The 57671-nt window shown below is 41.7% G+C and carries 57 protein-coding genes (1 of these 57 running past the window's edge); 17 read left to right on the top strand and 40 right to left on the bottom strand.

What is annotated here, in order from left to right:
* Both ftsH and I6E61_RS10035 read right to left on the bottom strand, forming a co-directional pair.
* Positions 1–50 carry the beginning of an ATP-dependent zinc metalloprotease FtsH gene (gene ftsH, locus I6E61_RS10040; protein WP_197101570.1) on the bottom strand. The gene continues 1846 nt to the left of window position 1, outside the view, so the window shows 50 of its 1896 coding nt (coding positions 1–50); it begins with the start codon at positions 48–50; the stop codon falls past the left edge of the window.
* Between the two features lie 385 nt (positions 51–435).
* Positions 436–1068: an RlmE family RNA methyltransferase gene (locus tag I6E61_RS10035; protein WP_194197661.1), complete on the bottom strand. Its 633-nt coding sequence runs from the start codon at positions 1066–1068 to the stop codon at positions 436–438.
* A gap of 323 nt (positions 1069–1391) precedes the next feature.
* On the opposite strand from I6E61_RS10035, the gene I6E61_RS10030 reads away from it, so the two are divergent.
* Both I6E61_RS10030 and I6E61_RS10025 read left to right on the top strand, forming a co-directional pair.
* A complete protein-coding gene (locus tag I6E61_RS10030) occupies positions 1392–1700 on the top strand; it encodes a YhbY family RNA-binding protein (protein ID WP_194197660.1) in 309 nt (102 codons plus the stop codon).
* 229 nt (positions 1701–1929) lie between these two features.
* Entirely contained in the window at positions 1930–2661 is a 732-nt protein-coding gene (locus tag I6E61_RS10025; RefSeq protein WP_197134107.1) for a hypothetical protein, read from the top strand.
* Positions 2662–2842: 181 nt separating this feature from the next.
* Here the strand turns inward: I6E61_RS10025 and I6E61_RS10020 are convergent, their stop codons facing one another.
* Positions 2843–3571 (bottom strand): CHAP domain-containing protein, encoded by a 729-nt coding sequence (locus I6E61_RS10020; protein ID WP_197134104.1) that lies wholly within the window; start codon positions 3569–3571, stop codon positions 2843–2845.
* Between the two features lie 249 nt (positions 3572–3820).
* Between I6E61_RS10020 and I6E61_RS10015 the strand changes: the two genes are divergently transcribed.
* Positions 3821–4336, top strand: a complete 516-nt coding sequence (locus tag I6E61_RS10015) for a hypothetical protein (RefSeq protein ID WP_197134099.1) — start codon at positions 3821–3823, stop codon at positions 4334–4336.
* Between the two features lie 298 nt (positions 4337–4634).
* Here I6E61_RS10015 and lpxC read toward each other — a convergent pair whose 3' ends face one another.
* From lpxC to I6E61_RS09955, 12 genes are all read right to left on the bottom strand, one after another.
* Positions 4635–5552, bottom strand: coding sequence for a UDP-3-O-acyl-N-acetylglucosamine deacetylase (gene lpxC, locus I6E61_RS10010; protein WP_197134096.1), 918 nt, complete (start codon positions 5550–5552; stop codon positions 4635–4637).
* Between the two features lie 372 nt (positions 5553–5924).
* On the bottom strand, positions 5925–7130 hold the full coding sequence (ftsZ, locus tag I6E61_RS10005) for a cell division protein FtsZ (protein ID WP_197134093.1): 1206 nt from the start codon (positions 7128–7130) through the stop codon (positions 5925–5927).
* Positions 7131–7379: 249 nt separating this feature from the next.
* Positions 7380–8672 (bottom strand): cell division protein FtsA, encoded by a 1293-nt coding sequence (ftsA, locus tag I6E61_RS10000; protein WP_197134675.1) that lies wholly within the window; start codon positions 8670–8672, stop codon positions 7380–7382.
* A gap of 179 nt (positions 8673–8851) precedes the next feature.
* Complete coding sequence (locus I6E61_RS09995) at positions 8852–9646, bottom strand: cell division protein FtsQ/DivIB (RefSeq protein ID WP_197134091.1); 795 nt, start codon at positions 9644–9646, stop codon at positions 8852–8854.
* A gap of 479 nt (positions 9647–10125) precedes the next feature.
* Positions 10126–11094 carry a D-alanine--D-alanine ligase gene (locus tag I6E61_RS09990; protein ID WP_197134673.1) on the bottom strand — a complete coding sequence of 323 codons (969 nt, stop codon included), beginning with the start codon at positions 11092–11094 and terminating at the stop codon, positions 10126–10128.
* Positions 11095–11244: 150 nt separating this feature from the next.
* Entirely contained in the window at positions 11245–12684 is a 1440-nt protein-coding gene (gene murC, locus I6E61_RS09985) for a UDP-N-acetylmuramate--L-alanine ligase (protein ID WP_110923300.1), read from the bottom strand.
* 84 nt (positions 12685–12768) lie between these two features.
* Complete coding sequence (gene murG / locus I6E61_RS09980) at positions 12769–13854, bottom strand: undecaprenyldiphospho-muramoylpentapeptide beta-N-acetylglucosaminyltransferase (protein ID WP_197134089.1); 1086 nt, start codon at positions 13852–13854, stop codon at positions 12769–12771.
* Positions 13855–14271: 417 nt separating this feature from the next.
* Positions 14272–15243 (bottom strand): glutathione synthase, encoded by a 972-nt coding sequence (gene gshB, locus I6E61_RS09975; protein WP_197134087.1) that lies wholly within the window; start codon positions 15241–15243, stop codon positions 14272–14274.
* A 111-nt stretch (positions 15244–15354) separates the two neighbouring features.
* Complete coding sequence (gene pyrE, locus I6E61_RS09970) at positions 15355–16077, bottom strand: orotate phosphoribosyltransferase (RefSeq protein ID WP_197134085.1); 723 nt, start codon at positions 16075–16077, stop codon at positions 15355–15357.
* 61 nt (positions 16078–16138) lie between these two features.
* Positions 16139–17164 carry a hypothetical protein gene (locus I6E61_RS09965; RefSeq protein ID WP_197134083.1) on the bottom strand — a complete coding sequence of 342 codons (1026 nt, stop codon included), beginning with the start codon at positions 17162–17164 and terminating at the stop codon, positions 16139–16141.
* A 339-nt stretch (positions 17165–17503) separates the two neighbouring features.
* Entirely contained in the window at positions 17504–18343 is an 840-nt protein-coding gene (locus I6E61_RS09960; protein WP_197134082.1) for an SDR family oxidoreductase, read from the bottom strand.
* A gap of 112 nt (positions 18344–18455) precedes the next feature.
* A complete protein-coding gene (locus I6E61_RS09955; protein ID WP_197134080.1) occupies positions 18456–20642 on the bottom strand; it encodes a DUF4105 domain-containing protein in 2187 nt (728 codons plus the stop codon).
* A gap of 165 nt (positions 20643–20807) precedes the next feature.
* On the opposite strand from I6E61_RS09955, the gene ampD reads away from it, so the two are divergent.
* The 3 genes from ampD to I6E61_RS09940 all read left to right on the top strand — a co-directional run bounded on the left by ampD (position 20808) and on the right by I6E61_RS09940 (position 23759).
* Positions 20808–21395, top strand: a complete 588-nt coding sequence (ampD, locus tag I6E61_RS09950) for a 1,6-anhydro-N-acetylmuramyl-L-alanine amidase AmpD (protein WP_197134077.1) — start codon at positions 20808–20810, stop codon at positions 21393–21395.
* Positions 21396–21530: 135 nt separating this feature from the next.
* The gene (murJ, locus tag I6E61_RS09945) at positions 21531–23081 is read left to right on the top strand and encodes a murein biosynthesis integral membrane protein MurJ (protein WP_197134074.1); all 1551 of its coding nucleotides are present in this window, start codon (positions 21531–21533) and stop codon (positions 23079–23081) included.
* A 120-nt stretch (positions 23082–23201) separates the two neighbouring features.
* Positions 23202–23759 carry a hypothetical protein gene (locus I6E61_RS09940; protein WP_197134072.1) on the top strand — a complete coding sequence of 186 codons (558 nt, stop codon included), beginning with the start codon at positions 23202–23204 and terminating at the stop codon, positions 23757–23759.
* A gap of 55 nt (positions 23760–23814) precedes the next feature.
* Here I6E61_RS09940 and I6E61_RS09935 read toward each other — a convergent pair whose 3' ends face one another.
* Positions 23815–24414: a GNAT family N-acetyltransferase gene (locus I6E61_RS09935; protein WP_197134069.1), complete on the bottom strand. Its 600-nt coding sequence runs from the start codon at positions 24412–24414 to the stop codon at positions 23815–23817.
* Positions 24415–24671: 257 nt separating this feature from the next.
* On the opposite strand from I6E61_RS09935, the gene ribF reads away from it, so the two are divergent.
* Positions 24672–25715, top strand: coding sequence for a riboflavin biosynthesis protein RibF (gene ribF / locus I6E61_RS09930; protein WP_197134066.1), 1044 nt, complete (start codon positions 24672–24674; stop codon positions 25713–25715).
* Between the two features lie 87 nt (positions 25716–25802).
* Here the strand turns inward: ribF and I6E61_RS09925 are convergent, their stop codons facing one another.
* From I6E61_RS09925 to I6E61_RS09910, 4 genes are all read right to left on the bottom strand, one after another.
* The gene (locus I6E61_RS09925) at positions 25803–26042 is read right to left on the bottom strand and encodes a DUF2789 family protein (protein WP_197134063.1); all 240 of its coding nucleotides are present in this window, start codon (positions 26040–26042) and stop codon (positions 25803–25805) included.
* A 415-nt stretch (positions 26043–26457) separates the two neighbouring features.
* Positions 26458–27441, bottom strand: coding sequence for a malate dehydrogenase (locus I6E61_RS09920; protein WP_240215757.1), 984 nt, complete (start codon positions 27439–27441; stop codon positions 26458–26460).
* 325 nt (positions 27442–27766) lie between these two features.
* Complete coding sequence (locus I6E61_RS09915) at positions 27767–28522, bottom strand: tetratricopeptide repeat protein (RefSeq protein ID WP_227685781.1); 756 nt, start codon at positions 28520–28522, stop codon at positions 27767–27769.
* Positions 28523–28770: 248 nt separating this feature from the next.
* Positions 28771–28965: a hypothetical protein gene (locus tag I6E61_RS09910; RefSeq protein WP_197134057.1), complete on the bottom strand. Its 195-nt coding sequence runs from the start codon at positions 28963–28965 to the stop codon at positions 28771–28773.
* Between the two features lie 76 nt (positions 28966–29041).
* Here I6E61_RS09910 and I6E61_RS09905 point away from each other — a divergent pair, with 76 nt between their 5' ends.
* The 3 genes from I6E61_RS09905 to I6E61_RS09895 are packed head-to-tail and all read left to right on the top strand — an operon-like array spanning position 29042 to position 30790.
* Complete coding sequence (locus I6E61_RS09905; RefSeq protein WP_197134054.1) at positions 29042–29587, top strand: PAAR domain-containing protein; 546 nt, start codon at positions 29042–29044, stop codon at positions 29585–29587.
* Positions 29584–30423, top strand: coding sequence for a hypothetical protein (locus I6E61_RS09900; RefSeq protein ID WP_197134051.1), 840 nt, complete (start codon positions 29584–29586; stop codon positions 30421–30423). Before I6E61_RS09905 ends, I6E61_RS09900 begins: the two co-directional genes overlap by 4 nt.
* Entirely contained in the window at positions 30413–30790 is a 378-nt protein-coding gene (locus tag I6E61_RS09895; protein ID WP_197134048.1) for a hypothetical protein, read from the top strand. The genes I6E61_RS09900 and I6E61_RS09895 overlap by 11 nt, the downstream gene beginning before the upstream one ends.
* 185 nt (positions 30791–30975) lie before the next feature.
* On the opposite strand, the gene I6E61_RS09890 is transcribed toward I6E61_RS09895, so the two are convergent.
* The 3 genes from I6E61_RS09890 to I6E61_RS09880 all read right to left on the bottom strand — a co-directional run bounded on the left by I6E61_RS09890 (position 30976) and on the right by I6E61_RS09880 (position 34964).
* Complete coding sequence (locus I6E61_RS09890; protein WP_197134045.1) at positions 30976–31503, bottom strand: hypothetical protein; 528 nt, start codon at positions 31501–31503, stop codon at positions 30976–30978.
* A gap of 236 nt (positions 31504–31739) precedes the next feature.
* Positions 31740–32381 (bottom strand): ribonuclease T2, encoded by a 642-nt coding sequence (locus tag I6E61_RS09885; protein WP_197134042.1) that lies wholly within the window; start codon positions 32379–32381, stop codon positions 31740–31742.
* A gap of 462 nt (positions 32382–32843) precedes the next feature.
* Positions 32844–34964: a lytic transglycosylase domain-containing protein gene (locus I6E61_RS09880; protein ID WP_197134039.1), complete on the bottom strand. Its 2121-nt coding sequence runs from the start codon at positions 34962–34964 to the stop codon at positions 32844–32846.
* Between the two features lie 347 nt (positions 34965–35311).
* Between I6E61_RS09880 and miaB the strand changes: the two genes are divergently transcribed.
* Positions 35312–36805 (top strand): tRNA (N6-isopentenyl adenosine(37)-C2)-methylthiotransferase MiaB, encoded by a 1494-nt coding sequence (gene miaB, locus I6E61_RS09875; protein ID WP_197134036.1) that lies wholly within the window; start codon positions 35312–35314, stop codon positions 36803–36805.
* 86 nt (positions 36806–36891) lie between these two features.
* Here miaB and I6E61_RS09870 read toward each other — a convergent pair whose 3' ends face one another.
* The 5 genes from I6E61_RS09870 to I6E61_RS09850 all read right to left on the bottom strand — a co-directional run bounded on the left by I6E61_RS09870 (position 36892) and on the right by I6E61_RS09850 (position 42271).
* Entirely contained in the window at positions 36892–37128 is a 237-nt protein-coding gene (locus I6E61_RS09870) for a hypothetical protein (RefSeq protein WP_197134713.1), read from the bottom strand.
* 150 nt (positions 37129–37278) lie between these two features.
* Positions 37279–38493, bottom strand: a complete 1215-nt coding sequence (locus tag I6E61_RS09865) for an RtcB family protein (protein WP_197134033.1) — start codon at positions 38491–38493, stop codon at positions 37279–37281.
* An 809-nt stretch (positions 38494–39302) separates the two neighbouring features.
* On the bottom strand, positions 39303–40043 hold the full coding sequence (locus tag I6E61_RS09860) for a LysE family translocator (RefSeq protein ID WP_197134030.1): 741 nt from the start codon (positions 40041–40043) through the stop codon (positions 39303–39305).
* Between the two features lie 305 nt (positions 40044–40348).
* Positions 40349–41584 carry an acetylornithine deacetylase gene (argE, locus tag I6E61_RS09855; protein ID WP_197134027.1) on the bottom strand — a complete coding sequence of 412 codons (1236 nt, stop codon included), beginning with the start codon at positions 41582–41584 and terminating at the stop codon, positions 40349–40351.
* Positions 41585–41617: 33 nt separating this feature from the next.
* Positions 41618–42271: a UPF0149 family protein gene (locus I6E61_RS09850; RefSeq protein ID WP_194197635.1), complete on the bottom strand. Its 654-nt coding sequence runs from the start codon at positions 42269–42271 to the stop codon at positions 41618–41620.
* A 213-nt stretch (positions 42272–42484) separates the two neighbouring features.
* Here I6E61_RS09850 and I6E61_RS09845 point away from each other — a divergent pair, with 213 nt between their 5' ends.
* Together I6E61_RS09845 and I6E61_RS09840 are read left to right on the top strand one after the other, a co-directional pair.
* The gene (locus I6E61_RS09845) at positions 42485–42925 is read left to right on the top strand and encodes a hypothetical protein (protein WP_194197634.1); all 441 of its coding nucleotides are present in this window, start codon (positions 42485–42487) and stop codon (positions 42923–42925) included.
* Between the two features lie 116 nt (positions 42926–43041).
* Positions 43042–43479, top strand: coding sequence for a cell division protein ZapA (locus I6E61_RS09840; RefSeq protein ID WP_197134024.1), 438 nt, complete (start codon positions 43042–43044; stop codon positions 43477–43479).
* Positions 43480–43667: 188 nt separating this feature from the next.
* Here the strand turns inward: I6E61_RS09840 and I6E61_RS09835 are convergent, their stop codons facing one another.
* Both I6E61_RS09835 and glyS read right to left on the bottom strand, forming a co-directional pair.
* Positions 43668–43973 carry a hypothetical protein gene (locus tag I6E61_RS09835; protein ID WP_320158585.1) on the bottom strand — a complete coding sequence of 102 codons (306 nt, stop codon included), beginning with the start codon at positions 43971–43973 and terminating at the stop codon, positions 43668–43670.
* Positions 43974–44241: 268 nt separating this feature from the next.
* On the bottom strand, positions 44242–46341 hold the full coding sequence (gene glyS, locus I6E61_RS09830) for a glycine--tRNA ligase subunit beta (protein WP_320158588.1): 2100 nt from the start codon (positions 46339–46341) through the stop codon (positions 44242–44244).
* Between the two features lie 119 nt (positions 46342–46460).
* On the opposite strand from glyS, the gene I6E61_RS09825 reads away from it, so the two are divergent.
* A complete protein-coding gene (locus tag I6E61_RS09825) occupies positions 46461–46925 on the top strand; it encodes a hypothetical protein (RefSeq protein ID WP_197134018.1) in 465 nt (154 codons plus the stop codon).
* 2 nt (positions 46926–46927) lie between these two features.
* On the opposite strand, the gene glyQ is transcribed toward I6E61_RS09825, so the two are convergent.
* The gene (gene glyQ / locus I6E61_RS09820) at positions 46928–47866 is read right to left on the bottom strand and encodes a glycine--tRNA ligase subunit alpha (RefSeq protein ID WP_197134667.1); all 939 of its coding nucleotides are present in this window, start codon (positions 47864–47866) and stop codon (positions 46928–46930) included.
* Between the two features lie 377 nt (positions 47867–48243).
* On the bottom strand, positions 48244–48456 hold the full coding sequence (locus I6E61_RS09815; RefSeq protein WP_197134015.1) for a PspC domain-containing protein: 213 nt from the start codon (positions 48454–48456) through the stop codon (positions 48244–48246).
* A gap of 530 nt (positions 48457–48986) precedes the next feature.
* Between I6E61_RS09815 and nadR the strand changes: the two genes are divergently transcribed.
* From nadR to I6E61_RS09800, 3 genes are all read left to right on the top strand, one after another.
* Positions 48987–50045, top strand: coding sequence for a multifunctional transcriptional regulator/nicotinamide-nucleotide adenylyltransferase/ribosylnicotinamide kinase NadR (gene nadR, locus I6E61_RS09810; RefSeq protein WP_197134012.1), 1059 nt, complete (start codon positions 48987–48989; stop codon positions 50043–50045).
* A gap of 63 nt (positions 50046–50108) precedes the next feature.
* Positions 50109–50840, top strand: a complete 732-nt coding sequence (pnuC, locus tag I6E61_RS09805; RefSeq protein ID WP_197134009.1) for a nicotinamide riboside transporter PnuC — start codon at positions 50109–50111, stop codon at positions 50838–50840.
* Between the two features lie 352 nt (positions 50841–51192).
* A complete protein-coding gene (locus tag I6E61_RS09800) occupies positions 51193–51639 on the top strand; it encodes a DUF962 domain-containing protein (protein ID WP_197134006.1) in 447 nt (148 codons plus the stop codon).
* 165 nt (positions 51640–51804) lie between these two features.
* Here I6E61_RS09800 and I6E61_RS09795 read toward each other — a convergent pair whose 3' ends face one another.
* The 8 genes from I6E61_RS09795 to I6E61_RS09760 form a co-directional block, all read right to left on the bottom strand.
* Complete coding sequence (locus I6E61_RS09795) at positions 51805–52203, bottom strand: hypothetical protein (RefSeq protein WP_197133997.1); 399 nt, start codon at positions 52201–52203, stop codon at positions 51805–51807.
* 14 nt (positions 52204–52217) lie between these two features.
* A complete protein-coding gene (locus I6E61_RS09790) occupies positions 52218–52751 on the bottom strand; it encodes an ATP/GTP-binding protein (RefSeq protein ID WP_197133994.1) in 534 nt (177 codons plus the stop codon).
* A 4-nt stretch (positions 52752–52755) separates the two neighbouring features.
* Positions 52756–53484 carry a BLUF domain-containing protein gene (locus I6E61_RS09785; protein ID WP_197134003.1) on the bottom strand — a complete coding sequence of 243 codons (729 nt, stop codon included), beginning with the start codon at positions 53482–53484 and terminating at the stop codon, positions 52756–52758.
* 180 nt (positions 53485–53664) lie between these two features.
* Complete coding sequence (locus tag I6E61_RS09780; RefSeq protein ID WP_197134000.1) at positions 53665–54024, bottom strand: hypothetical protein; 360 nt, start codon at positions 54022–54024, stop codon at positions 53665–53667.
* Positions 54025–54818: 794 nt separating this feature from the next.
* Positions 54819–55217 (bottom strand): hypothetical protein, encoded by a 399-nt coding sequence (locus I6E61_RS09775; protein ID WP_197133997.1) that lies wholly within the window; start codon positions 55215–55217, stop codon positions 54819–54821.
* A gap of 14 nt (positions 55218–55231) precedes the next feature.
* On the bottom strand, positions 55232–55765 hold the full coding sequence (locus I6E61_RS09770) for an ATP/GTP-binding protein (protein ID WP_197133994.1): 534 nt from the start codon (positions 55763–55765) through the stop codon (positions 55232–55234).
* Between the two features lie 4 nt (positions 55766–55769).
* Entirely contained in the window at positions 55770–56513 is a 744-nt protein-coding gene (locus I6E61_RS09765; RefSeq protein WP_197133991.1) for a BLUF domain-containing protein, read from the bottom strand.
* Between the two features lie 175 nt (positions 56514–56688).
* On the bottom strand, positions 56689–57048 hold the full coding sequence (locus I6E61_RS09760) for a hypothetical protein (protein WP_197133988.1): 360 nt from the start codon (positions 57046–57048) through the stop codon (positions 56689–56691).
* Positions 57049–57671 lie beyond the last annotated feature (623 nt).

Genomic DNA, 57671 nt, shown 5'->3' with positions numbered 1-57671 from the left:
ACGCCGATTACCACCAGCCACAATAAGGTATTTTTTACCATGTCGCTCACTAGTTATTCCCATCCCTTACTTATTGGTGTGTCTATTAAACACGTGACGTCTATAAACGTATCGCTCATTTTTCATAAACCTATCAATGTCAGAATTTTCTGATTGGGGCTTATACATGTCAAATGTCTTAAAAACAGGTTTAACAAGTTATAAATATCAATGATATATGAATCTATCGTAGATGAGCTTATCAAGCGCTTATTGTCAGACGACTTTGCCTAAAACAAAGTTAATATACCATGATATGTGGTACTAACCTGCATAATTCAAGCAGGTATCGCTATTATTCAATCAACGATTGTAACGTTTTTAATATTTTAATAGATATACTTAATGGTGACACAATATCCCGCTTACAATGGCAATAACTCATCAAAGTTAAAACTATTTAATCGCTATCCAAAACATCTCTTTTGAACGCGGCCTAGAAGCGCCTGGTTTGATACTACGGATTTTACTAAAATCCTGCTGCATCTGCTTGCGTAATTCTTGTGTTCCTTCACCTTGAAACACTTTCATAATGAGCGCGCCACCTTCTGGTAAGGTTGCCAAAGCAAAATCCACGGCCAATTCACATAAGTACATCATACGCGGCTGATCAATCGCGCTATTACCTGCCGTATTGGGCGCCATATCAGACAACACCACATCGACCTGCCTGTCACCAACTTCTGCCATGATGCTATCAAACACCTCTGCTTCACGAAAATCACCTTGGATAAAGGTAACATCAGGCAAAGTATCCATAGCCAAAATATCAGAGGCTATCAAAATGCCTTGCTCACCTACCAACTGACCAGCCACTTGTGACCAACTACCAGGGGCACTTCCTAAATCTACAACCGTCATACCTTTTTTAATCAGGTTGGTTTTTTCATTGATTTCTAATAATTTATAGGCAGCACGGGCACGATAGCCATCTTTATGAGCCTTTTGCACATAGTGATCGTCAATGTGCTCTTTCATCCAAGCGCTACTACTCTTTGACAATTTTTTATTTTCGATACGCGTGGCCAAAATACCTGCTCCTATTGCTTTGCAAAACACTAATACATACTTATGAAATAGCCACTACGTTTATAAAATGCTTTAAAGATGGACTCAATCAGACCATCAACTTGTTCTCTTGTCTTGAACTGAACAAATTCTATTGGTTAAAACACTGTTTTATAAGACAGTAGCGTTTATAATGTGGCTAAACATTCAGTTTAACATTTTCATCACGTAAAATCGTGCAAAATCCTGCTGATCTCATGCAAGTTGACCACAGATTATCTATAATGGTCATCAACTGCTCTCAATAGCACTGTCATTTATTTTTATCAACACTTAGGAATTCTATGGAACTCGATAACGCTACAATCAAACGCCTAAGAGGCATTGGTCACGAACTAAAACCGATTGTCATGATTGGCAATAAAGGTATTACCCCAACCATCACTGAAGAAATCAATCGTGCTCTAACAGATCATGAACTTATTAAAGTGAAATTGCCTGCTGGCACGAAAGAAGAGCGTGACATCGTTGGCGCTGAACTTGCTAAAGCAGCTAATGCGTCTTTGGTTCACTCTATTGGTCGTATGGCATTGTTGCTACGTAAAAACCCGAATGCCAATCCAAAACTATCTAACCTAGCACGTCACGCATAGTAATTTGTGATGGCACATTTAGTTTAAGAAATATCATCCCGTAAGATCTTATATCACAGTTAAATCCTTACGATAAAGCCTAAAAGCCGCGATGCAACTTGCTCGCGGCTTTTATATTGTCTACTCTCATCGATTTGCCTGTTTTATAATACCAAATCGCATTATAAATATAGTGCCTGTTGAACACGCCCTAATTTCTCTCATTATTATTTTTAAGTCTTATCAAATTATGAATCAAACCTTTGACCTTCACATAGCAAACGAAACGATAGCAAGTGATGCACAACAACTTGGCGTAACTGTCGATGATCTCAAGCGTATCTGTGTGCAGGTAAGTGCTCATATTGTTAAATACCCTAAGGTATGTTTACAGCTGACTTACCACATTACTTTGCCCAACCAAATGCTGGCAGATAAATTGGACTGGCCAACATGGCAACCTGAGCGGGTCGGCTTTGCTGATTACTTATGGGAAGAGACCTGCCTTGAGTGCTTTATCACTGGTAACACAATTAACTCTAATACTGTTACCAATGATACAACGTCTTATGTTGAGATTAATGCCAACCCAGATGGTCGTTACGCACTCTATCAATTTGAGAGTTATCGCAACCCTGCAACATTACCACCGTCACCTTTGTATCAAGCTGATGGACACACGCGTGCCTCTATTGAGTGGATTAACAAGCCCAAGCCACACAGCACGTCTGCAAACACACATTTACTTAGAGCACCTGACCCCCTTAAACCGAATAGTTATAAGTACGAGCTAAGCTTCAACGTGTCGTTGACTCAGCTGTCTGACACGCATCTAAAATATGCCATCAATAACACTATCATTGAGCAAATACATCCATGCGTCATCTTGTGGTTGGACAAGACGCCTTTATACTACGCAACCAGTCATGCCTCGCCACCTGATTTTCATAATCGCCAGTACTGGTCAAGATTTGAACTTTAGCTATATCATATGCATGACACTACTTGAACAGCCCTTCAAGTAGAAAAGTCTCTAAGCGTTACTCTCATTTAAACTTAATGTTTGAAATATAAAAAAACTCAGCAATGTCATAAAGAACATTACTGAGTTTAGAGAAAACTTTAGTTTTATTTAACTGGTGCTTACTTCGTTTGACTGGTGTTTATTTGTCAGCCATTGCAAGATAAATGCCACGGTCTGATGCATCATCAACATACTGCGAATCACGCCATGTCGTATAGCTATAATTTCCGCTATACGGGCTGATGCTGTTTTGACGGAAATCAGATACCCAGTCATTGCCATCAAAGATCTGGATATGACCATGTGGACGACTTGAAGTACGGTTATAGACTACAACATCACCAACTTGTGGCTGCATGTCGTTACTGATTTTGGTGAAGCCTGCTTGGGCTAATGTGCCACGAGAGGCATATTGATAAGCTGAAGGGTTCGGCGTGAATTCGTAGCCAGCTGATTGTAGTGCTTTACGTACATAACGAGCACAGTAGCCAGAGCTTCTAGATAAAGCGACGCGTGATGCGTTTGCTGCTGCAATAGCAGGGGCAGAAAAACGATCTGGAATTGATTTTGCTTGTTGCTGACGTTGCTCGTAAGATAGGCGGCTGGTTAGCGAGGCAAGCTGATATTCTTTCTGCTTAGCATGTGCACTTAGATTATCAATGGCTTGGCTGATCTCATCGTTACTATATACGTGAGCACCGCTGTTCGTGCTATAGATATTACGACTAGAACCATAGGTCGCAGAAGTAGAGATATTTGTGGTGGTATGACTCAAGGTATTATTTGGTTGAAAGGTTGTTTCGACAGCACCACTTGTCTGTGCTATACCCATTCCCAATACTGACAAAATTAATAAAGCTTGTTTCATAAATTTACTACCTATTGTTAATGCAAGACAGCTCGTCATCCTTGACGAAGCATCAATTAATTTAGTGGACATTATCATTAAACAAACATGATAAAATCCTTATGACAACAGCCTGCTCTTTCTTCTGTAGTGACTAATGCTGCTATCAGCATTCATTTAGTCAACTCTCATGTAAATCGTTTGCCATATATCGCTTTAGCATGTCTGTTATGAATATCGATTTTGTCACCTATTAGATGAGTCATTACGATGTCAAAAAAACAGCCTAACCGGCTTGCCCAACTTATCGATCATCAATCTTTTGCTGGTAGCGCGCTACCCCAAACACTTGCTGATAATATGAGGCTATATATAGAAACGACCAATGAAGTAAAAGAGCTATTGGTAGACTGTCTACCTGAGGAAATCCTCAATACCTGTTGGGTCGTAGGCTTCACTTCTGAGCAATTAATTCTTAGCGTGGGCTCGATGACTGCTGCTAATCATATACGTTATTTGCAAAGTTCTTATTTGCAGGTACTGACAGAGCAGTCCATTACATTTAAACAACTCAAGCAAATCCGCGTAGTGGTGGCTAACAAATCGGCTAATAATTATTCATCTAAACAATCATCAACATCATCTGCAGTCTTGTCAAAGCCTCAGAAAGCCAATGAAAATCAGGCCCTTAGCCAAAACATAAAGCGGACTATATCACAGGCTGCAGAGCATGTCACCACTGATGAAAAACTCAAAAAAGCACTTTTGCGCTTGATAAATTCCTAAAAAACATGACCCTAACATGTAAAGTTATGTAAATAAAAACGTAAAAACTGGCCAACAACGCTGATATTTTGTAATGAAGCGAACAAAAAAAATCATCTGTCGGCGCTATTCATATTATGAATATCACCGACAGATGATTAGAAAAATTTCTACAGCTTTTGTATTCTCTACTCTAAAGCAGAATTATTAAAACAATTACGGCTATATATTTAAATTAAAGAATATTATAGGAATGTAATTATCGTAGACATATGTAATATTGCGTCAATGTTTCGATACTTCGTGTATGTTCCTCTTTTCATCCTTCAACAGCCATCCCTTTTAGAGGAAGATATTCGATAGGACAAGTTACATTGTCATCAAAAGTTACAATTTCAAAGTTATCATGATCTGATAATATTTCACGCACTAATAAATTATTTAATGCATGACCAGACTTATAAGCGTTAAAACGACCTAAAATTGGATAACCAATCAGATATAAATCACCTAGCGCATCCAAAATTTTATGACGGACGAACTCATCATTAAAACGCAAACCTTCTTCGTTAAGAATATTGGCTTCATCTATGACAATGGCATTATCCATACTGCCACCTAATGCCAAATTATTCTGGCGCAATGCTTCAATATCACGTAAAAATCCAAAAGTACGCGCTGAACTCAATTGCTCAATGAAATTTTGCGTTGAAAGCTGCAGTTGTGCATGTTGAAAATTCTTATCGATAGCAGGATGATCAAAATCAATTTCAAAATTTAACTCGAATCCTTCATAAGGGCGCAACTCTGCCCATTTATCATCGACTTTTACGCGTACTGGTCTTATTATCTTAATAAACTTTTTTAAAGCGTCTTGTTCACAAAACCCTGCATCAAGTAGCAAGGCAACAAAAGGTGCAGCACTACCGTCCATAATCGGTATCTCTGAAGCAGAGACACGGATTAAAAGGTTATCTACACCAAGTCCAGCAATCGCACTCAATAGATGCTCAACCGTACCTACTCGTGTACCACCGAATACTAGGTTGGATGACATCATGGTGTCTTGTACTAAAAAGGCACTGGCTGGAATTGGTTGACTGCCTTCGATATCAGAGCGCTCGAAAACAATACCTGTATTTATCGGTTGCGGATGAAATTCTAAGTCAACAGGCTGACCACTATGAAGACCAGTACCTGTAATAGCTATCGCAGTTTTTATGGTTCTTTGGTTCATGACTGTCTTCTCACATATTTTGTTACAATTGCCATAGTGTACCATTACAAACCCCTAGTTCGCCACAGTTAAAACTCGCTATTTTCCTTATCTCCTTGATTGATAACACTTATCGCACCAAACTGAAACTATTTCTATGCGCTACTGACACAACTGTCTCTATATAAACAGCCATATTCAAGTCTATTTTTATCATCGAAAAATATTCCAAATTACTATTTATTGATGGTCAGCGACTCCTAAATTAATACTGCTATCAATAAAAAGTCATAGAATAATGCCTTTGCAAACAGACATACTTTATTTACAGCCATAAAAAAGCCAGCAATTGAATACTGGCTTTTTTACTCTATGTAAAAACATCTCAAAACACTATTTGTTTTGTTGGCGTTTTAGATAGTCTTGAATACTGTTGGTTTTTGTTTTAGCCTGCTCTTGAGGTGCATTAGAACGTACCGTGGCAGATGTATCTTGATACAACTGAGCGTGTGACTGCTTTTGGCTGTTCAAAGCACTGGTATGTACATTAGGATCAACAGGCTGAGTGCTGTTCACAGAAGGCACTGGCTGCTCCACTACTTCAGGTTCTTGACCCGCATTTTCATCTAGAGTCAGACCCGTTGCGATGACTGTCACATGCAAGTCATCACCCATTTTTTCGTCGATAACTGAACCATAGAAAATATGAGCATCATCAATATCAGTGATTTCTTCAACGATAACACTGATCTTGCTCATCTCATCTAATGATAGTGATTCAGAAGAAATCACGTTGACCAGTAGACCTTTGGCATTTTCTAAACGTAAATCATCAAGTAATGGAGATCTAATAGCTTTTTCAGTCGCTTGACGTGCACGATCATCACCACTTGCACGGCCAATACCCATCATCGCATGACCTTTAGCAGTCATAGCAGTACGGATATCGTTGAAATCGATATTGATCATACCTTCACTAGCGATGGTTTCAGCAATACCTTGAACCGCATGCAATAACACATCATCTGCTTTTTTAAAGGCATCTTGCATAGAGATATTGCCGTAGACACTCATCAACTTATCGTTTGGAATAGTGATAATAGAGTCAACGAAGTTGGTTAGCTGCTCAATACCGGCTTTAGCCGCTTTGATACGTTTGCCACCTTCAAACTTAAATGGTGTGGTCACTACGGCAACTGTTAACACTTCCATTTCTTTAGCAATACGAGCAACTACAGGTGCTGCACCAGTACCTGTACCGCCGCCCATACCCGCAGTAATAAATACCATATCTGCATGTTCAAGTAACGCACGGATAGCTTCTTCTTCGCTTTCTGCTGCTTCACGTCCGACTTCTGGATTGGCACCCGCACCTAGACCACGGTTCGTCTTTGCACCCAATTGTAGTTTATGCGGCGCTGTTAAACGATCAAGTGCTTGTTTATCTGTATTAGCACAAACAAATGTCACACCTCTAATCCCTTGTTGTACCATATGTTCAACTGCATTACCGCCGCCGCCGCCCACACCGAATACAGTGAAGCTCGCTTGGCCATTGTTTTGAAGCTGGTTATCATCTGGCATGGTGTATTTTGACATAAAAAGGATTCTCCAGTTGCAGATAGCGTGATGATTGATACGTGGTAACGCACTCATATGGCGCACTATCGACATACTATATATAAATGTATTTAAATAAAATAGGGTTATGACTTAAATCTTTCAGCATAGATAACAATAGGTCATCATCGCAAAGGGTATTACTTTTTATATTACTTCGTTTTCTGCTTAAATAATTTAGGTGTACGCTATAAGAGTGCTAGTACTTTCTGCATTATACCAAAAAACCTACAATATCTTTTTCAGTACACTAGCAAAACGTTGTCCTGCACTTTGAAAAACACCAGTGACTCGATTTTTTTGAATCGCTTCAGGCTCACTCTTTTCACTACGACGGAACTGTTCGCTCTGACTGTAAAGTAGCGTACCAAATGCTGTCTGGTAAGCACGATCATTTACCTGAATATTCAGCTGCTTGAACGATTCATCATTATCAAAATGATTATAAGCACTGATAGCAGGATGGATGTTGGTCAGTACCACCGGCATTTTAAGCAGTTTTTTGGCAAAAGGTATCATACCTTTAACCACGCTGCCACCACCAGTGAGAACGATACCTTTGTCTATATAACCAATCAAATCTGCGTCATGTAATTGACGAGCCACTTCCGTAAATATCTGAACATAGCGAGCTTCAATAATGCGAGCTAGATTATAAATACCAATGTTAATCTCATCGCCTGACCCTTGCGGTTTAAAGATAAAGAACGAGCTAGGATCAACACTATTAACATCGACAGTACCATGAGTCTTTTTGAGCTTTTCGGCTTCAATCATTGATATGCCAAAGTCAGCTGAGATGTCCATCGTCACTTCATGGCTTCCCGTTGCGATACAGTGGGTAAATATCAGTTTGTTTTCTTTATAAACACAGATACTGGTGGTACTCGCACCAATATCTACCAAGCATACACCTTGTTGACGCTCATCGCTCATCAAGCTATATTCAGCGCTTGTCACTGCATCGAAGACAATATGGTCAATACCGACATCGCAGCTTTGCAGTAATTTTTGGATATTTTGACGGCTAGACACTGGCATCATCATCATGTGATACATCACGGTGATATTATGCGCCATTGTTTCGATAGCATCATCAACCATAAAATCTTGATCGTTGACGTAAATACCTTGCTGACAGCAGTGCATCAAATAATAGTCTGGTGGCAGATCATGTGACTTAGCATTAGATAGTGCTTGTACCATATCTTTGGCACGGACAGCCTCTTCTTCCACTTGCACGTCACCTGCACTATTTTTGCTAGACAGTTCGGGTGTTGCCAATGTCAACCAAACACTATGCACACGGCAATTGGCAGTATCTTCTGCTTCTTGAATAGCTTGCTTGATAGCACCTTGCAAACGCTCACGATGCTTTATTTGACCTTGATAAAAATCGCTATTTTTAACTTGCCCAACGCCCAAGATGCGAATGTCTTTTGCAGAGACAACATTGCCAATGACGACATAGACTGCCGTGGCACTTAAATGGACAACAACCAGATTTTCAGTATTTTTCATGGTACCAGACAAATTATCGCTAAACAGGAGACCAAATGACGTCTCCATTAGATCATTAAAAAATCGCTATCAATACACTATAATGTTGTGTATTCAGTGCTAAATACTATTAAAACGGTTCAAAAAAACAGCTCAAACCAGAAGCCAAAACATTAACCAGTTTTCGCTTATATCTATAACTATGGTGCTTCATCATTCTTTGGCTGTACCATATCTCCAGAAATGGTAAAGCCGTTTTTATAACGCAAATCTACTGATTGTATTTGGTCTCGACGCGCATTTAGTTGATTGCCAAGTAGCTGACTCAGGTTCAGTAACTTTTGCGCAGTGTTTTCATTGTCAACGATGACGCGTAATCCATTATTAAAGCGAATCAACCATGTCATTCTGGGTGACAAAATAATATCTTCAACTTGTATACCTAGTGGTGCGTACCAATCGTTGACTTGCTGCATCTGTTGCATGATAACTGGTGCTTGGGTAATCTCACCTTGCAGAGTAGCAAATTTTTCTTGCGTCAAATCTTTAGTATCAGCAGGGACAAAAACCGTACCTTTTGCATCAACCAAACGTTCTGTCCCAAAATTAGCAACGGCCTGTTTAGGTAGTGCAGTCACCACGATGCCGCGCTGCCAATCACGAGAAACACTAACTTGATCCACCCAAGCCAGACCTATCGTGATGTCTCTTAATGCTTGCAAATCAGAGGTAAAAAAACTGCTTACCTTCTGCTGATCCATGACTTGTTGTAATGACTGATATTGAACGCCTGTCAAACCTTTATGATTGACATGGATCGCAGCTGGAGGCGCATCACGTAAAGCCTTGCCACCCATGATCAATATCAGTACAAGTAACCCCAATACCATTGCCATAAATAAATATTTGACTAAACTTGGTACTTGTAGCTTAGATTTTGGGCGACGGGCTGTATCACTCATCAAGTCAGTTACCTCGTTGACAGTTTGAGCCATAACGACCTGTGTCCCTATATTTGCATAAAACGGCTTATGCTATTTATTGATGTCAGTCTACATACATTATGCAGAGAGCTATTAAGTCGATATATTATCAAAGTCTTTGGCTAAAACAATTTATATGATGCTATTACGCATATTTAAACGTAACATTTTTCTTAATTCATAGATAACTTATGGTTTTTTCTTATAAAAACTTAAACATCATCAAGATATAACCACAATATGCAATATTAACGTATTTCATAGTCAAACAATAGCCTAACCCTTACTGGCAACAGCGAATTTACACAAGTTTACATGAAGTTGTGATATAGCATCTCTAGTGATACATTAACTCGATTATTTTCAAGAAAAACTATTCATTATGAATAAAAAGTGACCAGTATCATTGATAACATTTTCAATTCACCTACGCAGCTAGTTCTCTGAATGACGCTGCGTGAATGAATAGGTATAACAATACTTAAAGCTAACTACACTGTCTGCGCTAAAATATGCCAGCATAAGGTATCAAAGTCCATGCCTCGAGCCTTGGCTGCCATCGGAACCAAACTATGACTGGTCATACCCGGTACAGTATTGATTTCAAGCAACCAGAAATTGCCTGCTTCATCTTGCATGGCATCGATACGTCCCCAACCTTTTGCATCAACAGCACGGAATGCTGCCAGACTTAAATCTTGTAAGTGCTTTTCATCAGCATCGCTCAAGCCACACGGGATATAGTAGCTGGTATCATTACGATTGTACTTGGCTTCAAAATCATAGAAGTTGGTGATATCTGCGGGCTCAAGACGAATGACCGGATAAGCCTCATCGTCGATAATAACAATCGTAAACTCGCGACCAGTAATCCAGCGCTCTGCCATTACTACATCGCCACACTGTACCGCTGTCGCATAGGCAGCTGGAAGCTCATCAAGATTGTTGACCTTCGTCATGCCAATACTTGAACCTTCATGGACAGGTTTGATGATAAGTGGCAGACCTAGCATGTTGACTACTTGCTGCCAGTCGGTATCCGCTGTCAACAATGAAAATGGGGCTGTCGCTACACCGCAACCTTGCCACAATTGCTTGGTGCGTACTTTGTCCATGCCCAGTGCCGATGCCAAAATTCCTGAGCCTGTCTGCGGAATCTCAAACCATTGCAACACGCCTTGTAGTAAGCCATCTTCGCCGCCACGACCATGCAACACATTGAACACGCGATCATACGCGCGTAGCTCAGTAATGTCTTGATGCTTAGGATCGAAATGAGTGGCATCAACGCCTTGGTTTTGGAGGGCCTGCAATACAGCCGCGCCACTGTCTAAAGATACACTGCGCTCATTACTACTACCGCCATAAACGACTGCAACTTTGCCGAACTCACTCGCATCTTTTACTTTGCTAGGCGCAACATTTGATGATACTTCTTGGCCTGACTGGTTATTTTCCATACTGTTTTTCTCTGCTTGTGCAACTGCTGCTAGGGCTGGCTCTGGATTAATAATAGCTGTCTTATCCTCAGCGGCATCCGTGGCTGTATTTTTTGCATGTTTTTGATCATTGTTCGTCGTCATGAGGATAACTCCTAGAGTTCTTTTAGCTTACTTGATGTAAAGGTTGTTTGCAGCCAAATCAACAGATATTTGCCCCACATTACCAGCGCCTTGAGTAATCAGCATGTCATTGGCTTTCAATAAACGCTGCATCACAGGCGCTAGATTGTCCTTATCAACAATCGTAGGTTCAACTTCACCGCGCAAACGAATACTACGCGCTAATGACTTAGTATCAGCACCTGTAATTGGGGTTTCACCTGCTGAATATACGTCTAATAATAATAGTTCATCTACGCTTGACAGCACTTCGACAAAATCATCATAGCAGTCACGCGTACGGCTATAACGATGTGGCTGAAACAGCATGACTAAACGGCGATCAGGGAAACTTTGACGAGCCGCTTTGATGGTCGCATCGACTTCCTTTGGATGATGACCATAATCATCAATTAATAGGACGTTACCATCATCAATATCTACAGAGGCATGCTGTTCAAAACGGCGGCCAACGCCTTCGAATTTTTGCAGGGCACGCTTAATGGCTTCATCATCCACGCCTTCATCGGTCGCCATCGTGATAGCGGCGAGCGCATTATAAACGTTGTGAGTACCAGGAATGTTGAGCGTCAAACGTAAAGGCTCACGGTCACGGCGCAATACGGTAAAGTGGGTTTTAGTGCCCTCAGTCACCAAATCAACACCTTGCACATCATTAAAAGGCTCAAGACCAAAAGTCAGTACAGGGCGGCCAATATCATCAATCATCGCATACAGCTCTGGGTCATCACCGCACACCACAGCCAAGCCATAAAACGGCATGTTTTGTAGGAACTGAATATAAGCTGCTTTTAATTTATCAAAGCTGTTCTCATAAGTTTCCATATGGTCTTGATCGATATTCGTTACAATCGCAGCCATCGGATGCAAGGATAAAAACGATGCATCAGACTCATCAGCTTCAGCGACTAAAAAACGACTGCTACCAAGCGCGGCATTTTTCCCAGAGGCATTAAGCTTACCGCCAATCACATATGTAGGGTCGAGCTGACCTTCTGCCATCATCGTCGTGAGCAAGCTAGTCGTTGTGGTCTTACCATGAGCACCCGCAACAGCGATACTATGACGATAACGCATCAACTCACCTAGCATATCTGCACGGCGTACCACTGGTAAGCGCGCTTCGAGTGCTGCTTTAATCTCAGGATTACTACGATCAATCGCTGACGATACGACGATGACATCTGCATTGGCAATGTTTTTAGAGTCATGACCAATCGATATCTCAATACCAATCTGCTGTAAACGTCGAGTCACCAAACTCTCAGCGATATCAGAACCACTTACTTCGTAACCTTGATTGCTCATTACCTCAGCGATACCGCACATTCCTGAACCGCCAATACCCACAAAATGCAAATGCTGGATACGACGCATTTCTGGTATTTCAATCAAACGTTTAGGTAGCGCTTTCGCAGAGGTAGGCATAATCAATTCTCTTGGTTAAAGGCGAATAAAATGTGGTGAATCAGAATAATCAGTTATAAAAATAGCAGCTGATAGAAATATAAGCTACAGGGTTTGCCAAATAATATCAGCGACCTGCTTGCTAGCACTACGGTTGGCAAGTGCATGGCCTTTCTTTGCCATGGTTAAGCAAGCACTTCGATCAAGCACTGCAAGCTCATTGCTCAAACGCTGCGGTGTCAACTCAGATTGAGGTAATAAAATCGCCGCATCATGTGAGGTTAACGTACGAGCATTAGCCGTTTGATGATCATCAACTGCATGCGGCAGCGGTACAAAAATAGCAGCAATACCGACGTTTTGAATTTCGGTAACGGTCAACGCACCTGCTCGGCAAACAATGATGTCTGCCCAGTTATAAGCAGCAGCCATATCATCAATAAATGGCTGTACCATGAATTTATGAATGCTCAAATCTTGCTCATCATAAGCAGTTTGCGTGGCAGCCTCATTGTTTCGTCCACATTGATGACGCACTTCAAAGGGACGATCTATCAACGCCAGCGCTTTTGGCACGGTATCGTTTAATACTTGTGCACCAAGCGAGCCACCAACCACCAGTAGCTTAAGTGGTGACGTATCATTCAAATCGTAACGTATAGACGGCTCCACGACACCAGTGATGGCATTACGTACTGGATTACCAACCGTTTCTAGCTTTGCATCAAGTTCACTATTTGCAAAAGTACCCTCAAAGGCCTGTAATACCTTGGTAGCAATTTTAGACAGATAGCGATTACTCATGCCAGCAATAGCATTTTGCTCATGAATAATAAGCGGCGTGCTAGTCATACGTGCTGCAATGCCGCCCGGTGCGGTTACATAACCACCGAAGCCTACGACAATATCAATCTGATTGTTGCGAATGACTTTTATAGCAGCCATCGTCGCTGATAGCAGGGTTACAGGTAGCTTCAACAAGCGCCCTACTCCCTTACCACGCAGCCCTTGCATGTCAATTGCATGAAAGCTATAACCAGTTGGTTTAACTAGGCCATTTTCCATACCATTTGGCGTTCCTAACCAATGAATAATCGCACCGCGCTGAGTCAATTCTTCAGCCACTGCCAATGCTGGAAATACATGCCCACCAGTACCAGCAGCCATCATTAATATATGCGGTTTTTTCATGAACGCCTGCCTATCTTTTTATTTATATGAAGGACTTATTATCCTATCAGGATTTTAGTTATCGACACATAACGACCCTATAAAATCTCGCATAGTATAGTGTAAATCATTGACTTGTATATAGCATTTTATGCGTCGTTAATAATAAAAATCCAAGCCGTGAACAACCTCGGCTTGGCTTTTATAAATACGCTTTAACATCGATAGAATCGACATCTTCAATCACGTTTCGATAAGATATAGTCAATTCAATTTAAAAGTAGTACAAGGCAACCGAGTGTAGATGTATATGTGATACTTCAAGCAAGGTTAACGCTGTAATACTTTTATAGTGGAATGACTATAGCTTAGCACAACTATTTTTTTATCATTGTGCACATACCTTAATGATAAATCACTCTATCATTACTACGATGCTCAAATCGTGAATTTATTTTCGATAGCGATAATGAAATCCGTTGCAATGTCTGTACCACACTGATCATCAATCTCGCGTACACAAGTCGGACTGGTAACGTTAATCTCAGTAATACGACCACCGATGAGATCTAAGCCAACGAACATAAGACCTTTTTCTTTCACAATAGGTGCTACTACCTCTGCCACTTGACGTTCGATATCAGTCAACGGCATAGCAACACCACTACCACCAGCAGCTAGATTACCACGGGTCTCGCCTTTGGTTGGAATACGAGCCAAACTATAATCTACCACCACACCATCGACGATTAATACACGTTTATCGCCCTCGACAATCTCTGGTAAATAACGCTGTGCCATAATTGGCAGCGTCTCTAACTCCGTCAATACTTCTAGTGTGACACCAATATTGGGGCTATCAGCAGTCAGACGGAAGATACCTGTACCGCCCATACCATCTAGGGGTTTGACGATCACATCTTGCTGCTCAGCAATGAACTTGCGGATGTGCGCCTGTTTGCTGGTCACAATCGTTGGGCTCATATAGTCGCTGAACCAAGTGGCAAATAGTTTTTCATTACAATCACGGATGGCTTGCGGATCGTTGACCACGAGTACGCCTGCCGCTTTTGCATGATCGAGCATATAGGTTGTATAGATAAAACGCATATCAAACGGTGGATCTTTACGCATCAAAATCACGTCATAATCACTGACTGGTGCTGTCGTTTTATCACCCAATGTATAAAAATCTGCTGGATCACGCTTTACCGTTACTGGCTGCGTATCGACCATCAACTGCCCACGATCCAACCAAAGGTCATGAATCTGACAGTATCCTAGGCTATGCCCGCGATCTTGTGCTGACCACATCATAGCTAAGGTAGTGTCTTTTTTATAATTAACCTGCTCGATAGGATCCATAATAACGAGTATGTTTAACGATTTTTTTTGATTTTCTAGACTCATAACAAAACTCACTTACGTTGTATTATTAATAGGCAGGTATAAGCGGTTAAATAGGGAAACACCATCTATTCAGCATGAAATATGCTCACTCATAAAGCCATCTATGACAAATTATACGCCGTACTGCGTGCGATAATGCTGCATTTTTGCAAGCTGAGTCGCATCTTTGTATTGGCTATTGTCATCTGCTAGATAGCTGATTAAATCATCAATATCGATGAGTGCACGCACTGGTACTCCTAAGGTCGAGGCCAACTCTTGAATAGCAGAATGCTCAGCTTGACCTTTTTCTTTACGATCAAGAGCGACAATGATACCTGCAACGCTTGCGCCCGCTTGCTCTAATATCTCAACCACTTCACGCATGGCCGTGCCAGCTGTAATGACATCATCTAATACCCAAACTGCTTTGCCATTGACATCAGCACCCACCAAGTTACCACCTTCGCCATGAGTTTTGGCTTCTTTACGATTGTAACCCCATTTAGCATTGATACCATGATGGTTCCATAGCGCTTGTGCGGTGGCAGCAACGAATGGAATGCCTTTATAAGCGGCACCAAAAATGACCAGCTCTTGCTCATCGGTACCATTATTGGTCGCGGCCATCTGCTCAGCTAAAGCGTCAGCATAACCACGTGCTAACAACGATAGCATCTCACCTGTCGCCAGCAAACCTGCATTAAAAAAGTATGGACTAATACGACCAGACTTAAGAACAAACTCACCGAACTTAAGCACTTGGTTATCTAAAGCCAATTGAATGAATTGATGCGATGAAAAAGTAGGTTGAGCATTAGGTGCTGAAGTATTAGATACATGGGCATTGGACATGAAGGCGTTCCTGTTAACAAAAATGAGGGCAAAAAATTGGCATTATTGTACGCATTATTGATCAGCTTGACCAACCATTGATGTCGTAATCCTGCATATTAGGATAACGGGTCAATAGACCACTGCGTGATGAGAGATTGAAATAGCACTGACCATCATGACTCACTTGTATCTCCCAGCCCAAGTGATAAGCAGCAACAATAATGTGTCCAGTAAATAGACGCACCTGACGGTATGCATGACGCTGCGATGGCTCACAGATGACCTGACTGAGCAGATAACTGCGGACATGCTGACAAATTTGCGCTGCGCTATAGCTGTGATTGATACTTTTGCGCGTACTGCACTGCTGCAATGCATGGACCGCAACACTACACGCCATGATATCAGTGGCCAGACTACCCTCGCCTGTCTCAAACTGCTCCGGCTGCAAAATCACTTGCCAATCATCAGCATAGATACTGCTGAGTAATTCATCAGGATTATAACGTTTGGTCAATGCACGCAGCGAGGCTGAAGCGTCTTTAACACTACTGCTACTGGTATTGCGGTTACTGTCATCATCACCATTCAGAGCAGAGCTTAACGGACTATTAGCAAGCGTGAAACCATAACGATGTAGTTTTGGATAAGCCTGAAGCGCTTGCTGAATATCTGACATATCTAATAACGTCATATTCGTTAATGCTGATAACAACGGTTGCTCGCTATTATTATGATAAAAGCTGTCCGGAAACTCTGCGAGCTCTGCTGCACTCAGAAGTGACAGATACTCACCCAAGTCTTCTGAAGCAATCAACGCCCACTTCGATAGGCTGTCTTTATTGGGCTGATAAAAACGGGCAGCGTTACCATATAAACGACGTAGCTGAGTATTTAGACGACGTGCGGGCTCTGGAATATCAGTCAACGGCCTTGCTGGATCAAGTGGAGACTGCTTAGGATCAAAGTTAGGATGCACGATGGCAGGTTGTTTACTATCAGCAAAAACAGGCGACTGCTCAGCACTGCCTTCTGTACGCTTGCCACCTGCTGCTACGATGTTAGCACTGGATAAGCGATTATCAGAAGTAGAAGGCTGGGTCATGAGAGCTCCATAGACTATAAAATATAAAACGAATAAGGCAAATCAGATCTAACGGTCATCTTATACCATTCACAAAAATTAGAGTAGCGAGGAACACGAACGCCAGTACTACACATTGTAGACCAAACCAACTTGGACACGACGACGCTTACTTTTTTGATGTAGGGCGTGTTCTCAATTTGAAAATGGTGATAAAAATGAGATAAATTGCAGCCAAACAAGGAAAGTAGTACAAATAATATCGAGATATTAGCAAGCTACTTGATGCAGTTTAGCAAATATTTAACCATTTTTAGCCCATTTAAAGCTTAATGTTCAGATCGAGGACATGCCCTAGTACTATGTTTGATGGCGCAAAATATCACGGTAACCTGCTTGCCAATCAGGATAATCTAGCCAAGCTAATGGAATGTTGCTATGCAAGCGTTTCCCCGTAACCGCTGTTTTTTCTTTATCAATGGCAGGAGGTGTCTCATCTATTTGCTCACTTAACCAAACACCCAACTCCAATGTTGTCACTGGCGCATAGTCAGTCGCCAGATATATTGGCTCTGGCGACTCCGTGGTCAATACATTGGCAATAATATTGACCAAATCACGATCCATAATTCGATTGCTCCAATGGCTAGCGGCCACTGGCTCTTTTTGCGGCTCGCGGGCTTTACGTAGGCGCATTAGACGCGTACGCCCATAGATACCACTTGGACGAATGATGATGGCTTTATCGTTGAAACTCTGCTGCAAAGACTGTTCCGCCTGCAATATAACCTTTGATGCTTCGCGCTCAGGAGTCGTCGGCGTTGTATCTTTGTCAATCCATTCGCCATTGTCTTGGCCATAGACACCCGTTGATGAGATAAAGACAATGCGCTCAAGGCTGGTCAGATTTTCTGCAAGATTTGCCAAATGCTGACAAATCGCTAAGTAACTATTCTGATAGCCGCTGGTCGAATACTCGTCAGGAGTCACGATAATGGCAATATGCGTAAAACCTTGTAAGACTTGGGCAGTCAGCGTTAATGCATCGGCTTGTTTGAATATGGCTTTATCATCCAACGCATAAACATACCGCTCACCACGAGCCAGACCCGTGACATTCAAGCCATCCTGCGCAAGCTTATTGGTCACTGGCAATCCAATATCACCTTGACCAATAATCAGTAAATTTTGCTTACTCATCACATATCCTTTATTTAGCACAATATACGGAGATATCATCAACCGTCATATTCAAATGCCATCTCTAAGAAAACCCTATCTTAGAAGAGGCTAGGTTGATAAAGGTATCAAATTAAAAATAACGCCTGTACGACAGCTGTACATCTTCATTGGTATCAACACGATCTTGCCAATCATAGTTAGCATTGATACGTAATGCTTGTTTTTTATCAATATCATATTGCAGACCTAGCGTCGATATTGGTTGCCAATAGTGACCACGGACGTCCGACTCATCGCTGCTGCCATGATACCAATATGGCAGTTGCAATTCAGCCTGCGCGCGTAACTGATTGTTAATCTGATAACGACAGCCCGCATTCACGCCTGCACCGACACGAAAGCCTTTATTGATACCGCGACCTACTTGCGTCGTGCCGGACAACAAGGTGTAGCATAACTGCGGCGGCATCTCACCAGTTCCTGCATTAGGCGTTCCAAATGCCCAAGACCACCCTGTCTCATAGCCTACGCTCCCCACTAAATGGTCTGTACCATCTTCCTGCGAGCCGTCATTGACGCGCGTCGCTTCGATGCTTGCGCCCCACGTTTTACCTTTTTTAGCAGAGTTAACGGGATTAAAAGAACGACCGCTAATTAAAGTGGCATTTTGCAAGACCACATTTTTTGGCTGATTGTCTTTATCATTATCCGTGTCATATAAACGTAAGGTCGCCGCAATACCCTCTAGATTGAAAAACTGTGGATATCCTGAAGAGCGGTCAAGCGTATCATGGAATCCTGCCCGCAAGCCCAAATCGATATAGCTATTGTCACCACGCTGCCCTATCCCGATGCCCCCCAATGTTAGAGGATGTCTGTCAATAGGGTTATTGTCTGATACAACGATGCTAGTCGGCAGTAATGTTTGCTTATCAGCTGACATGCTCGAAACAGCATTGAGCTGAGCAGATTTAATCTCATCAATCGTCTGTGTGGCGCTGCTCTGGTAGCCGAGTTGCTCACGTTGCTGCTTCACTTTATTTAACTGAGATTGGCGCAAGGTACTATCTGCTGGCGTGTAAATACTGCTGGCAAGCAAGCCTTCATTATTGAGCAACTGCACGACATCTGAGGGAATGACCGCATAAGGCAATCTACTTAATAAATGCTGCTGCGGGCGCACTACGTCAATTAGACGTAACACTTCAGACGCGCAATTATCTGTGGTGAAGTAATACGGTAACTTCAAATCCTTGGTTTCCCAGACATGCAACATGATTTGCTGAACTTCGCTTGGTGTCAAATCCAATTGATAGGTCCACGTATCGCGCTCATCTCCCTGTAGATAATTAACGAGCTTTTGAGGATAAGGGTCAATCTCGATAAGGCTGTCATAAGCACCAATCATTGACTTGACGGAATATACCGGAAAGCTGTCCTCAGGATTGCCATCTACCGTATAATTCAGCGCATGAGCGTGATGAATTTGGCTAGGATCAGCGACGCTTTCTTTTGAGTCGATACGCAGTAGAGTATGAGCAAACGCTGAAAGAGGATTGTCCAAATATTCCTGTGCAAACATGAGAGACAGCTGCTCAGGTGCCATCATTTGCATCCACTCATCCAGCTCTGGACAATCAGCTTGTAGCACAGTGTCGTCAATACTCAACGTATCAGTCAGCCATTGTACTCGCGCTGGAAAACGGCATAGTACAGAGTTGCGATCGACCGCACGATTACTAACAGAATGACCATCATGTGTTTGGGTAGAATTTTTATTAGCGGTCTGCTGATTAGTAGCGGCCTGCATTTCGTCGGCAAGGGCAACAAGCAGCGCATCAAGCTCTGCACCTGAATCACTCCGACCGTTTTTACTTAAGAAGAAATCAGCATCACTAACCATGCTGGTGTTTTTTTTCTTACCAATTAAGTTCTTTTGATCATCAAAGAAATACAGTAATCGTCGCCATGTTGTATGCTGTGCCAGATTTTCTGTTTTTGCTTGTGTGCGCCACGTGGCTAATAACGATTGAGCACTGCTGTCTTGTAGGCCTTGCATACTTTGCGTGCTATTGGTTTCTTCGTCAGCGCCATCCTGTGGCATATTATATGCCACAGGATGTGCCGCATTACTATCTATCGGTGTTTGTGGCTCATTCGCCAACTCACCTGTCATTACTAGCGAGTCTGGCGTGGGCAAAAAAGCCTGTGCTTGGCCAGAGAATAGTAACCCAGCAATAGCAAGTGGCAAACATGCTCGTTGGCAAGTTATTGTTAAGGTACAATCAACTGATAAAGACATAGGCTTTGGAGCCATGAGATAAAACCTCGCACGTTATTATTCATACGCTGATAGCGTGATTAGGGGCTGACTAATAATGTCTACTGTAGTGTTAAATAAAACAATCCAAAACCCGTTTTCGACCTAGATCGTTTGAATCTCTGGGGCGTGTTTGATAAATTTCGAGTAAAAGAGAATATTATGTCCAAATCATCCTCAATGACTATTAAAGATGGCTTATTATCTGCAGCCACATGGCTCGCATCGCCTAATAAAAATATGCGACCAGTAGATATGAATATCGACACTGTCGTCATTCATAATATCAGCTTGCCACCCAATGAGTTCGGCGCTTGCGACACTGATGGCACTCACTACGTTAAGGCGCTGTTTACCAATCAACTAGATTGGAATGCCCATCCTTATTTCCAGACCATAGAAGGTGCGGAAGTCTCGGCGCATCTATTTATCGAGCGTGATGGCGCGATTACTCAGTTTGTGAACTTTAACGAGCGCGCTTGGCATGCCGGTCGATCAAGCTATTTGGGACGACCGGAATGTAACAATTATAGCATTGGTATTGAACTTGAAGGGTCGGATTTTACGCCTTTCACTGATATGCAATATGACAGTCTCGCACAGGTCGTCAGTGCTATCTATGAGGCTTATCCTAAAACTCGTCGTCACTTGACAGGTCATAGCGATATTGCGCCAGGACGTAAGACCGATCCCGGTGATTATTTTGAATGGACAAAACTGCGTGAAAACGTTGCTATTTTATTAAAATAAAAAAGCGTATTTTTTCCACATGTCATATTCCACATTCAATCCATTTATCTCGATTATGAAAGTGATATAATTCATCAGTTTTTCAACACAGCAAATCAGCACACAACCCAATACAACTTAGCAAGATAGGTTCTCATGGCAAAAAGTCGGTTATTTCGTTCAACCATGGTGGTCAGCAGTATGACCATGCTGTCTCGTATTTTAGGCCTAGTACGTGATGTCGTATTGTTAGGTGTTTTTGGCGCTGGTGGTCTGATGGATGCCTTTTTGGTCGCCTTTAAGATACCCAATTTTTTGCGACGTCTATTTGCAGAAGGCGCTTTTAGCCAAGCTTTTGTACCTGTTCTATCCGAATACAAAGAAAAATATAACCTTCAGCAAGTACAGATTTTAGTCAGTCGTACTTCAGGTGCACTGTTGATGGTTTTATCTATGCTGACGGTCGTGGTGATTTTAATCGCGCCTTGGGTCGTGACGTTGTTTGCACCCGGCTTCGCCGATCAACCTGATAAATTTGCCATCACCGCTGAATTACTGCGCCTGACCTTTCCATATTTGCTATTTATTTCCATGACGGCTTTTGCCAGTAGTATTTTGCAAAGCTACGGACGATTCGCTGCACCAGCATTTGCACCAGTATTATTAAACTTATGCATGATTGGTGGCGCACTGATTTTTGCACCAATGTTCGACACACCTATCATGGCACTCGGCTATGCCGTCGCTATCGCAGGGCTGCTACAGTTTTTGCTACAGCTACCACAACTATGGCAACAAAAACTATTGGTCGCTCCAAAGATTGATTTTCAGCATGAAGGCGTTCGCCGCATTTTAAAGCTCATGCTCCCTGCTATTTTTGGTGTTTCTGTCACTCAAATTAACTTACTACTGAACACCGTTTTTGCATCATTGATGATTGGTGGGTCGGTTTCTTGGTTATACACTGCAGAACGTATGAGCGAGCTACCACTAGGATTGATTGGTGTCGCAATTGGTACGGTTATTTTGCCAAGTTTGTCTAAAAGTGAAGCCAAGCAAGATGACGTTAGCTTTAAAAAGACGATTGATTGGGCGGCACGCTTAATCATATTAGTAGGTGTTCCGGCATCAGCGGCGCTGTTTGTGCTTGCAGATGTATTGATGCAAGCGTTGTTTTTGCGTGGTGAATTTACCTTGCGTGATGCACAAATGAGCTCGCTGGCATTGCGTAGTATGGCTGGTGGTATCTTAGGATTTATGTTGATTAAGATATTTGCCCCTGCATTTTTTGCACGTCAAGACACTCGAACGCCTGTAAAAATCGGTATCATCTCCGTCATAGCCAATATGGTCTTTAGTGTTATATTTATTGGTATTTTCTATTTTTTAGAGATTCCACTACACGGTGGTTTGGCGTTAGCAACCACAGGTGCGGCATTTGTGAACGCAGGGCTATTGTATTATTTCTTGCATAAGCGCGATATTTTCCGTTTTGGCAGCCACTGGAAAAAACTGTTTGCCCAGTTTGCAATTTCTACAACTGCGATGATTGCAGTGCTGTATTTCATGTTGCCGTACTTCCCTACCGATGATGCTCAGTGGCGACGTATTGCCGCTCTAATCATTATGTGTGCCGTGGGTGCTTTGGTCTATGGTGTGGTATTACTCGCTACAGGCTTCCGCCCTCGCCAACTAAAGCATGGCTAAACATACCAAACAAGGCCTTAACTTACGAAACCAAAACAAGCTTGGCATGAGAACTGACAGTGTTCAGTATGAATAATTGTCATAATAGCTTATGCATTAATAAATAAATTTTGAGGCCCGATGATGACTAAAAAGCTGATACTTCCACGTTTACCAATCTTATTTGCGACTGGTCTGCTGAGTACTGGATTGCTTCTGAGCGGTTGTAGCAATGATGTCGATGCAGAACAAACAGTGCACAAAGTAGAAGTGGGCGATTCTCATAGTGCAACTGACGATGAAATAGTAGCTGACAGCGAAGAAGTAGCTGATGATGACAAAGCAGCTGATAGTAATAAAGACGCTACTCAGCAAAAAAGCCTAGTCACCAATCCTACCGAAACTGGCACACCAGAAGATACGGTTAAAAAAGCACTGGATAGCCTGTACTACGGTGATGTAAAGCAAGCCGCTGGATACTATGAAGTAGACATGGCAAACTTTGAAGAAGAGTTGGCTAAGACCCAGTCTGCCTTTCAGCAAACCGTTGAAGGTGTCACCATTACCGATACTCAATACAATGATGACAAAACTCGTGCCACCATCACTGGTGAACTGATGCTAAAAGGACAGAGTGAGCCTGCACCCTTGACTTACGAGCTACAAGAAATAGACGGTCAATGGAAAATCTTAGGCTAAAGCATCACACTATCAAGCATGATGCTATTTGATTCTTTTTTTTATCTAACTGACTTTAATCTTCTTTCACCGCTTTTCCAAGCATGACGACATCCGCCATAAAACCTTCCATATCACAAACCTTTGGCATATACCCCCATTGCTCAAAATCAAGCTTACGGAACAATCCTAAGCTTGGTTGGTTATGGGCAAAAACAAGCGCGATGATGTTGTGAATACCTAAGCTCGGTGCTTGAGTGAGCATCCAGCGTGTCAGTAAGTTGCCCAGTCCTTTGCCTTGATGGCCTTCGTGCAAATAAATACTAATCTCGGTGCTGATATGGTACGCCATACGTGCATAAAGATCACTGAAACTGCCCCATGCCACCATCGGCGATGATTCTGCTTGCCCACCACTTTCGGTAGTTTTAGTCACTGAGCGAACGACATAAATAGGTCGCGTGGCGCTATTTAAATGCTCATCAAACCACTCTTCACGCTCTTCACAGGTCACTGGAACAAGGTTGGCTGTTGCTTGCTTGCCCGCAATGCTTTGATTGTAAATCGCTAATATCTCTGGCAGGTCTCTCTCACTTGCACGCTGTACAATAAAATCGTCATTGAGATTGTGTTGGGGCAAGATAGATGGTACAGCATTCAAGGCAACATCGGACATAGAAGCTCCATAGTTAGTTGGTCGTATGATTTGTTTAAATACAGCTGATTGCTAACGATAGCCGTCAAAGTAAGATAAGCGCAGTGGTTCTGTTCTTTTAGAATAGCGGAACTGACAGCGCCCTACTTATATAATGAGTAGACTATAGGATGTTAGTATGGCCATTTTACTTTATAATGGCTGATTTTAGACACATCGATTTTCGGTATGGTGTGTTTTCTTTTTTATCTGGTCTTATCTATCATAGCTGAAAATTTATGAACACCTATTTTCTTGAGCAACTGATTGCGTCGCCAAGTACACTGCCTGCTAATATTAGCCCAATAGATCTAGCGCCCTGTGTGCTCACTATAGGCAATTTTGACGGCGTACATTTGGGCCATCAAGCGATGCTTACGCAAGTCAGAGAAATTGCACAGGCGCAAAATCTTGGCTCTGCTGTCATGATATTTGAGCCACAGCCTCGTGAATTCTTTGCGACTGCCACTGCGCCTGCTCGCCTAACCAATCTCGCTGAAAAACAAGCCTTACTAGCAGAGTATGGTGTTGAAACCTTGATTGTGGCAGGATTTGATACGGATTTTCGGTCACTATCAGCACAAGCCTTTGCAGACATTTTGGCACTACGCTTGAATGTGCAGGCTTTAGTATTGGGCGATGACTTTAAGTTTGGTCATGACCGTACTGGTGACAGTCAGTTTTTGCGTGATTATGGTTTGGATGTGACCAATTTACACACTATCACTGACAATAGTGATAACGCGGCACGTATTAGCTCTACTCGTGTGCGTGATATGCTATTGGCTGGCGATATTGATGCAGCCAATACCTTATTGGGTCGCGACTATGCGATTACCGGATTGGTCATCAGAGGTGATCAAATTGGGCGCACGATAGACTTTCCTACTGCCAATATTGACTTAAAACGTTTGAAGCCTGCGTTACATGGCATCTTTGGGGTCGATGTCGTCAGTCTCGATGATAATGGCAAAGTGATTCCTAATGGCCTAACCGTAAATGCGGTCAATGGACAAACTGGTATAGCAGGATTACGTGCTGATAGCTTGTTTGGTACAGCCAATGTTGGTACTAGACCATCGGTAGATAAAGCACATAACTGGCGTCTGGAAGTCCATTTCCCAGAGCTGCAAGCTGATTTATATGGCCTAACTTTGCAGGTTCGATTTTTGCATTATCTACATGGTGAACGACGCTATGATGGACTAGAGGCATTAAAGACTGGCATTCATAATGATGTAAAAGAGTTAATTAGATGGCGAGCAGAACAACAACTCCGTTAGAACAGATGTATAAATCATAAAAAAACCCACAACATGAATGTTTGTAGGTTTTTTTATGAGCTTGGTTTTTATAAGCTTGCTTTACAACTAGGCATCTGGGTGCATACGTACGTTCAAGTCGTCAATAATTTCTACCCATGCCGCATCTTTTTCCCATTCTTCTTGCAAAAACATACGCTGATTGTCAGTCCACACACTCGACTCTATCAGCTTCTCTTCTTTTGCCAATTTATGTGTTTCAATAAAGCTATCAATTGCTTCATCTGAGCTATCAAGTCCTAGCTGCGCAAATAATTCGTTTATATTATATTCAGGTTCATTCAACATATTTTTCTCCCTAGATAATGCAGGTTTATTTGTGATTATTATTTATGCTTACCACTTTATTGTAGCAGGCTCTATTTTAATAGCTGTTAACCAACGTTTATCTAACGTTATCAATTGTATTAATGGTAGCGGTCCAATTTTATATAAATCAAATACAACGTCAGGCTATTATTTTACTTATTTTACTTATTTTACTTATTTTACTTATTTTACTTATTTTACTTATTTTACTTATTTTACTTATTTTACTTATTTTACTTATTTTACTTATTTTACTTATTTTGCCTTACTTACCTCTAAAGTGTCTCGACTAGCTACAATGATTGCTTATTTTTCCAAGACATAAAAAAGCCCTCATATTTCAGAGGGCTTTTTTATACTGCTTTTGATCTTACCACTTAAGCAAAGTATCTACTTATGGTAGTAAGTGTGCTACTGCATCACGCTCTTCGCTAAGCTCTTGCTCAGTCGCAGCCATTTTCTCTTTTGAGAAGTCAGATGATACATCAACGCCGTCTACGATAGACCAGTCGCCGTTAGTACAGGTGCATGGGAATGAGTAGATCAAACCTTCCGCGATACCGTATTCGCCGTTTGAGTAAACGCCCATTGATACCCAATCGTTCTCATCAGTACCCAATGCCCACGTGCGCATATGTGCAATGGCAGCATTGGCAGCAGAAGCAGCAGATGAAGCACCGCGAGCTTTAATAATCGCTGCACCACGTTGCTGTACTTCTGGGATATAAGTGCCTTCGTACCAAGTACGATCAACTAGATCTAAAGCTGGCTTACCATTGACAGTACAAGCCGTTAGATCTGGATACTGAGTTGATGAGTGGTTACCCCAGATGATCATTTTTTTCACGTCATTTACAGTGCTGTCAGTTTTGCCAGCCAACTGCGCCATGGCACGGTTGTGATCCAAACGAGTCATTGCTGTAAAGTTGCGTGGATCAAGATCTGGTGCATTACGTTGAGCAATAAGCGCGTTAGTGTTAGCAGGGTTACCCACTACCAATACTTTTACATCACGGCTTGCTACGTCATTCAATGCTTTACCTTGCGCTGAGAAAATCGCAGCATTGGCTTCTAGCAAATCTTTACGTTCCATACCTGGGCCACGAGGACGGGCACCAACAAGTAAAGCATAATCAATGTCTTTGAATGCAACATTAGCATCATCAGTTTGGACGATGCCGGCCAATAATGGGAATGCACAATCTTCCAATTCCATGACCACACCCTTTAGGGCGTCAAGTGCTGGCGTGATTTCAAGCAATTGCAAAATAACTGGCTGATCTTTACCTAACATCTCGCCAGATGCAATACGAAATAGCATAGCATAGCTGATATTACCAGCGGCACCAGTGACGGCAACACGTAAAGGCTGTTTCATTGACATTGAATACTCCCTAATTAATTATTAGATAATTCATGATTCTAATAGATGACTCTAATGAATGATTATCATTTTAGATATCGACTTGTTTGCTGCATAGCAGCAGCCATAAACCGAGGGTTAGTGTAGCACTTCGTTCAGCGCATCGTCTAGAGACAATAAGAGACCCACAACCTATTATATTGTTACATTTTATACGAGAGAGGTTTCAAGCAAGTAAAGCGCTTATGAATCAAGCGCTAAGACAGATTGAGAGGGAGCTGATGATAGCGTTAATCCGCACTATATCGCTTGGTATGACGCTTATATAGGACTAATCATTCTATCTTTGGTTTAATTTTCGATACCTATCACAACCATATTGGTTGCCGTTATCACAAGATGCACCGAAATACTCTTTTTCAGTAGCCTTATCTTTCTGTACCCCAAGCCCAGCGCCGTACAGCACCCCAAGACTGTATTGAGCACCAGCATCGCCTTGGTTAGCCGCTTTTTGATACCACTCAGCTGCTTTTTCATAATCCTGACGTACCTGTGCACCAGTACTATACATCAGGCCAAGGTTATATTGAGCACTAATAACCCCTTGGTTAGCTGCTTTTTCATACCACTCAACTGCCTTAGCATCATCCTGACGAACGCCTTTCCCTTGATCGTACATCACTCCAAGGTTGTATTGAGCACTAGCATCGCCTTGGTTAGCCGCTTTTTGATACCACTCAGCTGCCTTAGTATCATCCTGATGCACTCCTTTGCCGTTGGCATACATTAGACCAATGTTGTAGTGAGCACGAGCATCGCCTTGATTCGCCGCTTTTTCATACCACTCAGTTGCCTTGTTATAATCCTCATGCACGCCTAATCCTAGTTCATACATCAACCCAAGGTTGATTTGAGCAGAAGCCTTACCTTGGTTCGCTGCTTTTTGAAACCATTCAGCTGCCTTGACATAATCCTGAGGCGCGTCTAAACCTTTGCTATACATCACACCGAGGTTGTATTGCGCTTCAACAAATCCTTGATTAGCCTCTCGTTGGACTTGATCAAAATCAGTAGCCATCGCTGAAAAAGAAAGCATAGCAGCGACTAAAAAGAGGGGGATTTTACGTATTAAAGAGGTATTCGAGAGGATCATAGCAAGGCTCTATAGATAGATTCTTGGGATATACATTTGTGCGTTATTGCCATGATAGCAAATATACTTTCGAGCACGCATGCCGGTGCTTTTCCACCCCTAAATCCATTTACCATAATCTACCTTTATGCGAACAATAACACTCTATGTTGTGCTAAACGCGCATGTTTTGGGCTTAGTTTTACTACGTTCTACAGTCTCACATAGCGCCACGTTTTTAATCCCATTTCTTGCGCCCACAACTTAGCAGTCGCTTTGTCACCTGCTATTGGTACTATGTTTAAATCCAACACCTCACTCAGTGAATAAGTGGTACTGCTCACCGTTTTAGGGTCGAATACATACCATTTGACAACCCTTTCTGTCGTTGCTAATACATATCTCATCAATTACCTCGTTTTATAAACTTATGTCCATTTATCATGTTATAGTTTATATCTTAGTGATATTTAGGACGATACTATGGCAGCTTATATCACCGTAGGCGCGACGACAACTCATGGCGGTAAAGTGATTAGCGGGTCACCACAAACGACTCACAACGGTATTCCAGTATCGCGTAAAGGCGATAAAGTCATCTGTAAAAAATGTAAAAAACTGACAACTATTTTGACAGGGGACGCCTCGTTTATTGTCGATGGTGCACCCATTGCTCGCGCAGGAGACGTGACCAGCTGCGGTGCTAAGCTCATTGCGGTTCAGCAGTCGTTCTGTGAGTCTGGTTTTGAGGTGATGGGCGTTGAGGAAGCAGAACAAACTAAGAGAGAGGCTCAGGAGTATGCTAGTAAAATTCTAAGTAGATACAATACTGCTTTTCAGTTTGTAGCTGACGATGATACGCCTTATGTTAATTATAATTATACTGCTATAAATAAACACAGTGGTCAGACCTATCAAGGTGTTACGAATGAAGACGGCTGGACAGAGCGCTTTTATTCTGACAACAATGATGAGATTGAGATCAAACTAGATTTAGAATGGCAAAACGGTTTAGGAGTATTTGAATGAGCAATAGTACGAGTGGCAATATGAAAGATGGAGACACCTCTACCAAAATTAAGCCAAGACCGTTTATATCGAAACAACACCCTTTAAATGATACTAAAGACCCCTTTACCGCAGTAAAAGTGAAAAAGGAACTTACTGATAGAATGGAGCTTAAGACTTATCCTAGTCAAGGCGCATCTTCATTGTGCGGACCTGCTGCTCTCTTTTATTGTCTACTTATCGATCATCCAAAGCTATATAACGATGCTGTCGCAGAGCTTTGGATAAATGGCAAAACAATAATTAATGATTTAAACATTGAACCAAGTACTAACGCAAAAAATCCAGAAGATTTATTCAATGCAAAAGATGAAATGAGAATTTCGGCTATTGACTGGATGACTCTGTCAAGCTTACGAGACTCAACTAATAACCTTATAGATTACGGCTCACCGTTTAGCCGAGTAGCAGGAATTACTTTGCCAGTAGATATTATCGACTGGTTTAAAAAAGCAGGCTATCGACATGTTGATACGTTGATTTTCGATAACCCAAAAAATATTATAAAAATAAACGGCTATAAAGATAACTCTAATTATCATGTCATCTCTCTAATAAACTCTGGATTTATTTCAAGACAAAGTTTACCAACTGTTAACCTCCCTAATCATTGGGTGGTTTGGACTGATCTGCTACGTAATAGTGACGGTAGCCCTATAAGAAGTGATATAAAATCCTCTGATACTATCAAGCTAAAATTATTTACATGGGGAGAAATCGCTAGACCTCTTAAATCAGACTTAACTTTCTCAGAGTTTCAAAAATATCATTTTCAAGCAATTGTGGTTGGAAAATAAAATGATAAGAAAATATATAATAGTGGTGTCAAGCTTACTGATAATAGGATGCAGCGATCCTGTAAAGGTGTCACCTGATAAATTACCTGATGCTTACCTTAATCAACCCTATCAAACCAATATAGAGATAACAGGTGGCGCGGTTGTTGAGCTAAGCTTTTATTCTGAAGTGTCTGATGCTAGTTTCAAAATTATGCCAAGTATTGCAGAAGGAGGTTATAAAGATAATAACATGTTGACCGTTACGGGCACACCTACAACCTTAGAGCCTATCTACATTAATATTGCTGGAAGTACATATGGCACTAACTTTCCTGGTAAAGATTTTGAAAAAGAGTACACCATTGAAGTAAAGGATGCTCAGTAAATAACTTGCCATTAGCACTAAATATAGCGCCTTACTTAGTGAATATTTGATTACTTACTTTTTTAGGTCAAGAGTTAGCTAAGTTCAGGCAGTCTTTGTTGCCTGTCCTGTCTAACGCCCCATACTCGGAGATCGTGATCTTGTGTGCGCTCTAGCACGCTCAAGTTCTTGCTCTTTAGCTTGTATTAGCTCTCTAACTTGCTCAGCAACCTGTTTAATTCCTTCAATTCCGTCTGTATTTCTGTCTGTGAGTCGGTTATTTTCGTTTGTGACTGCTTTATTTTGTTCTGTGCGTTCACTAATTCGCTCAATCCGTCCTCTAACTTCACTGTATCGCTCTCTAGATAATCGAACGGTGTTATCGTGCTCTGATACGTCTTCAACTGCTCTACGAGCTGCATCTGAACGTTTCCTAACACCAATAACTCGCTTATCAACGTTGATTGCGTTGTTACGTGCTCTTTCCGATATGCTACCCATCCATTGAACACGCTTGTTTGTTCTGTCATTGAAGTTTGCAACTCCTTGAACAACGTCGGTAAGTGTTCCAGCTCTTGCGTCTTCGTTCTTGCCAATTTGTTCAATGAGGCTGTCAATTCGGCTATATCCTGGTCTTTCTTGCGTAGCTGCTGCTGTGTGTGTCGCTCTTGGTCGTCTAGCATCTGCTTTTGGCGTTTGATCGTGTCCTGCTGTGCTTGTAGGGCTTGCTGCACTTACTCTAGTAGTCTCTTGTCCATAACTTACCTCTGACTGTAGTCGATGGGCTGCTGTGTCTGCGGCTTTTGATTTATATAGATCGGTTTTGAGAATTTGTTGACCAATGCTGCCCCTATCGCCATGCCTGATATCAGTAATGAAGGAATAAGGCTACAAGTTATGACTAAAAACTGTCAAAGAGTGTATTAAAAGGGGCTGCTAAATGATAACTTTTAAATAGTATTGATGAAAATTATTCACCGCCTGAAATGATAAATTGACTATCACAACTGTCCACAACATTAGGACAACTACCAAATTCAGCCCCTTCATAACAAACATGAATATCCGTCAATATGGACTGCTTTCGGCTGCCAGCTTGGCAAATTAAGTCGATGCTATTCGAAGACATCCCGCCATTGAGGCGAGTCATCTGACTGATGAATCGCGACTTGGAAACCGTATAGCTATTACCCGTATTCAGCTCTTTCGGTAACTTTAATGCGCCAGCGTAATTGGTAATCTGGCGAAAGTAGCTACTGGCACTGAATGGACTACAAGCACCATAACGTTGCCACGTTTGGCTACGTACCGTGGTATCAGGCATGATGCGGTTGACGACTTTTAGCTGAAGCGGTGTCAATCGAGGATCACTGCCACGACCACAGCGCTCACCATAACCCATGTCTAAACCTGATACGGTCAGCGAATAGCCTTCTAGACATTGACGCATACGGGCGCGCGTTGGTTGCATACTACATAAAGCAGGTGTCATTTCGATCATCAACACACGCTGCCCACTCCTAGCGGTACTGGCAGCATTGGCTGGCATTAGAACAATACCTTGCAATATTAGTAATGCACCAATCCCCATCGTGGTATTCATTTTACTCATAAAACGCTTGCCGATTAGGCTTGCGTGACCTTTATCCAAAATTTTGATTGGTTTGATCGCTGTATGAACATTCGAATGACTCGGAGTTGCCGTCAGGTTAAATAACGGGCGCGCCTGCGTATGAGTAGATGATGGATATCTAACTTTCGATAAAATGCAAAGAGTAAAGTATTTTTTTATCATAAGGGCTGGAGGCATCTAGCAGTGATAAAACATAGGCTATCGCTTAGATTATAGCGTTTGACATACAAACACTCATACCACTAAGCATAGAGCTAAAAAATATGAACAGTAATTTATAAACATCAATTAAATACACTAGTTAATGCAATGGTAACAAATCGTTTTTTTTAATCTATAGCAGAAACGTAAACATGAGATCAGAATACCTAAATTCAGTGTATAAAAATAAGCCCCTAACGAGCAATCGTTAAGGGCTTATTTGAATCGTAAATGAGTGTTCTAGAAAGAAGATGGAACGGTACCCATGCGCTGACTAATGGGCTGACTACGACCCAACAAGCTACTATAGATAGTGGCATTCTCCATCACATGCTTGACGTAATTACGCGTTTCAGGAAACGCGATAGACTCAACATATTGATCCGCTGCAAGTGACCCATAGACTGGCTGCCAGCGTTTGGCATTATTAGGTCCAGCATTGTAACCCGCTGTAGCGACGACTGGCTGACGGTTCAACTTGCTTAAGATATCACCCATATACCATGTACCATAACGAATATTGGTATCGCCACTATTGGCACGGCTAGCACTATAAGTTTCACCCAGATTACGAGCGATATATTTGGCCGTATCAGGCATGACTTGCATCAGTCCACTTGCCCCAACGTTTGAGCGTGCAGAAGTTACAAAGCGACTCTCCTGACGCATAATGCCATAAGCCCACTCTGGATCGATGCCAGCAGATTGGCTGTAGCGAACGACGGCATCTTGGTGCGGCATCGGATGCGATAAGGCTAAGCTATCGACTCTATCAGTATTATCCACCGCGTAAATCGCACGATCGAGCCAGCCCATGTCATGTGCTTGACGAGCAGCAGCAATGATTAGATTGTCATCACGCTTGTCACGCGCCTGCTTCACCGCCCAGTTCCACTCACGGTTGGCATAAGCACGGCTAGCATCAGAGTTATATAAGGCAAAAGCACGAGCAAAGTTACCATCTTGCATGACACGTGCGCGATCCGAGGTACTCACGTTTGGTAGATTACTGCCACCGAACTGGCTAGCATCAAAACGTTGACCGATCTTGTCTTTTGCCATCAAACCGTAATACTCATTACTTTTTGCGATGTTCTTATACATTTTTTTAGCAGTATTACGTTTGTTTGAATCGCTCGATTGCTCATATGCGCGTGCTAACCAATACTGCCACTGGCTACTTTTTTGAGTTTCGCTCTCCATTCTAGAGATAGCTTCGACCACATCATCCCATTGGCTAAAGCGAATGGCTGCCATGGCATAATCTTCGGCTTCTTCAAAATTAAAGTCGTTATCTAAGCTATTACGGAACCATTCAACTGCCTCAGCATTGAAGCCATCATCAGTATTGTGGTTCATACGCTGTACACCGAGGATACGATAGGCATAGCGACGGGTGTCATCATTCAACAACTTCACTGAACGCTGGTTATCTTGTTTGATATCAAAATCTAACTGTAGCGCAGCCTCACGATAAGATTTGTCAGCGACACGGCCTAACGCATACAAATAAAGATATTGATTGGTCTGACTGGCAGACTGTCTACCAAAACTGGTAAAGAATGAAGATGGACTTAGCTGAATCTCACTCAATGCTGAATAAGCAATAGGCGTGCCTAAGCGTGAGGACAACGCCATGATGTCACCAGTCTTGCCTTTACGTAGCATACGTTTAAGACGAGCGGTGCGATCTTGATTATTAATCAGTGCGTTATTGTTCATTTCCATCGCTAACTGATCACACAATGCTGGCTGCTTTTGGGTATTCAGCCAAACATCAGATTTGGCTGCCATAGCACGCATCGTGTCGCCACCATTATTAAAACCAAGCGCAACTGCACAGCGCTCACTGGCATCGGCATTGGTGATTAAATTTGCGACTTGGCGTACTGATGCATAATCGTTTGACCCTGCTTTGGTCTCCGCAAAATCTGCAACCAGTTTTTCAGCCATCACAGTATTAGGATACTGACTCACGAACTGTGACACCGCAGCCGCACTTTGTGAATTAAGATCTAGATTCATCCGCCAATAAGTGGGATACATCGCAAACAAACCACCGCTCATCGCTTGCTCATAACCATAAAGGGCGCTGACATCACCTCGGTCTGCGGCGCTTGCTGCTGACATAAATGAGTCAATACTGCTGTCTTGCTGATAGTTATTCTCTTGCTGGTAGCTCTCGCTATCACCCCATGACAGCTCTGCACAAGCAACTTGCGATAGCCCTAACGCACTCGCTGCCGTCGCCAAACTCAGCGCACTCACCCGCAGCCTGCCTGCCCTAGATCGTTCAGAACCATGCTTTTGACTGGCCAACTCTCTATCCTTGATGCTATGAGCAACGCGCAATTCTGTCATATTGACTCTCTTTATTATGTCTCTACAAATAATTAAACAGCGATTTATAATGTACCGCTAAGGTGGTTTTATTCATCATACTATACTCGTTGCACTTTCAACCATAGCCTTTACCTTTTGTTAATAAATAGGACAGTACGGTGTAACATAGAAATGATGTCGAGTCGTATTTTTTATCAAAAGTGCTGCTAACTCCAGTAAACAATTGATACCGTTATGAATAATTTATAATATTGACCAGCGATCACCCACGCTAATTTTTCACATTGGTAGAGGGTTGTGATAAAATACGCCACCTGTTAATCGTCTACCCCGCTATATCTTTAGTCAATCATGGACTTATCCTTATGAGTGTTACTGTATTCAATCCCCGCATCAAAGACGCTGCTGTTACTGAAGCAACTGCTGCCGCGCCTGCTGTCACTGCACTCAATGAAGCAAGTTCAGCCCAATCTCCTGTAAACAAAACAGCTACCAAAAAAGTCTTCGTCACCACTCAAGGCTGCCAGATGAATGTCTATGACTCTGGCAAAATGCTCGACGTGCTCGGTGATTCCCACGGTATGGAAGTCACGCATGATATCGATGAGGCCGATGTACTGCTAATGAATACTTGCTCTATCCGCGAAAAAGCGCAAGAGAAAGTATTTTCAGAATTGGGTCGCTGGCGCAAACTAAAAGAAAAACGCCCTGACCTCGTCATTGGCGTCGGTGGTTGCGTGGCCTCCCAAGAAGGTGACAACATTCAAAAGCGTGCGCCTTATGTCGATATGGTTTTTGGCCCGCAAACCTTGCACCGTCTGCCAGAGCTGTATGATCAATCAAACGAACAACGTGAAATAGCGCCTAAAAACCGTATCGGTACGATTGATGTGTCATTTCCGAGTATCGAAAAGTTTGATTTTTTGCCAGAGCCAAGAGTAGAAGGCTACAAAGCCTTTGTCTCTATTATGGAAGGTTGTTCAAAGTACTGCTCATTTTGCGTAGTGCCTTATACCCGCGGTGAAGAATTGTCACGTCCACTCGACGACGTATTGGCAGAGATTGATAGCTTAGCCGCGCAAGGCGTGCGTGAAATCAACCTCTTGGGTCAAAACGTCAACGGCTATCGCGGCGAAAAAGACGATGGCAGCATTTGCCGTTTCGCTGAGCTGTTGCATTATGTCTCACATGTCGACGGTGTCGAGCGTATTCGCTATACGACCAGCCATCCGCTAGAGTTCACTGATGATATCATTGACGCCTATGCACAATTACCAGAGCTGGTATCACACTTACATCTACCGGTTCAAAGTGGCTCAAACGCTATTTTGGCAGCGATGAAGCGCAACCATACCATTGATGTGTATATCAATCAGATTAATAAGCTAAAAGCCATTCGTCCTGATATTCATTTGTCGAGCGACTTTATCATTGGCTTCCCTGGTGAGACCGATCAAGACTTCCAAGATACGTTGAACTTGGCAAAGGAATTAAACTTCGATCACTCTTACAGCTTTATTTACTCTAAGCGCCCAGGCACGCCAGCCGCTGAGTTGCCAGATGATGTAAGCTTCAAAACTAAAAAAGAACGCTTGGCTGAATTCCAAAAAGTCATCATTGACTCAACGCTTGCGAAAACTCATGAGATGGTCGGTACCACGACTCGCGTCTTGGTTGAACAAGTTGCCAACCGTCATCCTGACTGTTTAATCGGTACTGCAGATAACACCCGTACCGTCATGTTCCCCCATGATGTCGAAAAAATGGATGAGATGTTGGGTAAACTCGTGAGCGTGCGTATTACTGATTTTGTCAGCCCGCACATGGTCAAAGGTGAGCTGATCGAAGTATTGGCGTAACCGTTAAACTATAAGTTTGAGTAAGAATAAAAAAGCCGTTCACTATCATAGCGAACGGCTTTTTTGGGCGTGAATGTTAATCACCATTATTCTAATAACCAATCTGTCTTCCGTAACTGCTGCTTGGTCTCGCGGCGACGTTTTTTGCGGACAATGTCGATATCTTCTTTTTCGTGAATACCACCTTTTCTTAATAATGGATCAAGCGCTAGATAATTACGCGGCTTGACTGTGCCTATGGAGTGTTGTGTACCTGTCACAGCCTGCTGCTCTAACTGCCGTTCAATCTGTTTGGCCTTTTTTAAGGTTTGTTTTAAGCTCATATTGTTACCTATATTTTTAATAACTCTAAATCTATTTTATATATTCGAGTGACAGCATAGTGAGACCACAATTAGGAAATCGAGCGCAAATAGTACACTTGTTACATTTAGCTCGATTGACACCGTCGTGACTCGCTATGGTTTTACTCATTAGCCTTTAATACACATGACCTGCTTCAACGTATGCACCACCTCGACCAAATCCGTTTGATTGGCCATCACTTCATCGATGTCTTTATAAGCGCCTGGTATCTCATCGATGACGCCTTTATCTTTGCGACACTCGACGCCATCCGTCTGCGCTTTTAGCTCATCGATAGTGAATGCTCGTATGGCTTTACCACGGCTCATCTGTCGCCCTGCCCCATGTGAACATGAGCAAAACGATTCCTCCGCGCCCAGACCGCGTACAATAAAGGACTTTGCGCCCATAGAGCCTGGGATAATGCCGAGCTCACCTGCATAAGCACTGATAGCACCTTTACGCGTCACGTAAACCTGCTCGCCAAAATGCACCTCTTCATTGACATAGTTATGATGACAATTGATGGCTTCTTTGGTCAGCTGAAATCGTGGTAACCCCGCTTGTGGCGACTGCAGTGACTTAATGACGAGACGCATCATCTCACGGCGGTTCTCTAACGCATAGTCCTGCGCCCAACCCACTGCTTCGACATAATCAGCGAAGCTATCAGACCCTTCGGCAAAATAAGACAAATCTCGATCTGGAACATGACCGAAGCGCGATTGACGCTCTTTTTTTGCTAAATTAATAAAGTACTGGCCGATACAATTACCGATGCCGCGACTGCCAGAATGCAGCATTACCCAGACGTCACTGTTTTCATCCAAGCACAGCTCAATGAAATGATTGCCACCACCGAGTGTTCCCAACTGCTTTGCCCAAGTACGCTCAAAACCTTTGAGCATTTTAAGTAAACCTGGATGCTTATCAGTAATCGGTTTTAGACGTTTACCTAGTGGATCAAGCGTTGAGTTCTTGGCTTGAATTTGCTTGTGCATGTTAAAGCCGACTGGTACTTGTTGCTCCACTACTGAGCGTAATGACCTTAAGTTATCAGGTAAATCGCTCGCCGTCAGGGACAAACGCACCGCGTTCATACCGCAGCCGATATCGACACCGACTGCGGCAGGAATGATGGCGGATTTGGTCGGGATCACACTGCCGACTGTAGCGCCTTTGCCGACATGCACATCGGGCATCACCGCGATATGCGAGTGTACAAACTCCAACTGAGCTAAATTGTGTAGTTGCTGCATCGCACCTTGCTCAACGTCCGAGGTATAAATCTTGACGGGTACGCCATGTTTACGATTTTCGTTTAATACTAATTGAATGCTCATTATTTATTACTTCCATTTTATTATTTTTATAACCATACGAAATATTTTTATTTTGACTATTATAATTTTTAGACATTACTTACCCATCTCAATTAAACAAAATGTTTAATGAGCACATAGGTTAATAAATCATAAAATAAAGACAATAAAATACCGTTTTTTATTAATTAAAAAATTAATAAAAATGCATGGTTTATTTATGATGGACGTTTTAAAGAAAGCTTTTACCGTACCAAAATTGAGAGCATAAATATTATGCACGCAGAAAGGCATACGCTAAACAATAGCGTGAATCGACTTATTGGCAATAACGATAAAATAAAATGTTAGGTAGACAGATAACAGCAAGCGCAATATGGCCTAGCACAATCGCAGAGCGATTTTGGCACAGTAGACTTAGAAGAAGGGTAGAGCGAGTAGATATAGAACGCTATTCGTTGATATCAATAGATAGAATATCACTCAATAGCTTGTATATAGATTCAGCCAAACCTTTTCGAAGTCGTCATTGCTGTCAGGTAGTTTACACATTCAATCTTTAAAAACGTCTTGATAGTTAAATAGGACACGATGATTCCTCCATAGGTTGTGGCTAATTATTGTAGACAATAGTAGCAGATTTATTGAAATAACTTATCGCTTACATAGAAGCTAATAAATCAATGTGGTAATAATAACAATTTAAAAAATAAAGTCAATAATTAATTTTATTTAAATAGAGAATACTATAAAAATTATATTTCATTAAACCTGTTACTTTAAAAGTATTAATTTGAGAATGTCACTTTAAATATAGAACTCAAAAACTTTTAAACCATCAAGCTATTTAATACTTCAGCTAATAGGGCCGCCGCAATAATGATAAATATCACTCCGCAACCGCGATTGAGCCAAGCTAGGCGATTGCCTACATCTAGCCAGCTTGCAAGCTTTTTACCACCTAAGGTATAAATAATCTGCCAAACTGTCTCACTCAGAAACAACCCTATGGTTAATAAGACATATTGAGGCCATAGTGGCGCACTAAAATTGATAAACTTCGGAAAAAATGCCGCAAAGAACAGAATGGCTTTGGGATTAGATAACGATACCCAGACCCCCGTACGGAATAAGGTCGTATTACTTGGAGATACTTTGACTGCCGCGCTAGAGAGAGAACGTGGCTGCGGTGTATTAGCCATGCTTTCACTGTTACTTTCAGACGCAAGATATTCCGAAGCGACTTCTTCACTCATTTCGCGAGCGTCTTTCATTAAACTACCATCACCCGCATCGCGCCATGAACTGATACCTAGATAGATTAAATACACTGCGCCAACTGCTTTGATGATCGTCAGTAGCCAAGGTGACTGGCGACTGATCACATCGAGTCCAAGGAGAGTCGAGAGGAGTAATATAAACAGACCCAGACTTAACCCTGCTAGCGTCCACAGCGTTCGTTTTACGCCATAGTTCATACCATACTGGAACGCTAGCAGCATGTTCGGCCCAGGGGTCGCTGATATAAAAAACGTACTTGCAAAAAACACCGCAAACAGATGCCAAGACATCAACCCACCCCTACTATGTGTATATCAGTAGCTCTCACACGAGTCGCTACATTACCAAAAAATAATACCGCCATTTAGGCGGTATTATTTATACTTACTCACATTATATACTTATGTTTAGGGCGTGTCCTCATTTTAAAAATGGTGATAAAAATGAGATAAATTGTAGTCAAACAAGGAAAATAGTGCAGATAATATCGGGATATTAGTCAGCTATTTGACGCCGTTTGGCAAGATTTAGCCATTTTTAACCCATTTAGATGACTATCGATTGAATTGAGGACATGCCCTAGTATTTGAATACATCATTTAATTGTGCAGCTGTCTAGCAATTTCTGCAAAAAGGTATCACAGCGTTCGATTTCGATAAGCTCAACATACTCGTCTACCTTGTGTGCCTGTTCGATACTACCAGGGCCGCAGATAATCGTTGGAATGCCAGCATTGGTAAACTGCCCGCCTTCTGTTGCATAAGCCACTTTATGACGTTGCTCATCATTCGTCAGCGCAGCGATCAGTGCTTGCAGCTCGGCGCTATCACGGTCTGTCATTGCTGGTACGCCTACTGCTTGTATCAGCTCAATACCAGTCTCTGGTGCTCGTGCCTGCATTTGAGCACTTAACTCTGCTACCTTTGACTGAATGGGTGTCAGTATGTCATCTTGCGTCATGTGCGGCAAATTACGATAGTCAAATGTAAACTCACACAGATTGGGGACGATATTGGTTGCGGTACCGCCCTGTATGGTACCTACAGACAGAGTTGAGTAAGGCACATCGAACATCATATCATTATCATCGCGATGACTGATCTCTTCCGCTAGCTCATCGACATAGCCAATCAAACGACTGGCATAGCTAATAGCGTTGACACCTTGCGCTGTCAATGACGAATGCGCAGACTTACCATGCACGCGGCAGCGATAAATAGAAATGCCCTTATGTGCGACAACCATCGCCATATTGGTCGGCTCACCAACGATACAATAATCAGGAGTAATACCACGGGCCTTTATATCTGCCAATATAAGCGGTGCACCCAAACAGCCCACCTCTTCATCGAATGACACAGCCAAATGTAATGGACGACGTAGCTGACCTGCGTTAGACAGTTTTACTGCTTGTGGTAAGAGCGTCAACACACAGCCGATAAAGCCTTTCATGTCACAAGCACCGCGTCCATAGAGCTTATCGCCCCGTATCGTCGCAGTAAATGGATCTGACGTCCACTCCTGACCATCGACTGGGACAACATCAGTATGACCAGAAAGCACGAGACCATGATTCAGTTGGTCAGCGTTCTCTCCTGCCGGTACTGTCACAAATAAATTGGCTTTGTTTTTAGCATCATTAAAGGTCAAGTCGACTGTCAGACCTAATTGCTCACAATACGCTTGCACGTCTTCAATGAGTGCCAAATTTGAGTGACGACTAACAGTATCAAAACCAATCAGACGCGTTAGCCAATCGAGACTTTGTGTAGGATAAGCGATATCAGAGTTAGCTTGACTGTCACTATCAGTACTATTATTTCTCATCATAAAATATCCTTATTGTGATACGCAATACTCGCCTTATGAAGGGTTGTTTTGGTTCATAATATCAATGACTGGTGGCATCGGCTTTGGTAATTTACCTTCTGCCTGTAGCTCTTTGGTCGTCTTGGCATCGATAGCGAGTCCAGAAATCAAGGCGATGTCTTTAACGGCCTTGCGCTTACGGGTGGCAAAACTGACTGGCACCATACGGGCAAACTCATAGATATACAGATAAGACTCTTCCCCACCTTCAAAAATCTCGTCTTCCTCTAAACGAATACCGCCAATCTTTGCCAGATCCGATAGCATCTCGTTTTCGTCAGCACTAATACTACAATCAGTGATACCAAAACCAGTCATAAAGCCATTGGCCCACTGTTTCAAGGCCATCACGCGCTCGTACAAGTCATGTTCATCATCAGGTATCAGCGGCATATAAGAGTAAGCATCATCTTTATCCTTTAGCTGAAACACGGTATCTTCTGCTTCTTCGGCTAATAATGTCAATGCAGGCTCTGGTAATGCTCCAAAGCTTAACTCTTCAAAGACTTGAGCCCATACAGCTTCATCAGGCGCATTACAAGCAGTCATGAGTCCGGTCATCAGGCCATGTACTTCGCTGATAGACACGTCAGTCCAGTCATCAAAAGCAGTCAGCCAAGTGTTCCAGCCAGAGATATTGTCATTCATAATAGATGTCCTAGTGATTGATTATTACTGAAAATACAAAAACAGCCCCCGCGCAACGTCATTGATACGACGGTGGACCATAAAAAATAAAAAGACCAAGCCTAATACTTGTAATTACTTTGTTGATATAGATATTATGCGGTCACCTATGGCATTATTAAATGCAGAGAACAAAATTCATTTACGCTTACTTGTGAAGGATAAAAACTGACTATGTATGATCAACTTAGAATATTAGAAAAAATGGTACTCGACATCAAAAAACAGTATCAGCTTGTCAGTGCTGAACTTAGCAGCCTTAAACAACATCCTGTTGCTGATCCGCAAGAGCTTACGGTGCTAAGAACCAAGCTCAAGACTAGCTATACAGAACGTGACGGTACTAAAAAACAACTGGGCGATCTCGATAAACGCTACCAAAGCCTTGCAGAAGCGCATCATATGATTGGTGAAGAGCAAGACAAGCTGCAAAAACAGATCGACCAATTACAACAACAAAACAGCGAGCTACAACAGCATAATAATGAATTAAAGCAGCAGTACAGCGATATCAAACAACAAAACAGTGAACTACAGAAAAAGAATCAATTGGCAGCCGAGCGCACACAAGTAGTACTAAAACGCTTAACCCATATTGACCAAGTAGAAGGCTAATGACTAAGCACAATTTTTTATAACAATAACTCATTGCTTCTTGTGAATTAAGCCAAGCTCATAACGGTAATATCTGATATTACTCACCTTACTGACCAAATACTGTAGGATTTATCATGACCGATGACCACAAAAAACCGATAGAAAAACAGCTGCCAAATAACCAAACGCAAAATACTGCACTACAACCAAAGAATGTCGCCACAGCAGCTTCGATCATACCGAATACCGCTACTCAACCTAATGCGAAAGTCGCTGAACCACAAATCAAAAAGGTTGATATTGCTATTGCTGGCGTTAACTATCCAATCTACTGCCCTGTGCATGAGCAAGAAGAGCTACATTCAGCCGTCTCTTATATTAATAACTATGCGCTAGACCTCAAGAGAGATGCGCCGAGCCTCAGTCAAGAAAACCTACTGGTACTGTGTTGCCTGAGCTTATACGAGAAAATCCATGCCAATCAGAGAACTAGCGAAGACCGCTTGCAACAAGACAAACAATCTGAAGCTCTGCTGAATAAAATCATGAAAGACGCGCAGTCCATTCTATAGTCAAGTCCATATAAACTCGCTACATCGTCATCCTCGCTAACCATACTAATGTATAGCTTGCACTTGGCTTACTTGTATCGGAATTATTTAAATTCAACTATATAAGCAAATAGCACTCTATTAAAAAGATAAGCGCCTAGCCAACTCAAGCTAAGCGCTTTTTTATGCTTGAAACAAAACCTATCTACTTAGTCATCGGCACCATAAGTCTTACCGGCATGAAAATCAGCTTGGTGCTCATAATTGCAAAAAAACAAGTCTTGATTGGTTTTGATAACACTGTTGCTATCATCAGTTGAACTCGGCGTAGTCTGAAGATTTTCGAGTACACCGCGATATTCTGCCAGACTATTGCCACAAAAATTACATTGGCGCGGTGTGGTGACGTCGCCTTTTTTCGGCATCATGCTTTTGGGTGCTCGTGGGTACATAAACCTATAAAAAGCCCACATCGATGCCCAAATAATGAGGATAACAATAATAACGGCAAACACGGCAGTGCTCCTTCGAGTATAGTTTCACGCGAGGAATAAAAAGAGCTAATAAGCTAATGACTATTCAACACGTTTTAATAATATAAATTTTACCGTCAATAATAACGATAACACAATGCCTTTGCAGTTTAATTACTGATTACGCTGAATTTCTGAATAAATTCACTAAACAATCGTGTCAATTAATGACGCTGTTCTATAACAGAAAAACCTGGCCACGATAGGCCAGGTTTTTGCATCAAAATTAACGATTATGTGTTGGCAGAACTTATAACTGCAACTCGCTGATATCAGCCACAGTTAAGAACAAGGCGCGAACTTGCTTGAGCAATGCTAAGCGATTGTTCTTTAGCGCAACATCCTCATTATTGACCATCACATTGTCAAAGAATTGCGTCAACGGCTCGTCTAGACTGGCAAGCGTTTGCAATACTTGCGTATAGTCAGCCTGCTCGAGTAATGGTTGCACCGCCGTTTGCGCTTGCTGCACACTCGCATACAGATTTTGCTCAGCAGACTCAGACAATAGCGTCTCATCGACATTATCAGCCACGCTCACTTCTGACTTGGCCAAAATATTGGCAACACGTTTGTTCGAATCGGCTAGCATTGACGCTTGTGACAACTCGCTAAATGCCTGCACTGCACGAATACGCTGATCAAAATCAAGCGGCATATGCGGGTTAATGGCTTGTACAGCCTGAATCGTATCAACGCTAACGCCTTGCTCAGTATACATCGCACGATAGCGCGAGTTCAAGAATGCTATAACTTGGGTAAAGGTATCGCCCATTTTGGCTATCTTGCTGCCTTCCTCTGTCGTATAGTTCTTAATCGCCTGCTCAACGAGCGCTACTAAATTAATCGGTAACTGCTTTTCGATGAGAATACGCAAAATACCAATGGCTGAGCGACGTAAGCTGAATGGGTCTTTTGAACCAGTTGGTGCTTGATCAATCGCAAAAATACCAACCAGCGTGTCCAAACGATCCGCCAATGCTAAGCAAATACCAATAGGGGTCTGTGGCAATACATCACCACTGAATTTGGGCAAATATTGCTCTTCTAAACTGGTCGCTACTGCTTCAGGTTCATTATTTAGGCGCGCATAATAAGTACCAGCGATACCTTGCAACTCTGGATACTCACCAACCAATGAACTTGCCAAATCCGCTTTGGACAAAATACCAGCACGTACCGTTTCATCGATACTAATCTGCTGACCTTGCTGTTGCATCAAGGCAGCGATAAATGCAGCAAGCTTGGCTATACGCTCAGACTTCTCCCAGATTGTACCCAATTTGTCTTGGAATACACGGTTTTTGAGACTTTCTGTCAGTGCAAACAACGGCTGCTTTTGATCTTGTAAGAAGAAAAACTCTGCATCGGCCAAACGTGGACGCACAACCTTTTCATTACCTTCAATGATTTGGTTCGGGTCCTTTGACTCAATATTGGTAATAAAGATAAAGTAAGGCTGTAGCTTGCCCTCTTTATCTGTCAGGCAAAAATACTTTTGATCGGCTTGCATAGTAGAGATAAGTGCTTCTTGCGGCACTTGTAAGAAGCGCGCCTCAAAGCTTGCACGTAAAGCAATGGGGAAATCAACCAACGCTGTCACTTCATCTAACAATGCCTGCGGTACGATGGCATCTGAGTTGACTTCATCCGCTAATGCTTTAACTTGGTTTTTAATGAGCATTTGACGCTTATCAAAATCAGCAACTACCTTCAAACCACTTAGTAATTCTTCATAGTCATTAGCATGAGCAATATTATGGTAATCAGGGCTGTGGAAGCGATGTCCACGAGTTTGTGTACCCGTCTGATGACCTTGGATAGTGGTATCGATGACAGTGCTATCTTGCATCAATACTGCCCACTGTACCGGACGCACGAATTCATTACGGCTGCTACCCGCGCGCATACGCTTGGCAATCGGTAATTTATCAAGCGCCGTTTGAAAAATAGCTGGTAGCAATTCAGTGGTCGCTTGACCCTGAATGGTTTGCTCATAACCGACATAATCACCTTTATCGGTGTTAATCGTTATCAGCTCACTGGCCTCAATACCCAAACCTTTGGCAAACCCCATCGCTGCACGTGTTGGATTGCCATCAGCATCAAAGGCAGCTTTAATCGCTGGGCCGCGTTTTTGCTCACTGCGATCCGGCTGCTTATCACCAATGCCCTGAATTTGTAGCGCTAAACGGCGCGGTGCAGCAAAAGCTTTGATACTATCGAAACTGATTTCTGCTTCGTTCAATTGCTCAGTGACACTAGCTTGTAGCGCGTCACGTAGTGGTTTTAGGCTTTTTGGAGGCAGTTCTTCACACCCCAATTCAAATAGAATAGTACTCATGGTAATCTCGATTTATTAAGAATTTCATATATATTTAAAAATTGAGTAGATTATAACCAAATCATGGTAATCAGCAGTTAATCATATTATTGTGGAACACTATTTTTTATGTTTTGGAACCATTTATGATAAATCATGACAAGCTGCAAACTCTAGTCAAACAACTTTACAATACTGTCAACGAATTGGAAAAAATGTTTCCTGGTCGACACTTTACTCCAGATGGTCATTTAGTAGGTAGCTTAGGTGAATGCTTGGTAGCAGATGCTTACGAGCTAGAACTATTAGCTGCAAGTAACAAAGGCTACGACGCTATAACGAAAGACGGTTTGAAAGTTGAGATAAAAGCCACTCAATCTAAATCTGTTGCCTTTCGAAGTGAACCTGAACATGCAATTATTATTAAAATAATGCCAAATGGTACATTTGAGGAAATATATAATGGCTCAGGTTCGCTTGTATGGGAGCAATTTACAAATAAAAAGCAACCTAGCAACGGTCAGTTTCAAATCTCTATTACTAAACTTAAAGCACTCAATGACATGGTATCCGATAATGATCGAGTGCCTAAGACTAGTGTCTGTAATTAAAACTACTTATCTTCACCATCTTCTTTTGGCAAATACTTATCGAGTGCTGCCTGACGATGGGCTTCGTCCGCCAATGGGAAGCCCAATTTGGCACGAGCTTCGACATAACCAATGGCAACCTTACGAGCAAGCGTACGCACGCGTAAGATGAAACGCTGACGCTCGGTCACTGAAATAGCACCGCGAGCATCTAGCAAGTTAAAGGCATGCGAGGCTTTTAGTACCATCTCATAGGCTGGTAATGGTAAACCTTCAGCCACCAATTTATCCGCTTGCTGCTCATAGAAATCAAACATCTGACCCATCATTGGCACATCAGCGTGCTCAAAGTTATAGGTAGACTGCTCCACTTCGTTTTGATGAAAGACATCGCCATAAGTAACACGACCAAATTCACCATCTGCCCACACCAAATCATAAACGCTATCGACGCCTTGCACATACATCGCCAAGCGCTCAAGACCATAAGTGATTTCGCCAGTCACTGGGAAACACTCAATGCCGCCTACTTGTTGGAAGTACGTAAACTGCGTCACTTCCATACCGTTTAGCCAAATCTCCCAACCAAGTCCCCACGCACCTAACGTTGGCGACTCCCAGTTGTCTTCGACAAAACGCACATCATGCACCAATGGATCGATACCAATAGCTCTTAGGGAATCTAAATATAGCTCTTGGATATTAGGTGGATTCGGCTTTAACACGACTTGGAATTGATAATAATGCTGCAAGCGGTTTGGGTTGTCACCATAGCGCCCATCCGTAGGACGACGAGATGGCTGTACATAGGCAGCATTCCAACGCTCAGGACCTAACGAACGCAAAAATGTCGCCGTATGAAAAGTACCTGCGCCAACTTCCATATCATAAGGCTGCAAGATAACGCAGCCTTTGTCGGCCCAATAGTTTTGTAAGGTTAAGATCAGATCTTGAAAAGTCATCGGTTGAGAGTTTTTCGCTTGGGATGTCATAATAAAATCACTATGGAATTAGTATTAATAAATAAAACGTTGATAGCACTCGTACAGCCTATTCGGCAACGACTCTATTTGTCTGCTCACCTTACTAAAAATTGACTATTTTATCCATATTTACCTTAACTAAATTTATATCTCAGCGATAAAAACCCTGTTATATGGCTCATTTATAATCAAACTGAAGCCATAAGCATCAATAAGTTAATAGATAAAAAAATACCCAGATGCGCGAGCATCTGGGCAGGAGGAAAAGTATGTCTTTGGAATCCTGATTGATCAGGCTTTTTATTTTTTAGTTAAACTTTGATTTTCAAAGTGTAGCTTTAAATCTTCAAGATAATTTATTGATATGATGCACTTGTTGCTTTGGGCATTATTATCCATAAAATGATATAGATTAAGATACCTGGTACGGCTGCACTCAATGATGAAATAATGACGAACAGTACTCTCACCCAAGTTGGTGACCAACCGACATATTCTGCAACGCCGCCCATCACTCCTGCTATCATACGGTTGTTCTGTGAGCGATGTAATTTCGCTAACTTAGCCAAATCAAATACCTCTCTATTGTTTGTTTTCTTATTTTTTTATACTTATTTGCTATATTCAATCAAAATGCTATTTAGCCCTCTTGACTTACGAATAAGTATATCAACTATCTAGCTCTCATCTGTTGAAGATGTAGCAGTACTTTGTGAGTTTATGATACCTAAGCTTGCCCTAATCTGTCATAAGAGCACCTAAGCCCCTGATTTTAAATAATTATTTCAAAATGTTTCAAAGCTAGATTTATTGCTAAAACCTTACGCCAATAATTCATCTGCTTGGGCTTTTTTAATACTATCAAATAGATAAGCATTATTTATGTAGTAATAAAGCTGGTAAAATTTAGCTTGATTAGCATAAAACTGATCACTAATTATCTTCTAGAAAGACAAGTAATCTATATAAATTTCTGCATCAAACTTGTGTTTACAATAACCTACCTGCAAATCGACTAAAACCTTTATATAGTCAAACTTATATCAGTAGGTACAAGTCAAAAGAATAAAATAAATATAAAGCCAAAATAAGGATAACTATGTACGAGACGGGCTTAATGATTGGACATTTTGAACCTCTACATTTGGGGCAGATGCGTAGTATATTGTATGCGGCAGGACAGGCAAAGACGTTGCATATCGTCATTATGGCACACCCATCACCGCATCCAAATTTCACGATTACCCTACAGGACAAAGCACGCTGGCTACAGATGGCCTGTGCTGACTTACCATTTATTCATATTCACACCACTCATGAAATCGAGCTGCCGCTGCACGAACACCTCTATAGTACCAATGATGATGTCACTATCAATGTGCCTGCTAGCAATACCAAAATGCAACGTTTAATGGACGCCTTATCACTATCAGCAGAGACGATATTATTTATGGCTGACGACCATCCACTCACGCGAAATGACATTCAAGACCAGTTACTTTTGCGTGTGGTCACGACCCCACTACAGCCTGAGTTTGACTCTTATGCGATTGCTCGTGATCCGGTAGCGCATTGGTCAGCCATTCATCCGCAAGCTCGTGGTGACTATACCAAAACCGTCGCTATCGTCGGTGGTGAAAGCTCAGGCAAAACAACCTTAATACATAAGCTTGCTAATTATTATGGTGCCAGCTTTGCATTAGAAATGGGGCGGCTGTATGTCGGCACAGACTTGGGTGGTAGCGAGGTTGGGTTGCAATATAAGGATTATGGGCCCATTGCCCTACACCATGCTCAAGCTATCCGAGAGGCCACGGCGAATGCCACCGCCCCTATCACAATCGTTGACACAGACTTTGTCACCACACAGGCATTCTGTGAAGAATATGAAAATCGTACTCACCCTTTTGTGGCTGCTTGTATCGATGAGTTTCGTTTAGATCATACGATTATGTTGGATAACAATACGCCATGGATTGATGATGGTATGCGCTCATTGGGCACGCCTGAAGCACGAGGGCGGTTTGAACAACGACTGGTTGATATATTTGCGCGCCATCATATCGAGCCATATATGATTGATGAGCCAGACTACGATGCCCGCTATCAGCAAGCAGTGCTATTTATCGATCAATACATCTACGGCAAAAAGCCGTAAAATAAAAAATAACAACATCCATCACTATGCTGCGACCAACTCTCATTTTAGGAAAGAAACCTTATGCGTATTCAGCTATTAGATAACATCACCGGAAAATGGGCAATGCAATGGATTGTCACTTGGTTCATTTGTGGCGTGGTTGCCCTATCCACAGGCTTTTGGCTCACTACAGACCATACCTCGCTCGATATGTTTTATTTAGGCGTGTCTTTTGTTGGTTTGGTCTGCGTCGTCTCGCTGTCATTCCGAAAAAACGTCATGGGTAATGGTCTAGGCATGGCAGCGACCGCGGGCGAAGTGGTCGTGCAAGCGACGTCTGGCGCAGTGGGCTTAATGCTTGCGCCGCTCTTTAACTTTTTCACCCATGTCTACGGTATTTTTTATTGGTCAAAGCATACTGATCCTGATGGTGACATGATACCAAAGGCTGCTAACAAAGCCGTTTGGTTGATTACCGCTGCCTTCATCATCATTGGGCTTGCATTGTTCACTACGGTAAATGATTTATTGGCGAGCTATGGTTATGCAGTGGTAGAAGATGATAGCAGCCTGTTTCTAGGGTTTATTTCTTTCTTTTGGATTAATGTTATTGCCTTTGTACTTTCAATTACTGCACAAGCCGCGATGATTTTGCGGTATTCATTTAACTGGTGGCTATGGATTATCGTAAATTTTGTCTGGCTCATCGTCAACTTAATGTCTGGTAACTATATTTTTGCGATTCAAACTATGATTTATCAAGTAAACGCCTTTATCGGTCTCTACGAATGGCATCGTAGCGAACAAGGTTAGTTTTTTAACATTGAATTAACCTTGAACTAATACTGAAACGCTCAAAATGAATAGCAAAAGCATGCGGTCAGTTGGGTTAGTCATAATATTGTTATAGTCGGTTCAATATAATTTGGATACAAGGAGAGCAAGTGAAAGTGCTACAAGTAGTAGACTAAGCGAGCCTGACATCGTATTCAATTTACAGAGGATTGACTATAGCATCATGATTTCTGACTGTGCCGTCTATTAGACAGCATGGTAGATTGGCACAATTAGTGATAAAACTGATACTAAGAATGATATTGGCACATAAAATGAAAATGGTAGCCAATATCAATCCATTCCTTTAATTACTAACAAGGAGGTTGGTATGGCTCATGTTAAGCAGCAGAGAATGTCGAAACGCACACTTGAGCAGTGGCTCAGCGAGTACTCTATTAGTCATCAAAATCTGGTCAACAAAAAAATCCATTGGTTATGTGTTCCTACCATCTTTGTCAGTCTACTAGGTGTTGGAATGTCGCTATCTGTGTGGTTTACCTTAGTGCTTAGTGCATTGGTACTATTGTTCTACATACGCTTATCCACGCCGTTGTTTTTAGCAATGGGCATATTTATCTTAATTTGCTTGTCTGTTATGGCGTTCTTACCGTGGGGGTTTAAAGTGTGGGCGGGTATCTTCATCGTCGCTTGGATTGGACAGTTTATCGGTCATAAAATCGAAGGAGAGAAGCCTTCATTCTTTAAAGACTTACAGTTTTTATTGATTGGGCCAGCGTGGGTCGCCAATAGTTTGATGCAACGTAAGAATAGCTAGCTAAATCCATAATTTTCAATCTCAACGTCTCAAGCTATAAAAAAGCGCCACCCAACTAATAGTTGAGAGGCGCTTTCTTTTTGGGTTTTATCTTAGGATTCGATAAATACTAGAGTGGCTATACTAGGTATACGACTGCCTCTGTCTTAAGACAGAAACAGCACCCTACTCCCTGATAGCAGAGATTTCGCCAATCAGTTTCTTGGTCTTATATCGTGCTTCAGCTAATGCCATCTTATTGTGAGCAACCACTGTCAACACGCAAGGCTTACCAATATAGTCTGTTTTGACGAATAATATATTCCCAGACGTGGCTTCAACAATCGCAATATTGCATTGGCCTTGTTTCATTTGCTTTGCAGACGAATCACTTAGTGAGGATAGTGTGCTGCTCATCGCTGCAAATTTATCTGCTTGGTTGCTAAGCTCGCTGACTGAGAAGCAGCTGATAGGAAAGCCATCTGTGGTACATAGGCTGACCAATATGATTTCTCTATTGGCGTCACATAAAGTCTTGATATGGCTTAAGAGTGCTAGTTTCGCTGGTGATTTTTCATTTGGCATAGTCATACCTAACATCAGTCTTGGTTATTAAGAGTGTTGAATAACGATAAAAGAGACACAGCGGACTCTCTACTTCTAGGATCGGTGTTAATCACGGGGGCCACCACGTTGTGCTGCATCAACATGATTCTGATTTCTTGACCAAGAGCTGATAGGCTCTCTTTGTCAGCATCTTCACAGTGGGTGATAGCAATAACACAAGTGGTCTCGTTTTTTTCTGGGGCAAAGAAGGTGAGAAGTTTATCCATATTGGCATAATCAGGGGTTTCACCATAGCGAATCAAAATGAGTAATCCCCATAATGACTGGTTGACGAACTCCCATAAAAAGGAAAAGCGCTCTTGGCCTGGTACGCCATAGATGCCTAAAGCCATGTCATCCGACAGAGTGATCCGTCCGTAATCAATGCCTACTGTGGTGTACTCTTTGCCAATATCGATACTAGACTTCGCTTCTGTCTCGATAGGGCTGATCTCACTTAGTGTTTGAACCAATTGAGTTTTTCCGGCACCCACTTCACCAATGATAGCTAGCTTCTGATAGTTCAATTTTTTACCTCATTCCTAAGAATTTTTTGATCGCGCCATAAAATTTATTAGGCTTTTTCTTATTAACCACTGTCTCGACCACTGGTTCTGCTTCTGTGACGCTTAATATGCCTGATCGTTCAAATTCTTTGACAATTTGTGTGACTTGCTGAGGTGTGCCAAACTCGCCACTGTCTACTAAAAAGTCAAACGGATATGGTTTCTTGGTCAACTTGATACACAGACTCATAATCATTTGAGGATTACTTTCATTATTTAGGTCAGGCCATGCCAACAATCGCAAGTTCTTGCCTTGATAGTAGGTATCAGATACAGTGTCAGATTTTTCGATATCAATAAAAGGCTTAATAAGGCTACGTTGATATTCATTGAAGTTGTTTAAAGTAGAGCCATTTTTTTCAATGAAAGCATTAAAAAGAGAGTCTTGCTCAACGAAGTCAAATATGTTGACACCCCAATTAAAAAAACTACGCTGAGCGATGCGTACGTTTAAAAAAACCCAAATATCTTCATGTCTAGGATCGGCAGCTATCTTGGCCATGAGTTTATCCACTTCAAGATGCGGGCCTTCTAATATCTGAAAATACTGACCTTCCCGATAAGAGATGATACCAGTGATTTGCGAATTTGGGTTATGCTCTCGGGAGGCGCTGATAATATCTGATAACCCAGTCGGCATACGAACACTATGATCACAAACTGGCGCTTTACTGACGTATGCAATACATTTCATTTTGCCACCATTTAATAAGACATCCAGTTTAGTGAAATCATCGTTGTATATAGAGATCACATTCGTTATGTAATAGGTTTATATAACGAATATAATCTTGTTGCTAATGCTCTTCTATCAAGTAAAAGCAACAAGAGTGTTTTGATAAACTATTCGTTGGCTTAAATATTGCCAACCAAATTATATTTCTAGATTTTTTTCTACTGACTGTACTTTACGACGTGCTAGCGCAAGGTTGGCTTTAGACTTGTCTAATACCAAATAGATAAACAAATCTTCGTGCTTGGCAGCAGGACGGATGATGTGAAGTTGTGACTCTAACGTGATTAACATATCGTCAATCTCACCTTTGATATCAAGTGACTTCATCGTAGCAACTTTCGCTTTTACCACTTGTGAGTTACCTGCTGCAGCAAGTTCTAAATCAACACCGCCACCAGTCATACCCAGTACCATGCCAGACATATAGTCGACAATACAGGCACCCATAGCGCCATCAAGGCTCATTAACTCTTGTAAAGACTCATTGATATTTGACATTCTTCTTCCTATCTATATGGTTAGTTATGGTTCAATAAAGTATTGCTAAATTTGTGAGATATTCATAATAGTAGAATATCAATAACCAAGTATGTATCTTAGTACAGATAATGTACGGCATTTATTAAGAATACTAATATTACTTGGTAGATTCCATTATACTCTATATATCAGAATATAAATCACATCCATCTAACCGTTCATAACCAAATAACTGCCACTGGGTAAGAAAAATAAAAACCCAAAATATTTTATAACTTTTAATTTAAAATGAATCTTATTTACGTTTCAATTCGCTGAATTATTTTATTCAAATAATCAAGAAACACAACTAAAAACTGAATACAATTCTTAGACTAATAATCGCTTACCTTTGTCATTATTATTAATAGAAACCAATGAGTTTTTTTACAACAGTTCTAATATAGATTAAATTTCAAATCTAAAAGATAACTACTCTCATTCCTTGAGCAAGATAATTACAATAAAATTATTTTGTTATCAACCCTATCTCATAATTTTTTTAAAATAAGCATATTTTTTTCTTATTATGCGCTTTCACTTTCCTTTCAATCAAATTACTTCATTTATTTAGTTTCTCGAATATACACTCAATGTTTTCTTTTAATCATAGCAGTTAGGACTGATATCATTATCTAAGCCCAAAAAGAAAGCGCCCCTCAACTAATAGTTGAGAGGCGCTTTCTTTTTGGGTTTTATCTTAGGATTCGATAAATACTAGAGTGGCTATACTAGGTATACGACTGCCTCTGTCTTAAGACAGAAACAGCACCCTACTCCCTGATAGCAGAGATTTCGCCAATCAGTTTCTTGGTCTTATATCGTGCTTCAGCTAATGCCATCTTATTGTGAGCAACCACTGTCAACACGCAAGGCTTACCAATATAGTCTGTTTTGACGAATAATATATTCCCAGACGTGGCTTCAACAATCGCAATATTGCATTGGCCTTGTTTCATTTGCTTTGCAGACGAATCACTTAGTGAGGATAGTGTGCTGCTCATCGCTGCAAATTTATCTGCTTGGTTGCTAAGCTCGCTGACTGAGAAGCAGCTGATAGGAAAGCCATCTGTGGTACATAGGCTGACCAATATGATTTCTCTATTGGCGTCACATAAAGTCTTGATATGGCTTAAGAGTGCTAGTTTCGCTGGTGATTTTTCATTTGGCATAGTCATACCTAACATCAGTCTTGGTTATTAAGAGTGTTGAATAACGATAAAAGAGACACAGCGGACTCTCTACTTCTAGGATCGGTGTTAATCACGGGGGCCACCACGTTGTGCTGCATCAACATGATTCTGATTTCTTGACCAAGAGCTGATAGGCTCTCTTTGTCAGCATCTTCACAGTGGGTGATAGCAATAACACAAGTGGTCTCGTTTTTTTCTGGGGCAAAGAAGGTGAGAAGTTTATCCATATTGGCATAATCAGGGGTTTCACCATAGCGAATCAAAATGAGTAATCCCCATAATGACTGGTTGACGAACTCCCATAAAAAGGAAAAGCGCTCTTGGCCTGGTACGCCATAGATGCCTAAAGCCATGTCATCCGACAGAGTGATCCGTCCGTAATCAATGCCTACTGTGGTGTACTCTTTGCCAATATCGATACTAGACTTCGCTTCTGTCTCGATAGGGCTGATCTCACTTAGTGTTTGAACCAATTGAGTTTTTCCGGCACCCACTTCACCAATGATAGCTAGCTTCTGATAGTTCAATTTTTTACCTCATTCCTAAGAATTTTTTGATCGCGCCATAAAATTTATTAGGCTTTTTCTTATTAACCACTGTCTCGACCACTGGTTCTGCTTCTGTGACGCTTAATATGCCTGATCGTTCAAATTCTTTGACAATTTGTGTGACTTGCTGAGGTGTGCCAAACTCGCCACTGTCTACTAAAAAGTCAAACGGATATGGTTTCTTGGTCAACTTGATACACAGACTCATAATCATTTGAGGATTACTTTCATTATTTAGGTCAGGCCATGCCAACAATCGCAAGTTCTTGCCTTGGTAATAGATGTCAGGTACGGTGTCAATTTTATTGATATCAATAAAAGATTTAATACGGTTTTTCTGATAGTCGTCAAAGATATTGAAAATGGATCTATGGTTCTCCACGAAGGCATTAAAGAAAATACGTTGATCCACAAAATTAAATACGCTGACAATCCAATTAGGAAAGCTACGTTCGGTAATACCTGTATCAAGAAAGACCCAAATATCTTCATGCCTGGAGTCGGCAGCTATCTTGGCCATGAGCTTATCTACTTCAAGATGCGGCCCTTCTAGCACTTGGAAATATTGACCATCACGATAAGAGACGATACCAGTGATTTGCGACTTGGGGTTATGTTCACGAGAGGCGCTAATAATATCTGATAACCCAGTAGGCATACGAACACTATGATCACGAACTGACGCTCTACTGATAGGTGCTCTACTAACGTATGCAATACACTTCATTTTACCACCATTTAATAAGGCATCTAGGGTCAGTTGAATCAGTGATGGACATCAAGATTATATTCGTTATGTATTACTTAACGAATATAATCTTATTGCTAATGCTCTTAGATAGAGTAAAAGCAACAAGAGTATTTCGATAAACCATTCGTTGGCTTGCATATCATTAATTAAATTAGAGTTCTAAATTGTTTTCTACCGATTGTACTTTACGACGTGCTAGTGCAAGGTTAGCTTTTGACTTGTCTAATACTAAATAGATAAACAAATCTTCGTGCTTGGCAGCAGGACGGATGATGTGAAGTTGTGACTCTAACGTGATTAAGATGTCATCAATCTCACCTTTGATACCCAGTGACTTCATCGTAGCAACTTTCGCTTTTACCACTTGTGAATTACCTGCTGCAGCAAGTTCTAGGTCAACACCGCCACCAGTCATACCCAGCACCATGCCTGACATATAGTCAACAATACAGCCGCCCATAGCGCCATCAAGGCTCATTAACTCTTGTAAAGACTCATTAATATTTGACATATTCTTCCCTATCCATGTGGTTGTGGGTCAATAAAATAATTTGATCGCTGAAAGATATTCTTTACTTAACAATACTAAACTAAAATCCAATTACCAGTTAACTAACTTAGCCCTTAGACTGCTTTAAGGCAACTATTAAATTTTGAGATACCTACAGCAGTGATACATCAATAACTAATTATTATTAGCACAGATGACACACCATACTTATTACAAAAATTAACATTAATTAGTAGATTTTATTATACACACATATTAAAACTAAAAGCACGTTTATTAGAAATATTCACAACCAAGTAAAAATCTTTGGATAAGGAGAAATAGAAAATCTGATTGTCACAACTTTATGACTCAGTATAAACACGATTATTGCGTTAATTTATGCCAATAATGAGAAAGGATAATTCTTTTGATAGTACTCTCGAAGGAGTCATTATCAATCTTCAAAAGCCTATCGGAAAAACTGAATGAAATACTTTCATTTAGAGAATGATTTTTATTCAATAATGGTATACCTAATCCAAACGACGACTAATAGTTACTCCCGTAAAGCCAAAGAGCAGCGTCAATAGCAAAGACAAATAACAGAAGAACGCATAAGGCAAATAATCCAACACCGGCAC

This window comes from Psychrobacter sp. NZS113 (genome assembly GCF_015864825.1).
Classification (GTDB): Bacteria; Pseudomonadota; Gammaproteobacteria; order Pseudomonadales; family Moraxellaceae; genus Psychrobacter.
The sequence above is the reverse complement of the archived record's forward strand: the minus strand, read 5'-3'. Positions and strand labels throughout refer to the sequence as shown.

Excerpts from the sequence above, each read along its gene's own strand:
- I6E61_RS10030 (WP_194197660.1), top strand. The coding sequence starts at position 1,392 with ATGGAACTCGATAACGCTACAATCAAACGCCTAAGAGGCATTGGTCAC.
- I6E61_RS09800 (WP_197134006.1), top strand. The coding sequence starts at position 51,193 with ATGGCTCATGTTAAGCAGCAGAGAATGTCGAAACGCACACTTGAGCAG.
- I6E61_RS09965 (WP_197134083.1), bottom strand. The coding sequence starts at position 17,164 with ATGACCCAGCCTTCTACTTCTGATAATCGCTTATCCAGTGCTAACATC.
- I6E61_RS09995 (WP_197134091.1), bottom strand. The coding sequence starts at position 9,646 with ATGGCTCAAACTGTCAACGAGGTAACTGACTTGATGAGTGATACAGCC.
- murC (WP_110923300.1), bottom strand. The coding sequence starts at position 12,684 with ATGCCTACCTCTGCGAAAGCGCTACCTAAACGTTTGATTGAAATACCA.
- I6E61_RS09960 (WP_197134082.1), bottom strand. The coding sequence starts at position 18,343 with ATGAGTAAGCAAAATTTACTGATTATTGGTCAAGGTGATATTGGATTG.
- pyrE (WP_197134085.1), bottom strand. The coding sequence starts at position 16,077 with ATGTCCAATGCCCATGTATCTAATACTTCAGCACCTAATGCTCAACCT.
- I6E61_RS09880 (WP_197134039.1), bottom strand. The coding sequence starts at position 34,964 with ATGACAGAATTGCGCGTTGCTCATAGCATCAAGGATAGAGAGTTGGCC.
- gshB (WP_197134087.1), bottom strand. The coding sequence starts at position 15,243 with ATGAGTCTAGAAAATCAAAAAAAATCGTTAAACATACTCGTTATTATG.
- I6E61_RS09760 (WP_197133988.1), bottom strand. The coding sequence starts at position 57,048 with ATGTCAAATATTAATGAGTCTTTACAAGAGTTAATGAGCCTTGATGGC.
- murJ (WP_197134074.1), top strand. The coding sequence starts at position 21,531 with ATGGCAAAAAGTCGGTTATTTCGTTCAACCATGGTGGTCAGCAGTATG.
- ftsA (WP_197134675.1), bottom strand. The coding sequence starts at position 8,672 with ATGAAAAATACTGAAAATCTGGTTGTTGTCCATTTAAGTGCCACGGCA.
- I6E61_RS09840 (WP_197134024.1), top strand. The coding sequence starts at position 43,042 with ATGACCGATGACCACAAAAAACCGATAGAAAAACAGCTGCCAAATAAC.
- I6E61_RS09850 (WP_194197635.1), bottom strand. The coding sequence starts at position 42,271 with ATGAATGACAATATCTCTGGCTGGAACACTTGGCTGACTGCTTTTGAT.
- nadR (WP_197134012.1), top strand. The coding sequence starts at position 48,987 with ATGTACGAGACGGGCTTAATGATTGGACATTTTGAACCTCTACATTTG.
- I6E61_RS10015 (WP_197134099.1), top strand. The coding sequence starts at position 3,821 with ATGTCAAAAAAACAGCCTAACCGGCTTGCCCAACTTATCGATCATCAA.
- miaB (WP_197134036.1), top strand. The coding sequence starts at position 35,312 with ATGAGTGTTACTGTATTCAATCCCCGCATCAAAGACGCTGCTGTTACT.
- glyQ (WP_197134667.1), bottom strand. The coding sequence starts at position 47,866 with ATGACTTTTCAAGATCTGATCTTAACCTTACAAAACTATTGGGCCGAC.
- I6E61_RS10020 (WP_197134104.1), bottom strand. The coding sequence starts at position 3,571 with ATGAAACAAGCTTTATTAATTTTGTCAGTATTGGGAATGGGTATAGCA.
- ftsZ (WP_197134093.1), bottom strand. The coding sequence starts at position 7,130 with ATGTCAAAATACACCATGCCAGATGATAACCAGCTTCAAAACAATGGC.
- I6E61_RS09885 (WP_197134042.1), bottom strand. The coding sequence starts at position 32,381 with ATGAGTAAAATGAATACCACGATGGGGATTGGTGCATTACTAATATTG.
- ribF (WP_197134066.1), top strand. The coding sequence starts at position 24,672 with ATGAACACCTATTTTCTTGAGCAACTGATTGCGTCGCCAAGTACACTG.
- I6E61_RS09860 (WP_197134030.1), bottom strand. The coding sequence starts at position 40,043 with ATGTCTTGGCATCTGTTTGCGGTGTTTTTTGCAAGTACGTTTTTTATA.
- I6E61_RS09825 (WP_197134018.1), top strand. The coding sequence starts at position 46,461 with ATGATAAATCATGACAAGCTGCAAACTCTAGTCAAACAACTTTACAAT.
- I6E61_RS09940 (WP_197134072.1), top strand. The coding sequence starts at position 23,202 with ATGATGACTAAAAAGCTGATACTTCCACGTTTACCAATCTTATTTGCG.
- I6E61_RS09910 (WP_197134057.1), bottom strand. The coding sequence starts at position 28,965 with ATGAGATATGTATTAGCAACGACAGAAAGGGTTGTCAAATGGTATGTA.
- lpxC (WP_197134096.1), bottom strand. The coding sequence starts at position 5,552 with ATGAACCAAAGAACCATAAAAACTGCGATAGCTATTACAGGTACTGGT.
- I6E61_RS09935 (WP_197134069.1), bottom strand. The coding sequence starts at position 24,414 with ATGTCCGATGTTGCCTTGAATGCTGTACCATCTATCTTGCCCCAACAC.
- I6E61_RS09925 (WP_197134063.1), bottom strand. The coding sequence starts at position 26,042 with ATGTTGAATGAACCTGAATATAATATAAACGAATTATTTGCGCAGCTA.
- I6E61_RS09795 (WP_197133997.1), bottom strand. The coding sequence starts at position 52,203 with ATGCCAAATGAAAAATCACCAGCGAAACTAGCACTCTTAAGCCATATC.
- I6E61_RS09915 (WP_227685781.1), bottom strand. The coding sequence starts at position 28,522 with ATGCTTTCTTTTTCAGCGATGGCTACTGATTTTGATCAAGTCCAACGA.
- ampD (WP_197134077.1), top strand. The coding sequence starts at position 20,808 with ATGTCCAAATCATCCTCAATGACTATTAAAGATGGCTTATTATCTGCA.
- I6E61_RS09775 (WP_197133997.1), bottom strand. The coding sequence starts at position 55,217 with ATGCCAAATGAAAAATCACCAGCGAAACTAGCACTCTTAAGCCATATC.
- I6E61_RS09870 (WP_197134713.1), bottom strand. The coding sequence starts at position 37,128 with ATGAGCTTAAAACAAACCTTAAAAAAGGCCAAACAGATTGAACGGCAG.
- I6E61_RS09785 (WP_197134003.1), bottom strand. The coding sequence starts at position 53,484 with ATGAAATGTATTGCATACGTCAGTAAAGCGCCAGTTTGTGATCATAGT.
- argE (WP_197134027.1), bottom strand. The coding sequence starts at position 41,584 with ATGATGAGAAATAATAGTACTGATAGTGACAGTCAAGCTAACTCTGAT.
- I6E61_RS09990 (WP_197134673.1), bottom strand. The coding sequence starts at position 11,094 with ATGGAAAATAACCAGTCAGGCCAAGAAGTATCATCAAATGTTGCGCCT.
- I6E61_RS09905 (WP_197134054.1), top strand. The coding sequence starts at position 29,042 with ATGGCAGCTTATATCACCGTAGGCGCGACGACAACTCATGGCGGTAAA.
- I6E61_RS09920 (WP_240215757.1), bottom strand. The coding sequence starts at position 27,441 with ATGAAACAGCCTTTACGTGTTGCCGTCACTGGTGCCGCTGGTAATATC.
- I6E61_RS10025 (WP_197134107.1), top strand. The coding sequence starts at position 1,930 with ATGAATCAAACCTTTGACCTTCACATAGCAAACGAAACGATAGCAAGT.
- I6E61_RS09780 (WP_197134000.1), bottom strand. The coding sequence starts at position 54,024 with ATGTCAAATATCAATGAGTCTTTACAAGAGTTAATGAGCCTTGATGGC.
- I6E61_RS09900 (WP_197134051.1), top strand. The coding sequence starts at position 29,584 with ATGAGCAATAGTACGAGTGGCAATATGAAAGATGGAGACACCTCTACC.
- murG (WP_197134089.1), bottom strand. The coding sequence starts at position 13,854 with ATGAAAAAACCGCATATATTAATGATGGCTGCTGGTACTGGTGGGCAT.
- I6E61_RS09845 (WP_194197634.1), top strand. The coding sequence starts at position 42,485 with ATGTATGATCAACTTAGAATATTAGAAAAAATGGTACTCGACATCAAA.
- pnuC (WP_197134009.1), top strand. The coding sequence starts at position 50,109 with ATGCGTATTCAGCTATTAGATAACATCACCGGAAAATGGGCAATGCAA.
- I6E61_RS09765 (WP_197133991.1), bottom strand. The coding sequence starts at position 56,513 with ATGAAGTGTATTGCATACGTTAGTAGAGCACCTATCAGTAGAGCGTCA.
- I6E61_RS09865 (WP_197134033.1), bottom strand. The coding sequence starts at position 38,493 with ATGAGCATTCAATTAGTATTAAACGAAAATCGTAAACATGGCGTACCC.
- I6E61_RS09955 (WP_197134080.1), bottom strand. The coding sequence starts at position 20,642 with ATGGCTCCAAAGCCTATGTCTTTATCAGTTGATTGTACCTTAACAATA.